Source organism: Limimaricola cinnabarinus (assembly GCF_047631075.1).
Classification (GTDB): Bacteria; Pseudomonadota; Alphaproteobacteria; order Rhodobacterales; family Rhodobacteraceae; genus Limimaricola; species Limimaricola cinnabarinus.
Window position 1 is genome coordinate 1 of record NZ_JBLHYX010000009.1, and the last position, 56,446, is coordinate 56,446.

The following is a 56,446-nucleotide window of genomic DNA, read 5'->3' on the forward strand; positions in this document are numbered from 1 at the left end:
GATCACCATATCGGCCCGCGGCTTCTGGAATGCCGCACAACGAGGCCTGACAGAAGACCGCACTCGATCACATGCCAAAAGGGTCAAAAACTATTTGCATCACGGGCGGCAACCACAGAAGTGTCCCATCGACTGGTGTTGTAAGAGCGCCGACCTTCGGAGAGGTCCAAGCCTGATCAGGAGGCCACTGCGGGCAGCCTGATGTCGGGATTGTCGATGACGCGTGCCAGGGATTCAAGGCTCATATAGCGGCGCGCGACGGTCCACTTGTCATTGGCCTCCAGCATCAATGCGCCAACGAGCCGAACAATGGCCTCGTCGTTGGGAAAGATGCCGATGACATCGGACCTTCTCTTTATTTCGCGGTTCACCCGCTCAAGTGGGTTCGTCGACGCGATCTGGGACCAGTGCTCGCGAGGGAAATCCATGTAGGCGAGCACGTCATCGCGGGAAGCGTCCATCAGGGCGCCGAGTGTCGCCTGCTTCTCGCGCAGCGCGTCGGCAACCACCTCCCACTGGGCTTCGGCCTCGGCCTTGTTGTCCTGGGCGAAGATCGTCTTCAGCATCGCGGCCACGGCCGTGCGCTGCTTGGCCGGGGCATGAGCGAGCGCGTTCCTCATCCAGTGAACCCGGCACCTTTGGTGGGTCGCATTGAAGACCCGGGGCGCGGCGGCCCGGAGCCCCTTGTGATCGTCGGAGATCACCAGCTTCACGCCCCGCAGGCCGCGGTCGGCCAGGCTGCGCAGGAAGCCGATCCAGAACGTCTCTGCTTCGGAGAGGCCCGTGGCGACGCCAAGCACCTCGCGCTTGCCATCCTCATTGACCGGTGAGCCTGCGAACGCCACTATTACAGCACGGCTGACGATCCGCCCGCCGTCACGGACCTTCAGATAGGTCGCGTCGAGCCAGAGGTATGGCCAGCTCCCCTCCAGCGGCCGATCCAGGAACGCGTTCACCCGCTCATCGATCTCGGCGCAAAGGCGACTGACCTGGCTCTTCGACATGCCACCGGCCCCCATGGCCTTCACCAGGTTGTCGACCGAGCGGGTGGAAATGCCTTGGACGTAAGCCTCCTGGAGTGAGCCATGGGTCGCCATGGTTCGAGACCCATGGCGAACGCCACGAGCGCCTTCTCGGCCGTGCGGCGAGGCTCAAGGAAGCTGGGCAGATAGCTGCCCTTGCGCAGCTTCGGAATTTCCAACGCGACCCGGCCGGCACGCGTGTCCCAGTCCCGCTCGCGATAGCCGTTCCGGTGAACTTCGCGCAGCGGCGAACGCGCGCCCTTCGCAACGCCGGTTCTCGCCTCGACCTCTGCCTCCATGATCCGCTCGGCCGCGAAGGCCAGCATCTCGCGGACCAGATCTCCATCAGCCTGCTTTTCAACCAGCTCGAGCAGAGCCATTCTGTCGTCGGTCATCGTCGTCTCCATCTGGTTCAAGGTTTCCCAACCCGAACCTACTCCGAAGATCGACGGTGACCGCCAGCGTCACACTCGGCCACGCGCTACGCTACGCCAAGGGCTCCGCCCGCAGCCTCTTACACCAAGCGTTGGGACACGATCTCTCGACGAAGCGCATGGTCGGTGGGGTTGCTGCTTCCACAATCGCCTCGGCGTCGGCCATGTCGTTCTTCTGGGTCTTCACATAGGGCCTGACGAACTTCGGTGCGATCAGCCGCACCTCATGGCCGAAACCCGTCAGCATGCGAGCCCAGTGGTGAGCCGTGGCGCACGCCTCCATCGCGACGCGACAACGAGGATGTGCCTCCATGAAAACCGCGAACTGTTTGCGTGACAGCTTCTTCCGAAAGACAACTTCGCCGTCGGCGGTCGCTCCGTGGAGCTGAAACACCTGCTTGGCCAAGTCGACGCCGATGATTGATACTTCCTTCATTGCACGATCCTCCTGATCCGATCCGGACCATCCTGGCACGAGTGCCGTCAGGAGGGGCTACCCAACCCATCATCAACGTCGATCGGATCGCCGAGTGCATTCAGGAAGCTTCGAAAGTAATGGTGTAGCAATGAGTGCACTCTGTGCGCTCACGGAAGAAAGTTGACCATTTTGTTCAAAAGCGAAGCGCTCAACACAGATTGCAGACACCCTTTTTCTATGCGGGGACGATAGTCTGCCGACCGTCCTTGGTCAGGCCGCGTCGGCATCACCAAGCAATACCCGCGCCGCGCCACGCGCGGCTTCGGTAACCGTATCGCCCGCGAGCATCCGCGCGATCTCGTCGATGCGGTCGGAGTCGTCGAGGGGCACCACGCGCGATGTCGTTACCTCGCCCGAGGGGCCAGTGCTCACCCCCTTTTCGACACGCCAGTGATGCGCCCCCAGCGCCGCGACCTGTGGCGAATGGGTGACGACCAGCACCTGCGCCCCGTCGGCCAGCCGCGCCAACCGGCGACCCACGGCGTTGGCGGTAGCACCACCGAGGCCCCGGTCGATCTCGTCGAAGATCAGCGTTTTGCCGATATTGTCGCCGGTCAGGCAGACCTTGAGCGCCAGAAGGAATCGCGACAGCTCACCGCCCGAGGCGATGCGCGAAAGGGGGCCGGACGGCGCGCCGGGGTTGGTGGCGACGCGAAAGCTCACCTCGTCGCGCCCTTCGGGGCCAGGGTCGGCAGGCATCAGATCGACCTCGAACACCGCGCGGTCGAGCTTGAGCGGTGCCAGTTCCGCCGCCATTGCCGTCGACAACCGCAGGCCTGCCTCGCGCCGCGCCTCGCTCAGCGCGGCGGCGGCGGCGTCATAGGCGGCATCGGCGGCGCGCATGGCGGCTTCGAGATCGGCCATATCGCCTTCGGAAGCGTCGAGCGCCGCCAATCGCCGGCGCAGCCCGTCGGTGAAGCTGGCCAACTCGTCGACTGCCACCTCGTGCTTGCGCGCCAGGCCGCGCAGCGCAAAGAGCCTCTCCTCAGCGGCTTCGAGCGCACGCGGGTCGAATTCGAGCGCGTCGAGCACGTCGCGCACGCCGGTCTCGGCTTCGCCGAGGGCGTCGAGCGCGCGGGCCAGCGCCTCCATCACGGGGTCCAGACGGCCTTCGGCGGCCTCGATCGCACCGTCGAGCCAACGCATCGCATCCGAGACCAGACCTTCGGCCCCTTCGCCGGAAATCACCTGATGGGCGCGCGCCACGTCGCCGCGCACCCGTTCGGCACCCTGCATCCGGCGCCGCGCGGCATCGAGCTCGGCCTCCTCGCCGGGCTGAGGGTCCATCGCATCGAGTTCGGCCACGGCATGGCGCAGATAATCTTCCTCGGCGCGCAACGCCTCCACCTGCTCCTGCACCGCCGCCAGAGCGCGGCGGGCGTCGCGACGGGCAGCCCAGGCGCGGCGCGTCTCGGCGATGGCGGGTGCTGCTTGGGCGAACTCGTCGAGCATCAGCCTGTGGCCACGCGGATCGAGGAGACCGCGATCATCGTGCTGGCCGTGCAGTTCCAGAAGCTGATCGGACAGCGCGCGCAGCACTTCGCCCGAGACGCGGCGATCGTTGACCCAAGCCGTCTTGCGACCGGTTTCGGTGTTGACGCGGCGCAGGATGAGTTCGTCATCGGCCTCGATCCCGGCCTCCGAAAGCACGCGGCGCGCCGGATGGTCGGCCGCAAGCTCGAACACCGCCGTTACCTCGCCTTGGGCCGCGCCGGTGCGCACCAGTTCGGCCCGCCCGCGCCAACCCAGCACGAAACCGAGGCTGTCGAGCAGGATCGACTTGCCCGCGCCGGTTTCCCCGGTCAGCACGTTGAGGCCCGGCTGGAACTCCAGCTCAAGCCTGTCGATGATCAGCATGTCCCGGATGTCGAGCGCGCGCAGCATGTCCAGTAACCCCCGGAGTGGAACGTCAGCGCGAAGCGATCAGATCCATTCGCCCCGCACCAGCTGGCGATAGATGCTTGCCAGCCAGTTGTCACCGGTAGCCTCCATCGACAGGCCGCGTCCGGTGAGCAGGCGGTAGCTGTCCTCGTACCAGTCGGTGCCGCGATAATTGTAGCCGAGGATCGCGCCCGCCGTCTGCGCCTCCTGGATGAGCCCGAGCGAGAGATAGGTCTCGACCAGCCGGTGCAGCGCCTCGGCGGTATGGGTCGTGGTCTGGAACTGCTCCACCACAACGCGGAACCGGCGCGCGGCGGCGGCATAGTGGCCCCGCTTGAGATAGTAGCGCCCGATCTCCATTTCCTTGCCCGCGAGGTGGTCGAAGGCGAGATCGAATTTCAGCTTCGACTCGGCGGCATAGCTGCTGTCGGGATATTGCTCGATCACCGCACGCAGCGCCTGCAGCGCCTGAAAGGTCAGGCCCTGATCGCGGCCAATATCGTCGATCTGGTCGTAATAGCTCAGCGCCAGAAGATACTGTGCGTAGGCCGCATCCTCGGAAGTCGGATAGAAATCGAGATAGCGCTGGGCGCTGGCGCGGCTGTCGTCATAAGCGCCGTCCTTGTGCAGAGCGAAAGCCTGCATGATCAACCCGCGCTTGGCCCATTCCGAATAGGGATAGAGGCGCTCGATTTCACCAAAATAGAAGGCCGCGTCGTCGGCTGAACCGCTTTCGAGGCTGGCCTCGCCCTGTTTGTAGATCGCCACGGCGTCAAGCTGCTCAAGCGCGCCCGTACTCAACCGGTCAGAGGTGCTGCCGCAGCCGGCCAAGAGCCCCAGAGCCAGTATCAGGCCCAAGCTGGCCCGTGTTCCGCTGCCTGCCATCCGCGCGTCCTGCATCCTGTCGGTCATCTGCCCATCCCGGGGTCGTTGCCCCGTTCACACCCCGCACCGGGGCCGCTCGGCCTCGGGTCTAGCATGAAAAAATCGGGGGCAAAATGGCTTTTCCGGCGGCGTTCGCGGCGCGGCGATCAGGCAACGGCGGCGAAATCGGCGGGCTTGAGCCGACTGCCGGGCAGCCGGTCTTCGAGCGCGGCGTCGCAGGTCACGATGCGCCAGGCCTCGGGCCGGGCAAAGAGCGCGCGCAGCAGGCGGTTGGTCATCGCGTGACCGGCGCGCAGCCCTTCGTAGACACCGAGGATCGGCAGGCCCGCGGTGCCCAGATCGCCGAGCGCGTCGAGCATCTTGTGGCGCACCGCCTCGTCGGGATGACGCAGGCCACCGGGGCTGAGCACCCGGTCGCCATCGACCACCACCGCGTTCTCGAAGGTACCGCCGAGTGCCAGGCCCTGCGCCTGCATCGCTTCGACATCCGAGAGGCGGCAGAAAGTGCGGCTGTCGCACAATTCGCGCAGAAAGGCACCATTGGCCATATCGAGCACGCGCGACTGATGACCAATGGCCGGATCGACGAAGTCGATCTCGAAGTCGATCCTGAGGCCGCGCGGCTCGTGACCGCGGGCTGGCCGCAGCCGGGCCATGGCCTGGCCGTAATGAACCTCGACAACATCGAGCATCTCGATCGCCCGGAGCGGCGCGTCCTGACGCCGCAGCCCGGCATCGAGGATCGCCCGCGCGAAGCCCGCGGCGCTGCCGTCGAGAATCGGAACCTCGGGGCCGTCGATCTCGATCAGCGCGTTGTGCACGCCACAGCCCGAGAGTGCGGCCATCAGATGTTCGATGGTCGAGACCGATACGCCGTCGGCATTGACGATGCGGGTATTGAGCGGCGAAATCTCGACCAGATCCCAACGCGCGGGCACCAGACGGTCGATCCCGACCACATCCATGCGGCGGAATACGATGCCATGGCCCGTCGGCGCGGGCCGCAGAACGAGCCGGACCGGTCGCCCCGTATGGAGGCCAATGCCGGTAAAGCCGACGTATCTGAACAATGTGGTCTGCACGTGTCTCTGCCCGGATCCATTTCGGATTTCGTTACCCCAGTGACCTAAGCGCTCACCCTAGAGGTCACAATTCACTCTTTGCGACAGCGTGAAACATGTGGTCCGGGGCACGCAGTCGATAGGCAAAACCCCCTGAAAACGGCTAGGGCCGCCCAAAGGCGGCCCTTGTTGCACAAAGAATGTGCGGCTTTGCGTCAGTTCGCCTGACGCCGCAGGAAGGCGGGGATCTCGATGCGCTCCTGCTCGGGATCGGTCTCGCCGTCATCCTGCCAGTTGGGGGCCTGACGTGGCTGCACGGGCTGCTGCGGCTGCGCGCGCTGGGTCGGCGGCTGCGGACGCGCGGGCTGCGCCGGGGCGCCGGGCTGCTCGGCATGACCGGTCATCCGGTTGATGAGCGAATTGATACCGAAGCGCGGCTGCCGGTCGGCCTCGGCGCTGCGGGCCGGAGCGGCGGGGCTGCGCGGCTCGGCGCGGGGCATCTCGGCGCGCTCGGGCTGCTGCTGGCGCGGCTGGTTCTGCGACGCGGCCCGCAGCCGCGCCATGGTGTCAGGAGAGGCTCCGCCGGAGGCACGCGGCGCGGGCGCCACGAAGCTTTCGGGAGCGGGCTCCGCCTGCCGGGCCGCCTCGCGGCGCGGCTCGTAGACGGGGGCTGGCACATCGTCTTCGTGCTGCGGCTGGAACCGCTGCTGCGGCTCCTCGCGCGGGGCGGAGCGCCGGGTGTCGAAGCCTTCGGCGTAGTCCTCTTCATAGGAGGGTTCGGGCTCTTGACGGACCTGCGGCTGCGGCTCGCGGCGCGGCGCGGAGGTCTGGGCACGGGGCGCGGGCTGCAGCTGAGCCTCGCGGCGCGGCGGCACCGGCGCGGCCTGCATCTCGTCTTCGGCGGAGACGCGCTCGCGCAGCGGCTCGCTCATCTTGCGGCGCGGCACGGGGACGTCCTCGTGCTTGGCCATCGCGTCGATGCCGGTGGCGACGACGGAGACACGCATCCGGCCTTCCATGCCGGTGTCGAGCGTGGAGCCGACGATGATGTTGGCCTCGGGATCGACCTTCTCGCGGATCTTGTTGGCCGCCTCGTCGAGCTCGAACAGGGTGAGGTCGTAGCCGCCGGTGATGTTGATGAGCACGCCCTTGGCGCCCTCGAGGCTGATCTCGTCGAGCAGCGGGTTCGCGATCGCCTTCTCGGCGGCCTGAACGGCGCGGTCTTCGCCCTCGGCCTCGCCGGTGCCCATCATCGCCTTGCCCATCTCGTCCATCACCGCGCGGACGTCGGCGAAGTCGAGGTTGATCAGGCCGGGACGCACCATCAGGTCGGTCACGCCCTTGACGCCCTGATAGAGCACGTCGTCGGCGAGAGCGAAGGCCTCGGTGAAAGTGGTGTTCTCGTTGGCAAGGCGGAACAGGTTCTGGTTCGGGATGATGATCAGCGTGTCGACCACCTTCTGCAGCGCCTCGACGCCGGCCTCGGCTTGCTTCATGCGCTTGCCGCCCTCGAACTGGAACGGCTTGGTGACGACGCCGACGGTCAGCACGCCGAGTTCGCGCGCGGCCTGGGCGATGATCGGCGCGGCGCCGGTACCGGTGCCACCGCCCATGCCGGCGGTGATGAAGCACATATGCGCGCCGGCGAGGTGATCGACGATCTCCTCGATCGACTCCTCGGCCGCGGCGGCGCCGACGGTGGCACGAGCGCCCGCGCCCAGACCTTCGGTGACCTTCACGCCCATCTGGATCTTGGCTTGGGCGCGCGATTGCTGCAGCGCCTGCGCATCGGTGTTGGCGACCACGAACTCGACGCCGTCGAGCTCCTTCTCGATCATGTTGTTGACCGCGTTGCCACCAGCGCCGCCCACGCCGAAGACGGTGATCCGGGGCTTGAGATCTTCCTGCCCCGGCAGAGAGAGGTTGAGTGCCATCGCTGTCTGCCTGTCCTGAATCTGGCCCGTCCCGCCGGGCGTGTCTGCCATTATTTGGCCAAACTATCCGCGCGCGCTCGTATCGTCACGGGGAAACTCGGGCATTCTTACTGTTTTCTTGAGGTTTCCGCAGCGTCGAATATCGGCCCTGTGGGCCGATGAGCGACATCTTGCGTATCACCAGTTGTCCTTGAACCATTTGAAGGCCCGTTTGAAGGACCGCGCCGAGTGGCGCTCGGCAGGCACTTCGAAATCCCACCATTCATCCTGCGGATGCGCGGCAAAGAGGCACAGCCCCACCGAGCCCGCGAAGGCTGGGCCGGTGGCGGCCTGTGGCAGACCCTGCACGCGCAGCGGTCGGCCCAGACGGACCTGCTGGCCGAGGATGCGCGTCGCCAGACCGTCAAGCCCGGGGATCTGGCTGCCGCCGCCGGTGAGCACGATCTGCTGGGAAGGAAGATGCTCAAAGCCCGCCGCGTCGAGCCGCTGGCGCACCTCCTCGAGGATCTCCTCGACGCGCGGGCGCATGATGCCGATCAGCTCGGCGCGGCTGACGGTGCGGCGGTCATGCTCCCAATCGCCGGTGTCGCCGCCGATCTCGATCATCTCGCGGTCGTCCATGCCGGTGGCGACGACGCCGCCGTAGAAGGTCTTGATCCGCTCGGCGGTGGCCATCGGCACCTGCAGGCCCATCGAGATGTCGGAGGTGACATGATCGCCCCCCATGCGCACGCTGTCGGCATAGATCATATGCTTGCGGATGAAGACCGAGATGCCGGTGGAGCCGCCACCCATGTCGATGCAGGCCGCGCCCAGTTCCTGCTCGTCCTCGACCAGCGAGGACACGCCCGAGACATAGGCAGACGACGCGATCCCTGCGACCTCGAGGTCGCAGCGCTTGATGCAGTAGAGCAGGTTCTCGATGGCGGTGGCGTCGACGGTGAGCAGGTGCATGTCGGTGGTGAGCCGCTGGCCGATCTGACCGCGCGGATCGGCAAGACCCGACCGATGGTCGAGCGCGAAGTTCACGGGCTGCGCGTGCAGCACCTCGCGGCCGTCGCCATAGTCGGGCATCTCGCAGGCGGCGAGCACGCGGCCGATGTCGCCATCGGTCACTTGGCCCTCCTCGACCTCGACCTCGCCGTCGAGCCCGTAGCTGCGCGGCCGCGCACCCGACAGCGTGGCGATGACGTGATCGACGCGCACGCCCGCCATCTTCTGCGCCGCCTGCACCGCGGTGCGGATCGCGCGCTCGGTCTCGGCCATCGCCGCGACCTCGCCGAAGGAGACCCCGCGCGAGCGGGTGGTGGCGGCACCGATGATGCGGAAGTTGGACTGCCCCGCCATCGAGCCCACGCCCTCAAGCGCCGGGGCATCGCCGTCGAAGCGCAACACCAGACAGGCGATCTTGGAGGTGCCGACGTCGAGAATGGCGATGACGCCTCTCTGCATCGCCGCCTTGCGCATGTGCCGCATCGCCCGCTGCGTCTGGTAGAGCTGCCCCATTTTCGTTTCCGCCCCGTTTTTTCTAATTTGTCTCGCTGACGCGGCGAAGCCGCACCAATGCCTGCTCGGTCAGCCTTATGGTCGGCCGATCCTCATTTCTTATGTCCACCGCCGCGATGTCACGCGCGAGGATCTCCTCGGCCTCATCGAGCGCCATCACCCGCTCCAGCGCCTTCACCGGCGCCTCCGCGGGCAGAAGGATCCGCTGGTCGCGGTCGAGCACCAGATCCCAGCGCCGTTCGCCCATGCGCACCAGCCCCCGAATGCGCGGGGCGACGGGGGCCGCGGCGGCAAAGAGCGCCAGCGCCTCGTCGATCTTTTCGCGCGCGCCGTCGCCCGCGATGAGAGGCAGGTCCGCGCGGTCGGAACGCGCCGGGATCATCCCGGTCATCACGCCCTCGGCATCGACAAGCCGCAGCCCGTCGACATAGCGCCACACCGCCACCGGAACCCGCTGGGTCACCGCGACCTCGAGCGTGCCGCCGGGGCGGACGCGCACCGTCGCGTCGGCCACCGCCGTCAGCTCGCGGATGCGGCTGCGGATCTCCGGCAGGTCGAGATCGAAGGAGGACACCGGCATCTTCTCGGGCAGGAACGCCTTGATCGCGGCGGCGAGCGCGGGCTCGGCGCCCTCGATCTCGACCGCGCCCACCATGAATTCGGGCCGCTGCTGGACCGTCGCCTTGAACCGGTCGACCTGCGCGGCGAATGCGGTGCGGTTGTCCTGCTGACCGAACCAGATGCCACCCACCGCCGCCACGAGCACGAGCGGCAGGCCGAAGCGCAGTCCGATCCGGAAGGCCGGCGTCAGCATCAGCCGCTGGTAGCGGTAGCCCCAGCGCGTCGGCGCCGGATCGCGGCGCATGCCGTATTGCGGCTGGCGCCGGAACAGCGATGTCAACGATCGCATGAGGCGTCCTCCACCAGCCAGCCGCAGAGATCGGGAAACGAGATGCCGACCTTGGCCGCCTGCTCGGGCGCAAGCGAGGTCGGCGTCATGCCGGGCTGGGTGTTGGTCTCCAGAAGCACGAGGCCATCAAGCCCCCTGTCCTCGTCCCAACGGAAATCTGTGCGTGAAAGGCCACGGCAGCCCAGGGCGCGATGCGCGCGAAGCGCGTAGTCGAGACAGGCCTCGAAGATCTCCTGCGGAATTTCGGCGGGTACGACATGGCGCGAGCCGCCGGTTTTGTACTTGGCGTCGTAGTCGTACCAGCCATTCGTCACGATATCGGTCACGGTCAGCGCGCGGTCGCCCAGCACCGTGGTCGTCAACTCGCGCCCCGGAAGGTAAGCCTCGACCATCACCGTCGCGGGCATGTCTTGGGCAAGTTGCGGCGGCTGGTGCGCGCCTTCGGGCACGATATAGACGCCGACGCTGGAGCCTTCGTTGTAGGGTTTCACGACATAGGGCGGCGGCATGACATGGGCGGCCATCACCTCGGCCTTGGTGGCAAGGCGGCTCTCTGCCACCGGAAGCCCCTCGACGCGAAAGGCGGCCTTGGTGGCTTCCTTGTCCATGGCCAGCGCCGAGGCCAGCACGCCCGAATGGGTATAGGGGATACGCAGCCATTCCAGCAGGCCCTGGATGCAGCCATCTTCGCCACGCGGGCCGTGCAGGGCGTTGAAGACGACACAGGGAACAAGGTCGCGCAGACATTGGGGCAGGTCGGGGCCGGCATCGACCTCGATCACCTCATATCCTGCCTGCCGCAAGGCCGCCGCGCATTCGCGCCCCGTGGAAAGAGAGACCTCGCGTTCGGCCGAGGGTCCGCCCATCACCACGACAACCTTGGGATGTGTCCCGCTCGACATTCCCGCACTGCCCCATTCGCGCACCGCTGAACGGCGCGTCATTGTTATGGCCCTTGTGGGCCTCCCCCGCTTGGCGGGGGCCGAATTATCCGTGTGTCACGCGCTCGGTTGCCCGATCCGCATGATTTCCCATTCTAGCGTCAGGCCCGAATGCTCGTAAACCCTTTTCCGGACCTTCTCGCCCAGAGCTTCGAGATCGGCCGCCGTCGCGTTGCCCGCATTGGTGAGAAAGTTCGGATGCTTGTCGTTCATCACGGCACCACCAAGCCGCGCGCCGCGCATCCCCGCCTCGTCGATCACCTTCCAAGCTTTCAACTCGTGGCTGTCATCGGCGCGCCCGGTTGAGGAGAATCCCACCGGATTGCGGAAGGTCGAGCCCGCCGTGCGGTCGCGGGTGGGCTGGCTGGCGTCTCGCTTGGCGATCTGTTCCTCCATCCGCGCCTCGAGCGCCACCGGATCGCCTTCGGGCGCGTCGAACACCGCCTCGACGATCACCGCGCTCTCCGGCAGACGGCTCGAACGATAGGCGAGATCAAGCGCCGCGGCGGCAAGCGTTTCCGTTCGGCCATCGCGGTGGATCACCGTGACCTCGCGCAGCGCGTCGGCGACATAGGCGCCGTAGCAGCCCGCGTTCATCCGTACCGCGCCGCCGATGGCACCGGGGATGGTACGCAGGAAGGTCAGGTCGCGCCCCGCCTGCGCCGCCTTGCGCGCGACGTGCGAATCGAGCGCGGCCGCCCCGGCGATGACGCGGCCATCGGGTGCGATGTCGATGCCATTGAAGCCGCGCCCGAGCCGGATCACCACGCCGCGGACACCCCCGTCGCGCACGATGAGGTTGGAGCCGACGCCCATCGCGAAGACCGGCACGGAAGGGTCGAGGTCACATAGGAAAGCTGCAAGATCCTCGCGGTCGGCGGGTTGGAACAGCCAGTCGGCCGGCCCGCCCACGCGCAGCCATGTCAGATCGGCGAGCGCGCGATTTGGGGTCAGCCGACCCCGCGTGTCGGGAAGTTCGCTGGGCATGCCGGTCATCACGCCCGCCCGAACCGCCGCTTGAGCCGCCGACCGGCTGCCTTCAGTGGCCAGCGCAGCACCGAGGCCCCCGCCGCCATCATCGCCACGCCCGCGATCGGACCCAGCGCATAGGTGGTCCAGCCCAGAAGCGGCACGCCGATCACTACGAGGGCGGTGGCGCAGCTGCGGTGGTTGTCGCGCGAAGGCAGCATAGCGGCGAGGTTGGCCGCAATCGCCCACAGGCAGGCGACCGCCAGCGGCAGGGCCTGCGCCGCGCTCATCCGTCCTGTTCCAGCCTTGCGGGCAGCGCACCGGCCCAAGCACTGATCGTGCCCGCTCCGAGGCAGACAACGATATCGCCGGGACGCGCCTGCTCGCGCACCAGATGGGCCAGATCCTCTTCGGAGGTCACGGCGCGCGCGTGGCGATGGCCATGCCGGATCAGACCGGCGACGAGGTCGTCGCGTCCCGCCCCCTCGATCGGCTCTTCTCCAGCGGCGTAGATGTCCGAGATGCCGACCACGTCGGCGTCGTTGAAACAGGTGCAGAAATCGTCGAACAGCGTGGCGAGCCGCGTGAAACGGTGCGGCTGGTGCACCGCGATCACCCGGCCTTCGCTGGCTTGGCGAGCCGCACGCAGCACGGCGGCGATCTCCACGGGGTGATGGCCGTAATCATCTATGATCGTGACGCCGTTCCATTCACCGACCTTGGTGAAGCGCCGGTTGACACCCCCGAACCCGGCAAGTGCCGCACGTATCTCATCGCGCTTCATGCCCAAATGCCGCGCCACGGCGACGGCGGCGAGCGCGTTCGACACGTTGTGATCGCCCGGCATCGGCAGGGTGCAGCCCTCGATCACCGTGCCCTCGGCGCGCAGCACCACGTCGAAATGCGCGATGCCGCCCTTGTAGGTCAGGTTGGCGGCACGCACGTCGGCCTGCGCGTTGAACCCGAAGGTGGTGACGCGGCGGTCGGTGACGCGGCCCACCAGCGCCTGCACTTCGGGATGGTCGGTGCAGCACACGGCGAGGCCGTAGAAAGGGATGTTCGACACGAAGTCGAGGAAGCCCTTGCGCAGCCCCTCGATCGAGCCCCAGTGATCCATGTGCTCGGGGTCGATGTTGGTCACGATGGCGATGGTGGCGGGTAGCCGGTTGAAGGTGCCGTCGCTCTCATCGGCCTCGACCACCATCCATTCGCCCTGCCCCATCCGGGCATTCGAGCCATAGGCATGGATGATGCCGCCATTGACCACGGTGGGGTCGAAATTGCCTGCGTCGAGCAGCGTCGCCACCATGGTCGTGGTGGTGGTCTTGCCATGGGTGCCGCCCACGGCGACGTTGGAGCGCAGCCGCATCAGCTCGGCCAGCATTTCGGCGCGGCGCACCACGGGAAGACCGCGGCGGCGGGCTTCGTCAAGCTCGAGGTTGCCCGGCTTGATCGCCGAGGAGATGACGACGACTTCGGCCCCTTCGAGGTTCTCGCCCGACTGGCCGATGAAGACCCGGGCCCCGAGGGTTTCGAGCCGCTCGGTGATTTTGGAGCCCTTCAGGTCCGAGCCTTGCACCGTGTAGCCTTGGTTCAGGAGCACCTCGGCGATGCCGGACATGCCGATGCCGCCGATGCCGACGAAGTGGATCGGGCCGACATCGAGCGGCAGTTTCGTGGCGGCATTCATGGCTTGCGTCCCGTCCATCAAGAATCCGTGCCCTTCTGTCCATCCGCGAGGCGTTCCACAACCCCCGCCAACCGCTCTGCCGCGTCGGGAACGCCCGTGTCGCGCGCCGCATGCGCCATTCGCATCGCGCCGTCGCTGTTGCCCAGCACCAGCGCGATCCGCTGGGAGAGCGTCGTCACATGAAACTTGCTCTCGGGGAACATGATCGCCGCGCCGGCGTCGACGAGACCGCGCGCATTTGCGGTCTGATGATCCGCGGCGGCAGCCGCGAAGGGCACGAGGATCGAAGGCCGGCCAATGACGCTCAGATCCGCGATGGTCGAGGCCCCGGAGCGGCAGATGACCAGCTGCGCCTCGCTCATGCGTGTCGGAACATCGGCAAAAAAGGTCTGCACGTCGGCATCGATCCCCTCATCCGCGTAATAGGTGGAGACGCGCTGCACGTCCTCCTCGCGGGCCTGATGGCTGACCCGCACCCGGCGGCGCAGTTCGGCCGGAAGCTCGGCGATCGCGGGCGGCACCACGTCCGACAGGATGCGCGCGCCTTGGCTGCCACCGATCACGAGAACCGACATCGGGTAATCGCCCGGCGGAATGTAGGCCGCGCCCGAACGGTCGAGCACGGCGCGGCGTACCGGGTTGCCGGTATGGATCGCCTCGACGCCATCGGGCAGCGCGGTGGGCCAAGTGCCGCAGGCCACGGCGTGGACGCGGCGCGCGAACAGCCCGTTGACCCGGCCCAGCACGCCGTTCTGCTCGTGGATCATGCGCGGCAGCTTGAGAATCGTTGCCGCCGAAAGCGCGGGAATCGAAGGGTAGCCACCAAAGCCAACCACTACCGAAGGCTGGTCGCGCATCATCCGGGTCACCGCCGCCGCCACGCCGCCGCCGATACGAAACGGCGCGATCACCTTGGCCGAGAGGCCGCCGCGCGCGAAGGTGGCCGCACCCACCTGTTCGATCTCGACCTCGCGGGGGAAGTTCTGGGTATAGCGCGCGCCGCGCGCGTCGGTGGACAGCTTGACCCTCCAGCCGCGCGTCAGCATCAGCTCGGCCAGCGCCTGAGCGGGAAACATGTGGCCGCCGGTACCACCGGCGGCGATGACGAGAAGCGGCGCCGACATCAGCGGCCCCGCCGCAACAGGATGTCGCCGATGCCGCCCTGCGGACGGGTCCGGGTAAAGGCGAGGAGCATGCCGAGCGCGATGCCGGACGCGATCACCGAGGAGCCGCCATAGCTCACGAAGGGCAGCGTCATGCCTTTGGCCGGCAGGAGCCGCACCGCCACGCCCATGTTGATCATCGCCTGCACGCCGAAGGCACAGGCGAGGCCGGTGCCCGCCAGACGGATGAAGGTGTCGCGTTCCTTCATCAGCCGCATCAGCGAACGCACCACGATGGTGCAGTAGAGCACGATGATCGCGATCACGCAGACCAGCCCGTATTCCTCGGCCGCCACGGCGATGATGAAGTCGGTATGCGCGTCGGGAAGCGACCACTTCACCTGTCCCTCGCCGACGCCGACGCCGAAGAAGCCGCCCTCGCGGATCGCGTTGGTCGCATAGCCGAGCTGGGTGTTGGGATCGACCTCGGCCGAGAGGAAACCGTCGATGCGCCGGGCGAAGTGCTCGGAGTTGTTGTAGGCGAAGGTGCCGCCCAGAATGACCACACCTGCGAGGCCCGCCAGTAGCAACATCGGCGCGCCACCGACAAAATACATCACGCCCCAGGAGAACAGCACGAGCGCCGCCTGCCCGAAATCGGGCTGCAGCACGAGGAACATGACAATGGTGAAGGCCAGCGCGAAGGACCACAGCCGGCCCGGAGGACCCGAGGGCTCCATCCCTGCCGCCATGAACCATGCCGCCACGACGACGAAGCCGGGCTTGAGGAACTCCGACGGTTGGACCGAGGCAAAACCGAAGGAGAACCAGCGCACCGCGCCCTTGCCAAAATCGGTTCCGAAGACCGGCAGCAGCATCAGCGCGACGAAGGCCCCTGCAAAGCCCACGACTGCGAGGCGGCGCACCACCTGCGGCGTCATCATCGACACGCCCATCATCACCGCGAGGGAGACGATGCCGAAGAATGCCTGTCGGCTGACATAGTAAAACGGGTCAAGACCGTTGCGGGAGGCCAGCGGGGGCGAGGCCGCGAGCCCCAGCAGGATGCCGATCGCAAAGAGCAACAGGATGCAGGACATGGTCCAGACATCGATGGTCCGCCACCAGCGGGGGAGAATCGGATCGACGGTCCGTACGGGGACCGCCCCATGCACCATTTCGGTCATGAATCTGCTGCCTGATTGCCTCTGCCCTGCCCGCTTTTGCGGGTCTGTCGCACAAGACTAGCGCGAATATGCGCGATTGACCATGAAAATAACGTCCAGTCCCGGCGCTACCGAGGCTTGAGCCCGTGGCTGAAAAGCGGCAGGTCGCGGGGATGGACAACACACGTCATATCAACACGCTGATCCTCGGTGCCGGGGCCGCGGGCCTCTTCGCGGCGATGCATGCGGGCGGCGACACGCTCGTGATCGACCACGCCCGCGCGCCGGGCGAAAAGATCCGGATCTCGGGCGGCGGGCGCTGCAACTTCACCAACCTGCGCACCGGCCCCGAATGCTTTGTCGGGACCAACCCGCATTTCCACAAATCGGCGCTGGCGCGTTACACGCCATGGGATTTCCTCGACCTCGTGCAAAAGTACGGCATCGCTTGGCATGAGAAGACGCTGGGCCAGCTGTTCTGCGACGGCAAGGCCACCCAGATCGTCGCGATGCTGATGGCCGAGGCACGGGCCGCCGGAGCCGAGGTGTCGCTTCGGACTTCGCTGGTCGAGGTCGCCCGTGACGAAAGCGGGTTTCGCGCGGTGATCGAGCGGGCGGGACGGCGCGAGACGCTTCGCGCGGCCCGAGTCGTGGTGGCCACGGGCGGCAAGTCGATTCCCAAGATGGGCGCCACCGGGCTGGCCTACCGCATCGCTGAGCAGTTCGGCTTGCCCCTCACCGAAACCCGACCCGGCCTCGTGCCGCTGACCTTTCCGGACCGCTTTGCCGGTCTGTCCGGCGTGGCTCTGCCGGTGCGCGCGCAGGCCGACGGCCCCGCTTTTGATGAGGCGCTATTGTTCACGCATCGTGGGCTCTCCGGTCCCGCGATCCTGCAGGCCTCGTCCTACTGGCGCGAGGGCGGGGAGATCCGCATCGACCTCGCCCCCGACGGCAGGTTGGCCGAGGCCTTGCGCGGCGCGCGGCGCACGGATGGAAAAAAGGCGGTGAAGACGGTGCTGGCGCAGCATCTGCCCGCCCGGCTGATCGAGGCATGGGCCGAGGAGCATCCGATGCCCGGCAACATGGCCGACCAGTCCGACCGCGCCATCGACGCGCTGTGTGCCGCCTTGCGCGACTGGCGGCTGGTGCCTTCGGGTACCGAGGGCTACCGCACCGCCGAAGTGACGCTGGGAGGCGTGTCGACCGACGCGCTGTCGTCCAAGACGATGGAGGCGAAGACGGTGCCGGGGCTGCATTTCATTGGCGAATGCGTCGATGTCACCGGATGGCTCGGCGGTTACAACTTCCAATGGGCCTGGGCCTCGGGCTTTGCCGCCGGATCGGCGATCGCGCAGGGTGGCTGACCGCGCCCCGCGCGATCAGAGCCGGGCCTTGACCTCGCTCGCGAAATCCTCGCCGCGCTGCTCGAAATTGTCGTATTGATCGAAGCTCGCCGCCGCGGGGGCCAGAAGCACGGTGTCACCCGGCTCCGCCTCAGCCATGGCCCGCTCCACAGCGACGACCATGCTGCCGCAGACCTCGGCCTCGACGCCCGAGAGCTTTACCGCGAAGGCCTCGGCCTCGCGGCCGATCACATAGGCCTTGGCGACGTTTGCCAACCCCTCGCCCAAGCCCGACAGCCCGCCTTCCTTCTCGAGGCCGCCGCAGATCCAGCGGATGCGCGGAAAGGCGGCGAGCGCCTTGGCGGCGGCGTCGACATTGGTGGCCTTGCTGTCGTTGACGAAGGCCACGCCATCCCGTTCCGCCACCCGCTGCGAGCGGTGCGGCAGGCCGGAATAGGAGCGCAGCGCCGCCTCGATGCCGCGCGGCCCGAGGCCCAGCGCGCGTGCGACGGACCACGCAGCGCAGGCATTCTGGTGGTTGTGCGCCCCCGGCAGGCCGGGAATGTCGCGCAGGTCGACCGAGGCGACCTGACGGCCCTTGCGGTACTCGCTGAGGAAACCCTTGCGCGCAAAGACATTCCAGCCGGGACCGGTGAGCTTGCGGCCCGAGGAGATCGCGATGACGCGATCGTCGGCGGCGGCGATGGCGAGCTGGTTGGCGAGGTAGCGGCCTTCGTTCTCGTCGACACCAATCACGGCGCGGTCCGGCCCGCCCTCGGAAAAGAGCCGCCGCTTGGCCGCGAAATATCCACCCGGCCCGGCATGCCGATCAAGGTGATCGGGCGAGAGGTTGGTCAGCACCGCGATGTCGGGCGTGAGCGCACGCGCCAGTTCCGTCTGGTAGCTCGACAGCTCCAACACCACCACCTCGCCGTCATGCGGCGGATCGAGATCGAGCACGCCGCGGCCGATATTGCCTGCAAGCTGCGCGGGGCGGCCGTTCTCGATCAATATGTGATGGACCAGCGCCGAGGTGGTCGACTTGCCGTTTGAGCCGGTAATGGCGACGACGCGGGGCAACGTGTCGAACTGGTCGAAATCTTCGGTCGCATAGCTGCGAAAGAACAGGCCGATGTCGTTGTCGACCGGCACCCCCGCCTCCCAAGCGGCTGCGATAGCGGCATGCGGCGCGGGGTAGAGATGCGGGATGCCCGGAGAGGTGACGAGAAGCGACACGCCCTCGTAGGCGCTCGCACGGGTCAGGTCGCGCAGCTCGATGCCTTGGGCTTCGGCGGCCTCGCGCCCCGAAGGGCCGTCATCCCAAGCGACGACCTGCGCGCCGCCGGCCTTCAGCGCCGCCGCCGTGGCCCGGCCGGACCTGCCCAGCCCCAGCACCGCGACGGTCTGGCCCTCATGTCCGCGAACCGGGATCATAGCTCTCTCCGTGAAATGCGTCTCAGCGCAGCTTCAGCGTGGCCAGGCCGATCATCGCGAGGATCAGCGAGATGATCCAGAATCGGATCACGATCTGCGGCTCGGACCAGCCCTTCTTTTCGTAGTGATGATGGATCGGCGCCATCAAGAAGACCCGGCGCCCGGTGCGCTTGAAGTAGAGCACCTGAATGATCACCGACAGCGCCTCGACCACGAAGAGCCCGCCGACGATCGACAACACGATCTCGTGCTTGGTCGCCACTGCAATGGCCCCGAGGCCGCCGCCCAGCGCGAGAGAGCCGGTGTCGCCCATGAAGACCGCCGCAGGCGGCGCGTTGTACCACAGAAAGCCGAGGCCCCCGCCGATCAGCCCCATGGTGAAGATCAGGATTTCGCCGGTGTCGGGCACGTAGTGGACGCCGAGATACTCGGTAAAATCGGTGCGGCCCACGGCATAGGCGATGACGCCAAAGGCACCGGCGGCGATCATCACCGGCATGATCGCAAGCCCGTCGAGACCGTCGGTGAGGTTCACCGCATTGGCGGCGCCGACGATGACGATCATCGAAAAGGGCACGAACAGGATGCCGAGGTTGAGAAGCATCTCGTTATAGACCGGGAAGGCGAGCTGGTTGGTGAGGTTGTCGGGGTGATACATCGCCGCCCACCAACCCGCGAGTGCAGCGATGGTGAAACCGATCAGCAGCCGCAGCTTGCCCGAGACGCCATCGGTGTTCTGCTTGCGGACCTTGGCGTAGTCATCGGCAAAACCGATCATCGCGAAGCCCAGCGTCACGAAAAGCACCATTAGCACGTAAGGATTGTCGAGCCGCGCCCAGAGCAGCGTCGAGGTCATTACCGCGCCGACGATCAAGAGCCCGCCCATGGTCGGGGTGCCCGCCTTGGCAAAATGCCCCTCGGGGCCGTCGGTGCGGATCGGTTGGCCCTTGCCCTGGGTGCGACGCAGCACGTTGATCAGCGGCGGTCCGAAGATGAAACCGAACAGAAGCGACGTCAGAAAGGCCCCGCCCGCCCGAAAGGTGATGTAGCGAAACAGGTTGAAGAAGTCGCCGCCGTCGGACAGCAGCGTCAGCAGGTAGAGCATGGGCCTCAGGCCTCCTTGTCGCCGGAGGGCCTGCGTTGCCCCAGTTTGCGGATCGCGTCAACAAGACGGCTGACATGGCTGCCCTTGGAGCCTTTGACCAGCACGACATCGCCGGAATCGACCAGCCGCGCCGTCTCGGGGATCAGCTCCTCGACCCGCTCGACCCAACGCCCGCGCTGCGCCTCGGGCAGCGCGTCGTGCAAGGCGCGCATCCGCGGCCCCACGCAATGCACCGTCCTGAGCGCGGCCATCGCCGGATCATTTGCCATCTCGGCGTGCATCCCGCGCTCGCGCGGGCCCAGCTCCAGCATGTCGCCCAGGATCGCGATGCGGCGACCGCGATGCACCCGCCCCACCCCGTCTCGAGTCCGGGCGGCGGCGAGCACCGCGAGCGAGGCCGACAGCGAGGTCGGGTTGGCGTTGAAACTGTCGTCGATCAATTCCAGCGTCTCACCGTCGCGGGCGGGGTCGATGACCACCGTCTCGCGGGTGCCGCGCCCGGCGGGCGGCGCCCATGCGGAAAGGTTGCAGATCGCACGGGCCCGGTCGGCGCCCATGGCCTGCGCCACGGCGATCACGCCCAGCGCGTTAACCATGAAATGCCGCCCCTCGGTCGCGACCTTGAGCATGATGTCGGTGCGCCACAGCCGCGCCTTGCCGACGGTGGCGCCTTCTCGCACATGCGCCTCGCGCAGCCGGTGATGGTTGCTGACGCCGCCGCCGAAACCGATGATCTTCGCCCCTGCCGCGCGGGCGCTGGCGCGCAGGATCGGGCTCACCGCGAGGTCGCCGTTGATCACGGCGCAGCCGCCCGGCTCCAGCCCCTCGAAGATCGCGGCCTTCTCCTGCGCGATCCCCTCGACGTTCTCGAAGGCTTCGAGATGTACGGCGGCGACGGTGGTGATCATCGCCACATGCGGCCGCGCCATGCGAGCAAGCGGCGCAATCTCGCCGGGATGGTTCATGCCGATCTCGATCACCGCGAAGTCGGTGTCGGCGGGCATCCGCGCCAATGTCAGCGGCACGCCCCAGTGGTTGTTGTAGCTCGCCTCGGCGGCATGGACGCGGCCCTGCCCTTCGAGCGCTGCGCGCAGCATCTCCTTGGTCGAGGTCTTGCCTACCGAACCGGTGATCGCCGCGACCCGGGCCCCGGTACGGGCGCGGCCCGCGATGCCAAGCCGCTCCAGCGCCGGCAAGACCGCATCGACGATCAGCAGGGGCGCATCTTCGGGCACGTCGTCGGGCACGCGGCTGACGAGGGCGGCGGCGGCCCCCTTCTCAAGCGCCTGCGCTACGAAGTCGTGCCCGTCGCGCGCCGCCTCCAGCGCAACGAAGAGATCGCCGGGCTTCAGGGTGCGGGTGTCGATCGAGACGCCGTCGGCGTTCCAATCGCCTCTCGCGCGTCCACCCGTCGCGGCGGCGGCATCGGCTGCAGTCCAGAGAGTCATGCGTGGCCCTCCAGAGCGGCCACGGCGACCGAAGCCTGCTCGGCGTCGTCGAAGGGCAGAACATTGTCGCCGACGATCTGGCCGGTCTCGTGGCCCTTGCCGCAGATCAGCAGCGCGTCGCCCGGCCCAAGCGCATCGACGCCCCGAAGGATCGCCTCGGCGCGGTCGCCGGTCTCGGTCACGCTTTCGGCGCCGCCGATCACGCCGCGCGCCCCCTCCAGCACGGCGGCGCGAATCGATCCCGCGTCTTCGGACCGCGGATTGTCGTCGGTGACGATCACCGCGTCGGCGTGATGGGCGGCGGCCGCCCCCATCAAGGGTCGCTTTCCCCGGTCGCGGTCGCCGCCCGCACCGATGATGGCCACGATACGGCCCATCACATGCGGGCGCAGCGCCTTGAGCGCAGTCTCGACCGCGTCCGGGGTGTGGGCGTAATCGACGAAGACCGTCGCGCCATTGTCGCGCCGTGCGGCAAGCTGCATCCGTCCGCGCACGGTGGTGAGTTCGGGCAGCGCGCGGAACACGTCGTCGGGGTCCTCTCCCGCGCCGATCACCAGCGCGGCGGCCAGAAGGACGTTTTCGGCCTGAAAGCCGCCGACGAGGTCGAGACGACACATGCGCGCCATACCCTGCCAGGCAAAGCGCAGCTCCTGGCCGGTGGATTCGAAGCGTTGCGCGAGAAGACGCAACCGAGCGCCCTCGGCGTGACCCACGCCAATCACCTCCTGTCCGCGCGCCGCGCAGCGCCGGGCGATCTCTGCGCCCTTGGTATCGTCGAGATTGACGGCAACCACGCCCTCTTCGGGCAGCACCCGATCGAACAGCGCGAGCTTGGCCTCGAAATAGGCTTCGAAGCTCTGGTGATAGTCCAGATGGTCTTGCGTGAAATTGGTGAAGCCCGCCGCCGCCGGCACCACCCCGTCGAGCCGGTGCTGGTCGAGACCGTGGCTCGACGCCTCCATCGCCACATGGGTCACCCCTTCGCGCGCGGCCCTGGCCAGAGCGCGGTGCAGGGTGATCGGCTCGGGCGTGGTGTGCTTGAGCGGATGGGTCCATGCGCCCTCGACCCCGGTGGTCCCAAGATTGACGGCGCGGTGCCCCAGCGCGGTCCATATCTGCCGCGCGAAGGTCGAGACCGAGGTCTTGCCATTGGTGCCGGTCACGGCGACGAGGGTGCCGGGCGCGGGGCCGAACCACAACGCGGCGGCATGAGCCAATGCCTGGCGCGGCTCTTCGGCGATGATCAGCGCCGCCGATGACGACGAGAGCGCGGATGCTGCGATGCGCGCGCCGTCCGCATCGGTAAGGATCGCCGCGGCGCCCCCTTCGAGGGCCGTCTCGACGAAACCCGCCCCGTGCGAGACCGAGCCGGGCAGCGCCGCAAAGAGATGACCTGGCCGCACCTCGCGGCTGTCCACTGACAGCCCCGTGAGACGCGCCTCGCGGCCGCCCTGCGCCGTCAGCCCCAGTTCGGCCAGCGTGGCCACCTTGCCGTCCATCTTAGCCCCTCGCGGATCAGTTCGCGGCCAGCGATATACCCTCAATGGGCGCGCCTTCAACCTGCGGTCTGAGCCCCAGAAGCGGCGCGGTCCGCCGGATCATCTCGGAGGCGACGGGCACGGCGGTCCAACCGGCGGTGCGGCGCGGAATCGATCCCGTGGTCTCGACCGGTTCGTCGAAGGTGACGACGAAGACGTATTCGGGATCTGTCGCGGGGAACATGCCCGCGAAAGTCGAGATCACCTTGTCCTTGTAGTAGCCGCCGCCATTTTCCTTGGGCTTGTCGGCGGTGCCGGTCTTGCCACCCACCTCGTAGCCTTCGACATCGCCCAAGCTCGCGGTGCCACGGCTGACCACGGCGCGCAACATGGCGCGCGTGGCGGCGGCGGTTTGCTCGCTCACCACCCGCTCGCCGGGCGCGCGGTTGGCGTTGTGCAGCAGCGTCGGCGTCACCTTGATCCCACCATTGGCGAGTGTGGCGTAACCGGCGGCGAGATGCAGCGGCGTGACGGAGAGCCCGTGGCCATAGGAGATCGTCATGGTCGAGATCTCGGACCACTGCGCTGGCAGCAATGGCTTGCCGGTGGGCGCCTCGACCATCTCGACCTCGGTGGGTTCGAGCATGCCGAGCCGACCGAGGAATTCGCGCTGTTTCTGGGCGCCGAACATCAAGGCGATGCGCGAGGTGCCGATGTTGGAGCTTTCCACAATCACGTCGGTGGCCGAGAGCTGCGGGCCGTAATCGTGGAAGTCGCGGATGCGGAACCGGCCCCATGTCATCGGGCCCTTGGTGTCGATCATGGTCGAAGGCTGGATCAGCCCCATCTCGAGACCCTGCGCCACGGTAAAGATCTTGAACACCGAGCCCAGCTCGTAGACGCCCTGCACCATGCGATTGAAGAGCGGGCTGTCGGCGGGCGACCCCTTGATCAGCGGCCGCGGACGGTTGTTGGGATCGAAATCCGGCAGGCTCGCCATGGCGACGATCTCGCCGGTCTTGGCCTCCATCAGCACCGCCGCGGCACCGCGCGCATTGAGCAGGTTCATACCACCCAAGAGCACCTCCTCGACCGCCGACTGCACGGTGAGGTCGAGCGAGAGCTGCAAGGGCGCGCCTTCATTGGCAGGATCGCGCAGATAGGCGTCGAAGCGCCGCTCGACCCCCGCCACGCCGATCACCTCGGCCGAGGAGACGCCCTCGCGCCCATAGCTCGCGCCACCGAGAATGTGAGAGGCGATGGGGCCATTGGGATAGATCCGCATCTCGCGCGGGCCGAACAGCAGGCCCGGATCGCCAATGTCATGCACCGCCTGACGCTGCTCGGGGCTGATCTGCTTGCGAATCCACAGGAACTTGCGCGGGCCGGCGAAATCCTCGAGCAGCTCCTGCTCGTCGAGCTCGGGGAAGATCCGCACCAGTTCGGCCGCAGAGCGCGCCGGGTCGATCATCTGCGGCGGCTGGGCATAGAGCGCGTAGGTATCGAGGTTGGTGGCGAGGATCCGGCCCTTGCGGTCGGTGATGTCGGCGCGCTGGGCAATAATCGGATTGCCCGAATCGGCGGCGCGCGGCTCTTCGGCAGGGGCGCCCGCCATGCCGCCCATCTTCAGAGCGATGGCACTGAAGGCGATGAAGAAGAAACCGCCGAGCACCAGCAGGCGGCCTTCGGCACGCGAGCGGGCGCGGTCGCGCACCTCTTCGTGGCGCAGGCGCAGGTTCTCGCGCTCGATCGCGTCGGGGTTCTCGCCATGGTCGCGCGCCTTGAGGATACGCGCCAAGGGGCGCAGCGGGCGACGGATCACAGCGGCTCCTCATCGGTGTTCATGAAGGCCGAGGACACTTCGACCGGGTTCATGATCGGCGGCAGCATTTCGGGCGGGAAGCCGACCTGTTCGATCTGGCCGAAGGCTTCGGGCCGCAGCGGCAGAAGCCCGAGACGGTCGAAGTTGAGATCGGCGAGGTCGCGCAGGCGGTCTGGGCGGTTGAGATAGGCCCATTCGGCGTTGAGCATGCCAAGCCGCGCATGTGCGGCGCCAATGCGGGCATAGAGCTGTCGCACATCACGCAAAGATTGCTGCGTGCTGTAGTTCTCCTGATAGGCCCAGAAGCCCAAGGCGACGACGGCCAGAGCCGACAGCACGTAGATCACGCCCCTCATCGACGTTTCTCCCCTTTGTTCAAGATAGGCATTCCCAGCGCGGCAGGATCGGCCCGCCCCGCCGGAGCATCGGTGCGCCGGGCCACCCTGAGCCGCGCCGAGCGGGCGCGCGGGTTGGCGGCGAGTTCCTCGTCATCGGGCCCGGCGGCCTTGCGCCCCACCAGTTCGAAGGCAGGCGGAGGTCCCTCGACCTCAGGCGCGAAGCGGTTGGCGTTGCCGGTAGCGCCGGCGCGCAGCTGCATGAAACGCTTTACCATACGGTCCTCGACCGAGTGGAAGGTCACCACGCCCAAAAGTCCGCCGGGCTTGAGCGCGCGTTCGGCGGCGGCAAGGCCCTCGTAAAGCTCGTCATATTCCTCGTTCACCGCGATGCGCAGCGCCTGAAAGCTGCGGGTCGCGGGGTTGGATTGTCCAGGCTTCTGGCGTGGCAGGCAGCGCGCGACGATCTCGGCCAGCTGCAACGTCGTGGTAACGGGGCGCGCCGCGACGATGGCGCGAGCAATACGACGGCTCTGCCGCTCCTCGCCATAAAGGAACAGGATCCGCGCGAGATGCGCCTCCTCGGCCTCGTTCACGATGTCGGCGGCCGAGGGGCCGGTATTGCCCATGCGCATGTCGAGCGGGCCGTCTTTCTGGAACGAGAACCCGCGCTCGGCCTGATCGATCTGCATCGAGGAGACGCCGAGGTCGAGCACCACGCCGTCGAGCGACTCGCCTGCGAGCTGGTCGAGCTGCGAAAACCGTCCCTCGCGCATCTGCAGCCGATCACCGTATTGTACGGCCCATGCCTGCGCCATCCGGAATGTCGACGGATCGCGATCAACCGCGAAGACCCTGTCGGCGCCCGCGTCGAGAAGCGCCCGCGTATAGCCGCCCGCCCCGAAGGTGCCGTCGAGCCATACGCCTTCGATCGGGGCCAAGGCCGCGATCAGCGGTCGCAACAGGACGGGAACATGCGGTGCGTCGGTCATATCAAAGGCCTCCCACAAGGCTTAGTGGGTCGAAGCCCTCGGGCTGCTCTCCGAGCCAGTCGGCGGCGTCCTGGCCCACGGTGGTCTCGAAGGTGTCGGCCTTCCAGATTTCGAAATAGTCGCCGACGCCCATGAACAGAACCTCGCCCTGCTCCAGCCCCAGCTTGCGGCGCTGGCGGATCGGCATGACGATGCGGCCGTCGCGGTCGATCTCAAGCTTCATCGATTGGCCGAGATAGAGCCGGCTCACCATCTGCTTTTCCTTGGTGCCCGAGGGCATGGCCCGGATCTGGGCGTAGATGCGGTCGAACTCATTGACCGAGTAGACCCGCAGATTGTCCTTAAGATGGTCGCCGAACTGCAGGTAAATCTTGGGGTTTAATCCTTCGGTCCAGTCCGGATCACCGGCTTCGAGCACCCGGCGGAAATCGGCCGGGATGGACATGCGCCCTTTCCCGTCGATCTTTTGCGGATACTCTCCGGTGAACGCCAGCACGCCTATCGAGACCCTTGCCCATGCCCACCCAGGTCATCAGACCTTGTGTAACGAAAACGGCGGACCGAGCTGCTGCCACTGCTCGATCCGCCGCATCGTCCCGTTTCCGGGATGTCCGATCGCGCGCGCCACCTGGGGGGATGTCTGCTCGCTCGCGCGCCGGATCTCTTGTTAGAAAACAGCGGGTTGCCTGTATGAACCTGCTAATTTTTTGCCGATGGGGTCTTGTTGCCCCGTAATCGTCGTCCACCGTTTCCTTGGCCATAGGGATGCCATGGGAATTCATGGGAGGCAACAAATTTCAGGCCCGGAGTTAACCGTATCCCAACGCGATTCAACGCGTCACGTCTCGGAAATGTGAGAATTCATGGAATAAACCGCAACATAAGGCGCAATAAGTAACATCTTACACCATATGTTGATTAAGGCGCCGAGTGGCGGAAAGCCCCGGTCCTGCAGCATTGTCGCAACGTGCAACGGATTCCCCGAGGGCAAGTTCCGACAAGACCCTTCGAATCTTCAAAAAGATCGCCAAGTTGTGGGTAATTATGGGGATAACTTGATCCAGCCTGTCGAATCGACGCGCTCGATTCGAGCAAGCCGACGAACTCCCATGAGATCCCGGAACGCCATCCCATGCGATCCCGGCTGTGGCTACTGGGGTTTCCCAAGGGACGGTCGGGACCGGAGAGGTCAGGCCACGCCGCCCGCGACGAGACCACGGGCAATCTGCTGGTAGGCCTCGGCCATCGCGCCTTCGCCCGCGGCGACCGGCACGCCCGCATCCCCGGCCAGCCGCGTGTCGAGATCGATGGGCAGGCTGCCCAGCAGCGGCGCGCCGAGGCGCTCGGCCTCCTGCGCGACGCCACCATGACCGAAGATATGTGCCTCATGCCCGCATTCGGGACATATATAGAGAGACATGTTCTCGATCAGCCCCAACACGGGTGTCTTGAGCGTCTTGAACATATCGATCGCCTTGCGCGCATCGAGAAGCGCTACGTCCTGCGGCGTCGACACGACGATCGCCCCCGTCAGATGCGTGCGCTGGCACAAGGTGAGCTGGATGTCGCCCGTGCCCGGCGGTAGATCGACGATGAGCACGTCGAGTTCGCCCCAGGCCACCTGACCCAATAGCTGCTGCAGCGCCCCCATCAGCATCGGCCCGCGCCAGACCACCGCCTTGTCCGGGTCCAGCATCAGGCCAATCGACATCATGGTGACTCCATGCGCCCGCAGCGGTTCGATCGTCTTGCCGTCCGGCGAGCCGGGCCGCTTGGACACGCCCATCATGCGCGGCTGCGAGGGCCCATATATGTCGGCGTCGAGCAGACCGACCCGCCGCCCTTCGCGCGCGAGCGCCACGGCAAGGTTCGAGGCGACGGTGGACTTGCCCACGCCACCCTTGCCCGAGCCCACGGCGATGATCCGGTCGACGCCGGCAATGCGCTGCGGGCCGGCCTGGCCCGGCGGCTGGGGTGTCGGGTGGCGTCCGATCTTGAGGGAGGGTGCCTGTCCGGTGGATGCGGGGCGCGGCGCAGGAGCGCTGGGCGCTGCCGGCCCATGCGCCGTCAGCACCACGCTTACCAACTCGACACCCGGCAGGGCCCGCACCACCGCTTCGGCGGCTTGGCTTACCGGTTCGAGCTTGCGCGCCGTCGCCGCATCCGGCGCCTCGATGACGAATCGTACCTTGCCACCGTCGATACCGAGTGCGCGGATCATGTCGCGCGAAACGAGATCGCCGCCGTCGGGCAAACCGATGCGGCGCAGTTCTTCGAGGATTTGGTCGCGCGTCAGGGTCATCCGGGATCCGTTTCCTTGTCTGCCATCAGGCGCTTGCCCGATCTCCGGGCGAGACTCGCGTTTTGCCGCCCAAAGCGCAAGCAGCCATGAAAAAGCCACAATTACCTTGGGGAAGCCCATGATTTCATGAAACTTTTACCATGCGTTCGCTGCATAGCAGCATTGCCCATCCGGGGGATTGTGCATCCGCAGCATGAGCCTATTTTGAATATCGAAGACGCATACGGCGCCTTTGACGACCGGTCCCGCAGTCTGGGGCCTACCAGAGAGCAGACCGGCCCGACATCGGGCCCCGAATGAAAGAGGTATGCAACATGGCATACACGACCGAAACCCGCAGCGCCGGCCTGGGCCAGCGCATCTCGGCCTTCCGCGCCAGCTTGGCTGACCGGATCGCGAAGAACAAGACCTATCGCTCAACCTATAACGAGCTGCAGGCGCTGACCGATCGTGATCTTGCCGATCTGGGCATCGCCCGGTCGATGATCAAGCGCATCGCGATCGAGGCTAGTGAGACCAAGTGAGTTTCCCAGTTCCCGACCGGTTCCTCCTCCTCCCTGAACCGGTCGCGAGCCGCGGCACCGCCCTTCCTCCTCTCTGGGCGACCCGCAACGAGGCGACGGCATCCTCCTCCTCCCTGATGCCGTCGCCTTGAAAGTTACCCGAATACGGGCCGCTCCCTCCTCCTCCCTGGGGCGCGCACGTAGATCAGACCGGCAGGGTCCTCCTCCTCCCTGACCCTGCCGGTCGCATACCACGGGCGCTTCTCCTCCTCCCTTGGAGCGCACGCGGACCAAAGAGCGGCGGGGCCTCCTCCTCCCTGCCCCGTCGCTCGCAGGAATTGACAAATACGGGCCGCCCCTCCTCCTTTCCTGGGGCGCGCACGTAGATCAGACCGGCCGGGCCCTCCTCCTCCCTGGCCCTCGCCGGTCGACCAAGACGCGCGACGCCCTCCTCCTCCTCCCTGGGTGGCGCGTGGATCAGAGCGACGGGATCTCCTCCTCCCTGTCCCGTCGCTCGCGACATTCGAATACGGGTCGTTCCCTCCTCCTCCCTGGAACGGCGCGCATCAGACCGGCGGGGTCCTCCTCCTCCCTGACCCCGCCGGTCGCTCAGGATACGGATGCTCCTCCTCCCAGACAGGCATCCGTTGCATAGACCGGCCGGGCCCTCCTCCTCCCTGGTCCGAGCGGGTCGACCGAGACGGTCACGGGTTCTCCTCCTCCTCCTCCCTGAGGGCCCGCGCACCGGAACATGACGGCGGCGCCCCTCCTCCTCCCTGGGCGTCGCCGTTTCTCGTTTTGGGACTTTCCATTCCCGTCGGAGGGTGCAGATTGGCGCACATGACAGCGCTCTCGCTCCTCCCCGCCCTCATGGGCTTTGCTCTCGTTACCCTGTTCACGCCGGGGCCCAACAACCTGATGCTGATGGCGTCGGGCGCCAATTTCGGCCTGCGCCGCTCGGTGCCCCACATGGCGGGGGTGGCCCTCGGCTTCGCGGCGATGGCAGGGCTCGTCGGGCTCGGGCTGGCGCAGGTGTTTGAGATCTGGCCCGCGCTGACCACCGTGCTGCGCGTGGTCTCGATCGGCTTCCTGCTCTGGCTCGCCTGGAAGATCGCCAGCGCCGCGCCGAAATCCGCCGCGGCGCCCGAAACCGAAGGGACACCGCTCACCTTCCTGCAGGCGGCGGCTTTCCAATGGGTGAACCCAAAGGCTTGGGCCATGTCGGTAACGGCGACCAGCGCCTATGTCGGAGATGGCGGCCTGTGGGGCGTGGCGCTGGTGGTCGCGGTCTTCGCCGCGATGGGCACTGTCTCGGCGGGGCTATGGACCGTGCTGGGCCAGAGTCTGCGACGCCTGCTGTCGGAGCCGCGCCGGTTGCGGATCTTCAACTTCGTCATGGCGGGCCTGCTGGTCGCCACGCTTTGGCCGATTCTCGCCGCGCTGTGACGCGAAACGCCGGAGGCCCGCGAAAGCCTCCGGCGTTCAGATCGATCCCGACCGCCGGGATCAGCTCTCGGAATAGGCCTGCATGACCTCGTCGGAGGCTTCGAAGTTCGTCGTGACACTCTGCACGTCGTCGTCGTCTTCGAGGGTCTCGACCAGCTTCATCAACTTTTGCACGCCATCGAGATCGAGCGGGGTGCGGTTCTGCGGCTTCCAGATCAGCTTGGTGGTCTCGCTTTCGCCGAGGCTGGCCTCAAGCGCCGTCGCCACCTCGTTGAGGTCTGTGTCGGCGCAGTAGATCCAGTGGCCGTCCTCGTCGCTCTCGACATCCTCGGCGCCAGCTTCGATCGCGGCCATCATCACCGTGTCGGCATCGCCGACCTCGGCCTTGTAGAAGATCTCGCCCTTGCGATCGAACATGAACGACACCGAGCCGGTCTCGCCGAGATTGCCGCCGCTCTTGCCAAAGGTGGAGCGCACGTTCGAGGCGGTGCGGTTGCGGTTGTCGGTCATCGCTTCGACGATCACCGCGACGCCGTTGGGGCCATAGCCCTCGTAGCGGATCTCGTCATAGCTCTCGGCGTCGCCGCCTTGGGATTTCTTGATGGCGCGGTCGATCACGTCCTTGGGGACCGAGACCGACTTGGCCTCCTTGACGGCCATGCGCAGGCGCGGGTTCTTGTCGGGATCGGGGTCGCCCATCTTGGCGGCGACGGTGATCTCCTTGGAGAGCTTCGAGAACAGCTTGGAGCGCGCGGCGTCCTGCCGCCCCTTGCGGTGCTGGATGTTGGCCCATTTGGAATGGCCGGCCATGGCGGGGCTCCTGTCGTGATATGCGAAAGTCGGGGTCTCTATATGCCAGCCCCCCTGAAGGGGGCAAGCGCGCTCAGAGCGGGAAGAACAGCGGGATCACGATCGACGCCGTCAGGGCGGTGAGCACGTTGAGCGGCACGCCGATCCTGAGAAAGTCCGAGAACTTGTAGCCGCCGGGGCCATAGACCAGCGTGTTTGTCTGGTAGCCGATCGGCGTGGCAAAGCTGGCGGAGGCCCCGAACATCACCGCCACGATCAACGGGCGCGGGTCGACGCCCAGCGCCTGCGCAAGACCGATCGCCACCGGCGTCAGGATCACCGCCACCGCGTTGTTCGACACGATCTCCGTCAGGACCGAGGCCAGAAGATAGACCACCAGCACCAGCGCCCAGCTCGGCAGATGCGTAAGCCACGGGGTCAACCAGTCGACCAGCAAGCTCACCGCGCCCGAGTGATCGAGCCCCGCCCCCACCGCCAGCATGCCGAAGATCAGCGCCAACAGCCGCCCGTCGATGAAGCCGAACGCCTCGTCCGCGTCGATGCAGCGCGTCAGCAGCACCACAGCCACGCCGATGAAACTCATCACCGCGATGTTGGCGACACCGATCGCCGAAAGGCCGACGATGGCAAAGAGCACGGCGAGCACGATCGGCGCGTGGCTGCGGCGATAGGCGCGCTCGGTCGGCTGCGCGACGTTGACGAGGTTCATGTCGGTGGCGAGGCGCTGGATGTCGGCCATCGAGCCTTCCAGCAGCAGCGTGTCGCCCACCCGCACCACGAGATCGTCGATCTGACGGCCGATGTTCTTGTCGCGGCGATGCACCGCGAGGGTGTAGACGCCGTAGCGGCGACGCAGGCGCAGATCGCCGAGCTTGCGACCGACCATGCGGCAATCAGGCGAGATCAGAACCTCGACCGTCGTGGTTTCGACCGCCGAAACCTGATCGACGCGGCGGAGGCTCTTGTTGGATTGCAGCGACAGAAGCTCGGTCATCGCGGTGCGCAGCACCACCCGGTCGCCGACTTCGAGCGTGACGCCGGTGAGGTTGCGCCTGAGCGAGGCGTCGCCCCGCACCACGTCGATCAGCCGCACGCCTTCGCGCTTGAACAGCTGCACGTCCGTGACCTCGCGGCCGATCAGGTTGCTGTCGGGCGGGATCACGGCTTCGGTGAAGAAACGCATCTTCGACTTGCCCGAAAGCAGGCCCGCCATCGAATCGCGATCGGGCAGCAGCTTCCGGCCGATAAGGCCGAGATAGGCCACAGCGACACTGGCCATGACGAGACCCGCACCGGTGATCTCGAAAATGCCGAAAGGCTCCATGCCAGCAGCTTGCACGACGCCATCCACCAGCAGGTTGGTCGAGGTGCCGATCAGCGTCAGCATGCCGCCGAAGATCGCGAAGTAGCTCAGTGGGATCAGCAGCTTCGAGGGCTGGTGCCCCATCTGGGCCGATAGCCGCACGAAAATCGGGATCATCACCACGACGATGGGCGTGTTGTTGATGAAGGCCGACATGGCGAGCACGGTGAAGGTGAGCGTGATCAGCGTCGTCTTGGGACGTTTTTCGACATGGCGCGCGGCCTGAGCCGAGATCCAGTCGAGCGCACCGGTGCGTACCAAGGCCCCCACCACGACAAAGAGCGCGGCGATGGTCCACGGGGCCGGGTTGGCAAAGATGCCGATGGCGGTGGCCTCGGGCAGGATGCCCAGTACCAGCATCGCGATGGCGCCGGTGATTGCCACCACCTCAACGGGATATATCTCGCGCAGAAAAGCGAGGAACATCGCCAGCACGATCACCATGGCGGTGATCGCTTCGATTTCAGGCGACAGGGAAATGCCGAACATCGTCAGAACCTTTTCAGACGACCGTGATCACGGCCGGAGCATCGAATGGCCGAAGGCCGGGCCTCATGCGGGGCCGCTTTGCGACAACCGACCGCCCTGCCGCACCATCTCCACCCGCGTGGCGAGGCCGGTGCGATCGTCGGTCTCGACATAAAGACCCGACAGGGTGACTTCTTCCATCGCGGGCGTGAACCGCCCGCCCGGCATGCCGGTGATGAAGCGCCGGAGCGGTTCCTCCTTCTGCATGCCGATGACGCTGTCGTAATCGCCGCACATACCCGCATCGGACTGGAACGCAGTGCCACGCGGCAAGATTGTCGCATCCGCCGTTGGCACATGGGTGTGCGTACCCACCACGATCGAGGCGCGCCCGTCGCAGAAATGCCCCACCCCCATCTTCTCGCTCGTCGCCTCGCAATGGATGTCGATCAGCGACGCGGCCACGGTTCCGCCCAGTGGATGCGCCTTGAGCACCGGCTCCAGTGCGGAGAAGGGATCGTCATAGGGCCGGCTCATAAAGACCTGCCCCAACGCCTGCGCCACGAGGACCTTTCGGCCCCGCGTCGCCTCGAACACCCGCGCGCCGGTGCCGGGGGCGGCTTTGGAGTAGTTGAGCGGACGGATAATGCGCGGCTCGCTCTCGCAAAAGCGCATCATGTCCTTCTGATCGAAGGCGTGGTCGCCCAAAGTGATCACGTCGGCGCCCGCCTCCAGGATGCCCTTGGCATGTTCGGCCGAAAGGCCACGCCCGCCGGTGGCGTTCTCGCCATTGACCACCACGAAATCGAGCCGCCAGTCACGGCGCAGGCCAGGAAGCCGCTCCGCCACGGCCTGCCGGCCACCGCGACCCATCACGTCGCCAAGGAACAATATTCTCATTCCGCAGGTGTTAGGGCGGTGATTTGCAAAGGGCAAGCGAAGCATCGAGGCCCGCCCTCGTCACGTGGCGACGCGGGGCAAACCGCCCGATCCGGCGACAGCGCAGGGCCCGGAACGCCCGTTCACGGGCGTCGCTCAGGACGGGACGACGATCCCGGATTCGGTAATGATCAGGTCCAAAGGCTGATCGGTCTCCTCGACCGGAATTTCGTCGGCCTCCTGCGCGGCAAAGGCGAACCCCACGGCCTGAACCGGCCCCGTGGCGCGCAGCAGCTCGAGCGTGCGGTCGTAGAATCCGCCGCCATAGCCGAGCCGGTGGCCGTGCCGATCAAAGGCCACCAGCGGCAGGATGACGATCTGCGGCACGATCCAGTCGCCCGAAACGGGGATCCGCGCGCCGAAATGCCCCTCCTCGAGCGCGCATCCCGGCATCCATTCGCGAAACCGGAGCGGCCGCCCCGCCCCTTCGATCACCGGCACGCCGACGCGGGCGGTCTCGGCGGCCTTGGCCATGGCGGGCAACGGGTCGATCTCACTGCGCATGGCCATGTAGCCCGCGACCGGCAGGCCCGGATGCCCTGCGATCCAGCGAGTCAGATGCTCGGCCTGTGCGCTTGCGTCGCGATGCGCCAGTTCGCGACGCAGAAACGCCGCCTCGCGCGCCGCCTTCTTGCGGGCCGCAAGGCCGGTATGTGCGCTCACAGCAGAATCACCGAGGCCAGCCCGAGAAAGGCGAAAAAGCCCACCACGTCGGTCACCGTGGTCACGAAGGTTCCCGAGGCCAGCGCCGGATCGACGCCGAAGCGGTCGAGCACCACCGGCACCACGACCCCCGACAGCCCGGCCACCACGAGGTTGATCACCATCGACACCGCGATGACGCCCCCCAGAAGCGGCGAGCCGAACCAGACAACACCGACGATGCCCATCACCACCGCGAAGGCGAGACCGTTGATCAGCCCGACGGCCACCTCGCGCCGGATCACGCGCCAGACGTTGGAGGTGGTCAGGTCGCGCGTGGCGATCGCCCGCACCGCGACGGTGAGCGACTGTGTGCCTGCGTTGCCGCCCATCGAGGCCACGATCGGCATGAGAACGGCCAGGGCCACGAGACCGGCGATGGTTTCTTCGAAGATCGAGATCACTAATGAGGCGATGATCGCCGTGCCGAGGTTCACGGCGAGCCATGGCAGCCGCTGCCGCGTCGTCTCGCGCACCGAATCCGACAGCTCGCTTTCGCCGCCGACACCGGCGAGGCGCAGGATATCCTCCTCGTGCTCCTCGTCGAGCACGTTCATCGCGTCGTCGATGGTGATGACGCCGACCAGCCTGTCATCGTCGTCGACCACCGGGGCCGAGATCAGATGGTACTGGTTGAAGGCATAAGCCACCGCGCCCTCGTCATCCTCGACATGGAAGGTGCGAAAGCTCTCCTCGGTGATGTCGCGCAGCGGCGTGGCGCGCGACTTGGACAAGAGCCGCCCGATCTGAACATAGCCCACCGGCTTCATGCGTGGATCGACGAGCATCACGTGGTAGAACTGATCGGGCAGCGTCTCGGAGCGGCGCAGGAAGTCGATCGCCTCGCCCACGGTCCAGTGCTCGGGCGCACGCACCACCTCGACCTGCATCAAACGCCCGGCGGATTCCTCCGGGTAGGCCAGCGCCTTTTCGACCGCGATCCGGTCGATGGCGGCCAGCGCGTCGAGCACGGCGGCCTGCTGGTCCTCATCAAGATATTCGACGAGGTCGACCACATCGTCCGACTCCAGCTCGCGCACGGCCTGCGCCAACTCGGTCGGCGCGAGGCTCTGGATGATCTCCTCGCGCAGGTTGTCGTCGAGCTCCGACAGGATCTCGCCGTCCATGCCACCCTTCCACAGCGCCAGCAGCGCCCGGCGGTCGCGCGCGTCGATCTGTTCGAGAAGGTCGGCGATGTCGGCGGCGTGCAGCGGCTCGAAGATCGCGTCGAGCCGGGCCACGTCCCCCGCCTCGACCGCGTCAAGCACCTCGTCGAACAGCCGCGCCGGCAGACCGAAATCGCCCTCGTCGTCCTGTGGCTCCTGGGGGTCGATCTTGTCGGTCATGGCGGCTCCCGATGTTTGCGCGGACCATAGTGGATGTTCGCGCGACGGCAACCGGGGGGCCGAGGCACGGGCGGATTTACCTGACGCCCGACCGCTCCTATCGTCGCCGCATGACAAAGATATTGCACTTGGGCCAGACCCTGAGCTTCACCGGCGATCCTTTCGTGGAAGGCCCCGCCGCCGCCACCCATTCAAGCCGCGGCGGGGTGCTGATCGAGGGCGGCCGCGTCATCGCCACCGGCGAGGCCGACGCGCTGCGCGCGAACCATCCCGGGGCGGAGGTGACCGATCACGGCGACGGGCTGATCCTGCCCGGCTTCGTCGATGCGCACATGCATTATCCACAGACCGCGATGATCGCGAGCTGGGGCAAAAGGCTGATCGACTGGCTGAACAGCTATACCTTCCCCGAGGAGATGAAATTCGCCGACCGCGCCTATGCGAACGAGATCGCGGGGCGCACGCTCGACCTCGCCATCGCGTACGGCACCACGACGCTGACCAGCTTCTGCACGATCCATCCCGGCAGCGTCGATGCTTTCTTCGAGGCGACACAGGCGCGCGGCATGGCGGGCTTCGCGGGCAAGACCTGCATGGATCGCAACGCCCCCGACGGACTGCGCGACGATGCCCGAAGCGCGCATGACGACAGCGAGGCACTGATCGAACGCTGGCACAAGAAGGGCCGAGCCACCTATGTCATCACGCCGCGCTTCTCGCCCACCTCCAGCCCCGAGCAACTCTCGGCGCTGGGCGCGCTCTGGGCGGCGCATCCGGACTGCCTGATGCAGACGCATCTGTCGGAGCAGGTGGACGAGATCGACTGGGTCAAGGGGCTCTACCCGCAGGCGTGCGATTACCTCGACACCTACGAGCAGCACGGCCTCTTGGGCGCGCGCGGCCTCTACGGTCACGCGATCCATCTCGAACCGCGCGAGACCGACCGGCTGCGCGAGACCGGTGCCGGGCTGGTGCATTGCCCGACCTCGAACACCTTCATCGGGTCGGGGCTGTTCGACATGGCGGCACGGGTGGCCGAAGGGCAGCGGATCGGACTGGCCTCTGATACGGGCGGCGGCTCGTCCTTCTCGATGCTGCGGGTGATGGGCGCAGCCTATGAGATCGGCCAGCTGAAGCGCAACCCGATCCACCCGGCGCAGCTTCTTTGGCTCGCCACCGAAGGCTCGGCCACAGTGCTGCATTCGGAAGGAGAAATCGGCCGCCTCGCACCGGGGGCGATGGCGGACATGATCGTGCTCGACCTCGCCTCCACCCCCGGCATCGCCCAGCGCAGCGCGGTGGCCTCCGATATCTGGGAGGCGCTGTTCCCGACCATCATGATGGGCGACGACCGCGCCATCGCGAAGACCTATATCGCGGGGCGCCAAATGAAGGGCTGAGGCCCCTAGTCGCGTTCGTGCAACAGCGCCAGCGCCTCGGCATGGATTTGGGAGTTGGCCGCGGCAAGCACGCGGCCGCCCTCATGTGCCGGACGCCCCTCCCAATCGGTGACGACGCCGCCCGCGGCTTCGATCACCGCGATGGGGCCACAGATGTCATAGCTGTTGAGCCCCGCCTCGATCACCAGGTCGACCTGACCGAGGGCGACGAGCGCATAGGCGTAGCAGTCCATGCCGTAGCGGGTGAGCCGCGCGACCCGGCTCACCGCTTCGAAGCCCGCGCGATCCTGCGCCGTGCCGACCTCCGGGAAAGTGGTCATCACCGTCGCTTCGGCGAGCGGGCGCGCGGCACGGCCGCGCAGTGCCATCTCGCCGCGCGGCCCGGTGAGACGCGCGATGCCGAAACCGCCTTCGAAACGCTCTTCGATATAGGGTTGATCGATCAGGCCGAACAGCGGGCCCTCCGCACCGCATACCGAAATGAGCACGCCCCATGTCGGCGCTCCGCAGATATAGGCGCGCGTGCCGTCGATCGGGTCGAGCACCCATGTCAGGCCGCTGGTCCCGGGGGTCGCGCCATATTCCTCGCCCAGTATCGCGTCATCGGGGCGACGCCGGGCCAGCACGGCACGCATCGCGCGTTCGGCAGCGCGGTCTGCCTCGGTCACGGGATCGAAACCTGCCGCATCCCCGGTCTTGTCGTCGGCGGCGATGGCCTGCCGGAAATGACGCAGGGTCTCGGGTCGTGCGGCATCGGCCAGCGCATGTGCGGTGGCAACGAGGTCCTGCGCGAGGTCGAAGGGGAGCGTACCGGTCATGAGAAGCCCATCCAGATCGGACGGACAGCCCCGCCCCGACACGGGCGGTAACGCGCGGACGGTGCCCCGGTCAAGCCGGGGGCACCGCCGCGACCGGGCTCATTCAGGCCAAGTCTTTCAAGCGGCGTCGCTTAGCACCCGGGCCAGATCGAACAGGCGGCGGCGCTGCTGTTCCGGGATCGCGTAGTAGGAACGCAGAAGCTCCAGCGCCTCGCGATCGGCCATCACGTCGCCCGGCATGTCGCCGGGCCGCGCCTCGGGTTCGGCGGCGTCCATGCCTTCGAAGAAGAAGGAGACGGGCACGCCGAGCGCATGCGCGATGTCCCACAGCCGCGAGGCCGAGACACGGTTCATGCCGGTTTCGTACTTCTGGATCTGTTGGAACTTGATGCCGACCTTTTCGGCCAGCTGCTGCTGTGTCGTGCCGTTCATCCATCGTCTATGACGGATGCGCTTCCCGACATGAACGTCTACCGGATGCTTCATGTCTCGTCCCTTTTGCTCTTGCTTTTGCGAATATCGGCGACAGCCCAGTGGACATCGCCTTGCGCGTGAAATGCTTCGCGGACACCATGCCCATCTATATACCCATATAGACACGCATCGGTTGCATCGGTCATCATTGCTTTTTGGTCATGAATCGGGGCATTGGATCACCGGAACCTGTCCGGAAGGACAGGAAAACGCCGCAAACTGATGTTTCCAAAGACGGATCACACAGGCTTGTCACCGCGTCGCGCACGGCCCGCCTGTCGTTTCCCAAACGGACATGGGTCGACCTCGGTGATTGTCAACCGCAGCCTCGCCTTCGCCCTCCCCAAAGCGACCGCCTTTGCGGGATATGGCGGGGATCGGACCGCCGATCGCCGCCGCCTGCCGCCCTGAGCGATGAGGCTTCGCTGCAACCGGATGAGAGCCTTGCCGAAACTCTGTCTCAGCAAGGCTCCGCGATCTTGAATAATCGGCCCTGATCGCCAATATCGAGAGCAAGAGTTGTATTCCAACGGAGGTCTCGATGGCTGATTACAATACGATCCATGCGACGGCCGGGGCCCGGTCCGCACGGATCGACGAGGGGCTCCGCGCCCACATGAACAAGGTCTACGGCACGATGTCCGTGGGCATGCTGATCACCGCCGCCGCGGCTTGGGCCATTTCGGGTCTCGCGGTGACGACCGATCCCGGCATGGCCGCGGCGCAGATCGGCACCGGCAAATATCTGACCAGCTTCGGCGCGGCGATCTACACCTCGCCGCTGCGCTGGTTGATCATGTTCGCGCCTCTCCTGTTCGTCTTCGGCTTCTCGGCCGGCATGAACCGCATGTCCGCCGCGACCGCGCAAGTCGTGTTCTATGCCTTCGCGGCGGTGATGGGGCTGTCGCTCAGCTCGATCTTCCTCGTATTCACCGGTGCGTCGATCATTCAGGTGTTCTTGATCACTGCCATCGCCTTCGCGGGCCTGTCGCTTTACGGCTACACCACCAAGAAGGACCTGTCGGGCTTCGGCACCTTCCTGATCATGGGCGTGATCGGCCTGATCGTCGCTTCGATCGTGAACATCTTCCTCGCCTCCTCGGCGGTGGCCTTCGCGATCTCGGTGTTGGGTGTTCTGATCTTTGCGGGCCTCACGGCCTATGACACTCAGAACATCAAGAACATCTACGTGAGCCACGCGGCCCACGGTGACAGCGAGTGGCTGGGCAAGGCCGCCATCATGGGCGCGCTGCAACTCTATCTCGACTTCATCAACATGTTCATGTTCCTGCTGCAGATCTTCGGCAATCGCGAATAAGCGACGCGAACAAGATGCGATCTCGGGGCCGGTGGACACACCGGCCCTTTTTCGTGGCCAAAGACCTGCCCTCGCGTCGTGCCAAGGCCGCGATTGCGGCGGCACAGAGCGCCGACTAGGCTCGCGCCAACCCGCAGGAGACCATGATGACCAACGACAGCCCCAATAGCTGGGATGCCCGCGCCGCCGCCCATTCCTTTTACGGTTTCACCGACCTGCCGACCGTGGCCGAACGCGGCACGATCGTCGTCACTCATGGCGAGGGACCCTATATCGTCGACACCGAGGGGCGGCGCTATCTCGACGCCAATTCCGGCCTTTGGAACATGGTCGCGGGCTTCGACCACCCCGGCATGATCGCCGCGGCCCAGGCGCAATACGCACGGTTTCCGGGCTACCACGCCTTTTTCGGCCGGATGTCGGACCAGACGGTGATGCTGTCGGAAAAGCTCGCCGAGGTTTCACCCTTCGACAATGCCAAGGTGTTCTATACCAATTCAGGCTCCGAAGCGAATGACAGCATGGTCAAGATGCTGTGGTTCCTCTGGGCCTCGGAGGGGCAGCCGCAGCGCCGCAAGATCCTTACCCGCGTCAACGCCTATCACGGCGTCACCGCCGTCTCCGCCTCAATGACCGGCAAGCCCTACAACGCCGTCTTCGGCCTACCGCTCGACGGCTTCGTCCATCTGTCCTGCCCGCATTACTGGCGCTTTGGCCAAGAAGGCGAGAGCGAGGCGCAGTTCACCCAGCGCATGGCCGACGAGCTGGAGGCGACCATCGCGCGCGAGGGGGCCGACACCATCGCGGGCTTCTTCGCCGAACCGGTGATGGGTGCCGGCGGTGTGATCCCGCCTAGCGAAGGATATTTCCAAGCAATCGCGCCGATCCTGCGCCGCCATGGCATTCCGCTCATCTCGGACGAGGTGATCACCGGCTTTGGGCGCACCGGCAATACATGGGGCTGCGAGACCTACGATTTCATGCCGGACGCGATCATCTCATCGAAGAACCTCACCGCGGGCTTCTTTCCCATGGGGGCCGTAATCCTCGGCGAGGCGCTGGCCGATCGGATGCAGCGCGCGGCCGAGAAAATCGAGGAGTTTCCGCACGGTTTTACCGCCTCGGGCCACCCGGTCGGCTGCGCCATCGCGCTCAAGGCGATCGACGTGGTGATGAACGAAGGGTTGGCCGATAACGTGAGACGCCTGACGCCGCGCTTCGAGGCGGGCATGGCGCGGCTCGCGCAGCATCCGCATATCGGCGAGTGGCGCGGCAAGGGCTTCATGGGGGCGCTCGAGGCGGTGGCCGACAAGGCGACGAAGACGCCGTTCGCGGGGCACCTGTCGGTCAGCGAGCGGATCGCCAACGCCTGCACCGACCAAGGGCTGATCTGTCGCCCGCTGGGCCAGTCCATCGTGCTCTGCCCGCCCTTCATCCTCACCGAGGCCCAGATGGACGAGATGTTCACCAAGCTGGAAACGGCGCTCGACAAGGTCTTTGCCGAGGTCGCCTGACGGTCAAGCGGGCCGGACACAAGGTTCGGCCCGCCGGTTCATCCCTACGGAAACAAGCGGCGGGCGGTCCCTGCCCCGGTCATCTCGGGGGGCGGGTCACTTGCTCATGCGAGCCAGTTTGGATTGAAGCTCGGCGAGTTGCTTCTTGATGTCCTCGAGATTGTCGCCGTTGCCGTCCTGCCCAGGGCCGGTCGAGCCCATGACGCCGCCGGTCATCGCCTTGAAGAAGGCCTGTTGCTGCGCGCGCATCGCGTCGAAGCCGGGCATCTGCCCCATCGGCGAAACCTTGGTCATGTTCTCCATCATCTTCGACTGCCCGTCGCGCAGCATCTCGAAGGAGGCGGCGAGGAACTGCGGCACGACGGAGCTGGCCTGACTGGTGTAGCTGCGCACGAGATCGGTGAGCACATCGACCGGCAGCACGCTTTCGCCCCGACTCTCGTGCTCGGCGATGATCTGCAGCAGATACTGCCGCGTCAGGTCGTCGCCCGATTTCAGATCGACGATCTGGACCTCGCGGCCGGCGCGGATGAAGCCCGCAATATCCTCGAGCGTGACATAGTCGCTGGTCTCGGTGTTGTAGAGCCTGCGGCTGGCATAGCGCTTGATCAGAAGCGGTTTCGCGGTCTCGGCCATCTCGGTCCCCCCAAGGCATGATGCGCTGCAGCAAAGCCTAGGGTGATGTTTCCCAAAAAGAAAGGGCGGGCTGCGCGTGGCAGCCCGCCCATACGGCGCGGGAGAATCGCCGCAGTGCGGCTTACTTCGACGCGGTCTGACCGGCCTGCGCGGTCGCCTTGCGGGTCGCGGCCTGTGCGTCGGCGCCGGCCTTCTTGGCGGCGTTGGTCATGTCATCGCTCATGTCCTTGCCGGCCGAAAGCATCAGTTCGAGGGTCTCGGTCTGCAGCTTCTTGGCGATCTCGGCGAAGGCGGCCATGTGCTCGGAGGCAGCTTCGGCCGAGGCCGAGGCGAAATCGCTCATCGACTTGGCATAGTCGGCAGGCTCGGACTTGGCGCGGGTCACTTCGCCGAACTTGGCAAGCGTGTCCTGAGCCCATTTGGCCGACAGCTCGGTCGACTTCTGAGCGGCTTCGAGGTTGGCAGCCGACAGCTTCTCGGCGAGAGCGGTCTGGTTGCGGAAGGTCTCTTCCATGTTCTTGGTGTCGACGGGGAACGAACCCATCATGTCCTTGAAAATCGAAGTGAAATCTTGAGTATTGGCCATTGGAGGTCCCTTTCTGGTCGCAGGTGCGGCAGCTCGGTGGCTCCGCTTGTGAACTCGTAGACCGAATATGAATGCTGCACCGCAGCAATTCAAGATGTTTTTCTGCGGTGCAGCAAAAAAATTCCCTAGGGGCAAGCATCGGCCTATTCGGCTGCGAGGCGCCCCCCCGTCACGTATCGCCCAGGCGCCGGACCCAGCGCGGGATGCACCTTGGAGCCGGGCTGGCGTGCAGGCACAAGCTCGCCCGAACGCGGCTCCAGCCACTCGATCCAGGCCGGCCACCACGAGCCTTCGTGCCGGGTCGCGGCCTCTCTCCAGGCCTGCGCATTCTCGGCGGGTGCGGCGTTGGTCCAGTAGCCGTATTTCTTCTTGGCAGGCGGGTTGACGATCCCCGCGATGTGGCCCGATCCCGAAAGCACGAAGGTCTTGTCCTTCGACCCCATCTTCTGCACGCCGCGCCAGCTCGAATCCCACGCCGCGATATGGTCGCTCTCGCAGCCCACGGCAAAGACCGGCACCGTCACGTCGGAAATCTTCGCCTCGTGTCCCGCGACGGTAAAGCCGGTGGTGGCGAAGCGGTCCTGCTGACACAGCCCGCGCAGGTATTCGACCGCCATGCGCGCGGGAAGGTTGGTGCCGTCGCCGTTCCAGTAGAGCAGGTCGAAGGCGGGGGGCGCCTCGCCCATCATGTAGCTGCGGATCGCGGGCTGGTAGATCAGGTCACGCGCGCGCAGGAAGGAGAAGGTCCGCGACATGTAGAACTTGTCGAGCACGCCCGCCTCGCGCGCTTCGGCCTCGATCCCGTCGACGAAGTCATCATCGAGAAAGACGCCGACCTCCCCTTGATCGGAAAAGTCGGTGAGCGTGGTGAAGAAGGTGGCCGAGTTGACCGACTTGTCCTTGCGCGCCTTGAGTACCGACAGCGCAAGCCCCAGCGTCGTGCCCGCGATGCAGTAGCCGACGGCGTTGACCTTCTTGACGCCGCAGATTTCCTTGACCACCTCGATCGCCTGAACATAGCCGTCCTCGACATAGTCGGTCATGCCGATTTCGGCATAGCTCGGATCGGGATTGATCCAGCTCACCACGAAGAGGGTGTAGCCCTGATCGACCACGTGGCGGATCAGGCTGTTCTGCGGCTTGAGATCCAGGATGTAGAACTTGTTGATCCATGGTGGGAACAGCACGATCGGCGTCTCGCGCACGTCATCGGTGGTAGGCGAATACTGGATCAGCTCGAACAGATGGTTGCGAAACACCACCTCGCCCGGTGTGGTGGCGAGGTTCTCGCCCACGCGAAAGGCGTCGCCGTCGGCCAGCGTCACCACGAGATTGCCCTCATTGGCCTCGAGATCGCGCACGAGGTTCTCCAGACCGTCGATCAGGCTCTGGCCATCGGTCTCAAGTGCCTTTTGCAGCGCGTCAGGGTTGGTGGCGAGAAAGTTGGTCGGGCTGAACATGTCGACGATCTGCCCGGCGAAGTAGTCGAGCCGCTTCTTTTCGCGCGGCTCCAACCCCTCGATTGAATCGATCGCCGTGCGCACGGCTTCGGCATTGGTGAGGTATTGCTGCTTGATGAAGGCGAACCACGGATGCGTGTTCCACAGCGGGTTGGCAAAGCGGCGGTCGCTCGGCCCATCGCCGGGCGCGGGCGTCGCGGCCCCCTGTACCATCTTCTGCTGGGTTTCGACGTAATGCTGCAGCGTCTTGCCCCAATACCCAAGCTGATGCTCCATCAGCTTGGCGGGATCGCGCATCATTTCGGACCAGTAAGTTCCCGCTGCCTTCAAGTAGAGGTCGTGCTTGGGCCCCTGCAAGGCGCTGGGCACCTTGCGACCCCGCCCCATAGCTCCCACAAGCCTTTGCGTCAGTGTCTCGATCCGGGCGAGATTCTGCTCGAGCCGTTCCTTGGCTTTCGTGGCCAAAGCGTCACCGCTCACGCTCTCGTCGTTAGCCCTGTTCTGATGGTCAGTTGTCATACGCCCCCCCACGCCCTAGTTTGCAGCTGCAGCATGCGGCCTGCCGGGACGGGCCTGCGCCCCATGTGCCGCCGAGGCGGGGTTGGCCCCGGTGGACCAATGACCCCTGCCTGGAGCAGTCTTATGAAGTATATGCCCACCTATGACCTTATGGAAAGCGTGCGCAACACCAACCAGTGGTTGGGTGCGACTGCACGGGCCATGGGGGACCATCCGGCCATGGCGATGACCGCCAATCCGGTGATGCAGATTCTGCGGGCCTGGGGCGACGTGACCGAGCGCAGCTTCGCCCGCATGGTGGCCAAGCCCGACTGGGGTATCCCTTCGGTTTCCGGCCCCGATGGCAAGGACCATATCGTCCGCGTCGAGACGCTGCTGGAGCTGCCCTTCGGCGACCTGATCCGCTTTACCACCCCCGGCAGAAAATCGCCGAGGCGGCGCGTCCTCCTGGTGGCACCGATGTCGGGCCATTACGCCACGCTGCTGCGCAAGACGGTGATCAGCCTTCTGCCCGATTGCGACGTGCACATCACCGACTGGCACAACGCCCGAGACATCCCCGTCAGCGCGGGCAAGTTCGACGTCGAGGATTACACCAAATACGTCGCCGAGTTCATGCGCCATCTCGGGCCCGACTTGCACGTGATCGCCGTGTGCCAGCCGGTGCCGCTGACTCTCGCCGCCACGGCGATGCTGGCCGAGGACGACCCGTCCGCGCAGCCGCGCTCGCTGACCCTGATCGGCGGGCCGGTGGACCCCGACGCCGCCGCCACCGACGTGACCGATTTCGGCAGCCGCGTCACCATGGGGCAGCTCGAACACTCGATGATCCAGCGCGTCGGCTTCAAGTACAAGGGCGTGGGCCGCGAGGTCTATCCGGGCCTGCTGCAGCTTGCCTCCTTTATCGCGATGAACGCCTCGACCCATGCGCAGGCCTTCACCGACCAGATCTTCCGCGCCGCTCATGGCAAGGCATCCGAGCACGACAAGCACAACCAGTTCTACGACGAATACCTCGCCGTGATGGACATGACGGCCGAGTTCTACCTCTCGACCGTGGAGCGGGTGTTCAAGTCGCGCGATATCGCGCGCAACGCCTTCACCGTGGATGGCCGCAGGCTCGATCTGGGCAAGATCACATCGGTGGCGGTGAAGATCGTCGAGGGCGAGAAGGACGATATCTCGGCTCCGGGCCAATGCCTCGCCGCGCTTGATCTCCTGACCGGCCTTTCCGACGACAAGAAGGCCGCGCATCTGGAGCCCGGCGCCGGGCATTACGGCATCTTCGCCGGGTCGAGCTGGCGCAACAACATCCGCCCGCTGGTGCTTCAGTTCATCGACGACAATTCCGACGCCCCCGCCAAGCCGACCGCCAAGGTCGAAACGCCCAAGCCGCGCCCGGCCAAACCTGCCGCCGCCAAGCCCGTCAAGGAGGCCAAGGCAAAGCCAGCTGCAAAATCCGTCGCAAAGCCCAAGCCCGCAGCGACTACGAAGGCCGAAAGTCCGAAGCCGAGCGTTGTGCCGGCTCGCACAGAGACCGCGGCCCCCGAGGCGAAGACCGCCGAGCCGCCCAAGCCCAAGCCCGCAAAGCCGACGCTGGTCAGCACCAACGACCCCAAGCCGACGCCCGGTGCCACGAAGGCCGAAGCGCCCGAGGGCGGGGACGCCAGGACCGCCGAGCCGCAGAATGACAAGGCAAAGCCGGGCGACGTCCAGATTGCCAAATCGCAGAGCGACAAGGCGAAACCGGGCGATGCCCAGACCGAAACACGGCCCGGCACGCCGGACCGCGCGGCCAACACCTGAGCGATCAGGCGGCGGCCAGCGATCTGGCCGCCGCCACCACGCCACCCGTGGCATGCGGGATCGACAGGGCCGAAAGCCCCGCCTCGATCACCCCAAGCGCCCCCATCACCATATGCGCGTTGACATGGCCCATATGGCCGATCCGGAACCAGCCTTCGGGCGGCGTCCGCCCCAGCCCGATCCCCAAGGTCACCCCCATCTCGGCTTCACACCATGCGCGCAGCCGGTCGGCGTCCGGTGCGCCGAGGTGAATCGAGGTCACGGCATGGCTGCGGGCGCGCGCCTCGCGGACCCCAAGCCGCATCTCGCCCTCGCGGCCCCAAGCCTCCACTGCCGCCCAGATCGCGGTGGCCAGAATGGCGTGGCGATGCCAGACCTGTTCGATTCCCTCCTCGACGATCAGGTCGAGCGCGGCCCGCAGGGCGTAGAGATGGTGGGTCGGCGCAGTACCAGCGAAATGCTGGTAATAAAGGTCGGGGGCGGCACGCGGGGCCCAGTCCCAGTAGGGCGTGACCATGTCGGCCCGCCGCCGCGCTTCGGCGGCGCGTTCATTGAAAAAGACAAATCCCAGCCCCGGCGGCGTCATCAGCCCCTTCTGGCTCGCCGTGATGGCGACGTCGACGCCCCACGCGTCCATCTCGAACCGGTCGCAGCCCATTGAGGCGATGCAGTCGGCCATCAAGAGCGCCGGATGGCCGCAAGCCGCCAGAGCGGCGCGGTAGTCGGCCATCTCGGCGCGCACCCCGGTCGCGGTGTCGACGTGGCAGGCGATGACGGCCCGAATCTCGTGGGCCGCGTCGTCCCGCAGACGCGCCTCGAGCCGGTCGGGCGTCACCGGCCCCGCCCCGTCGCTTTCGATCACCTCGACCTGCGCCCCGAGCGCGCGCGCCGTCGCGGCCCAGCCCTGCCCGAAATGCCCCGAAACCAGCGCCAGCACCCTGTCGTCGCGCTTGAGCACGTTCAACAGCGCCGCCTCCCACATGCCATGGCCGTTCGCGATATAGATCGCGGCATGATGGTCGGTGCCCGCGATGCGGCGCAGGTCGGGAAACAACGTCTCGGTCATATCGTGAAGGGCGCCGGTATAGATGTTGGGCGCGGGCCGCTGCATCGCCGCGAGCACCCGGTCGGGCATGACCGAGGGGCCGGGAATGGCGAGATAGGGACGGCCGTGGGAAAGCGTCATGCGGGGGGCCTCGCAGGGAATGGGCGGCAATTGGATCGGCGCGCAGCCTCGCGCCGCCCCGGCCCGCCGTCAACGCCCCTTCAGCGTCCCAGCGCCCGCGCCAGCGCCGCCTCGACCTGCGCCACCTCGGCTTCGCCATCCTTGGGCATCGCGCCATGCAGGTTGTTGAGATCGCTGACGTAGCCGCGGATCTGCTCGCGCAGCGAGGCGCGGCTGCGGTCTGGCAGTATCCCCGCGCCACGCAGTTCCGCCTCGGTGGTCGGAGTCTTCTCGGGGTATTTCGTCAGGTCGGCGAGCCGCAGCCCCGCGGTGATGCCGCGTCCGCGCGAAAAGAAGCTGCGGTAATCGCGCACCGCCACCAGACCCATCGGTTCGGGCCCGATCCCCGCCGCATGCAACCGGGCGAACATGACCCAATTCTCGGCCACCCGGCGCAGCACCGGCGTGGAGAAGGCGCGCGCCCAATTCTCGGCGTCGCCGCGCCGGTCAAAACCACCCAGCACTTCCTCGCGCCGTGGCGCCTTGTGATAGATACAGTGCTGAAGCCCCGACACAGCATGCATGATCTTGACCTGCGGCCCCGGCAGATAGACGGCCCAGGCACCCCACTTCACCCGGCAGACCCGCCCGGCGACCGTGGCATGGCTCGGCCAGAGCCGCACCTTGTCGATGACCTCGACCCGTTCCTCGTCCATGCCCGCCACTCCTGTCTGCGTCTCTGCCCTAGGCCGCGATCCCGGTCCCGTCAAACCCCGGCCTCCGCTCGCCCGCCCCCTCGCCCGCTTGCGAGGTGGGGCGGGGATGCTTATGCAAAGGCCGGATGCACCGATGGGATGGGCAATGAAGCTTCTCGACGATCTGAAGGCCTGGGAACGGCGCACCCGCACGCGGCACCACAACCTCGACGAACCCGAGGCCCGGCGGCGCGCGCTGGCGAGCTACCTGATCCTCGACCACGCGATCCTGCGCTATTGGTGGACCAACTTCCACCTCGTGACGCCGGGCGTTTTCCGCTCGAACCAGCCGACGCATGGCCGGTTCGGCCGGATGGCCAAGATCGGCATTCGCACCGTCATCAATCTGCGTGGCGAAGGCACGCATCCGCGTTACCTGTTCGAGGCCGAAAGCTGCCGGGCGCTGGGCCTGCGCCTCGTCTCGACCCAGCTCTCGGCCCGCAAGGCCGCCCCGCCCCGAGAGATCCTGCGGCTCTTCGACCTGTTGCGCGAAGTCGAGCGCCCCGTTGTGATGCATTGCAAGTCGGGGGCCGACCGCGCCGGGTTCGCCTCGGCGCTGCACCTTCTGGCGGAAGGCCACTCGATCGAGGAGGCGCGCCGGCAGCTGCATCCGCGCTTCCTGCATTTCCGCCGCTCGCGCACCGGTGTACTCGATCACATTCTCGACCTTTATGCCGCCCGTCTCGAACAGGGGCCGATCGGCATCGAAGAGTGGATCGCCACGGAATACGACGCCGAAGCGGCGCAGCGGGGCTTCGATGCCAAGCGGGCCGCGACATGACCGCGGCGCTGCGCCCTCCTGCCGACGCAGACCCCCGCCCCCCCGCTCTCGACCGGCGCGGGCTCTTTCTCTGGCTGTGGCGCAACTATCTTGCACGGCACTGGCGCTGGCTCGTCGTCGCGATGATCCTGATGGCGATCGAGGGCGGCTCGCTGGGGCTTTTCGCCTCGATGATGAAACCGATGTTCGACGAGGTCTTCGTCGCCGGAAAGACCGAGGCTCTGTGGATGGTGGGCGTCGTGGTGATGGGCGTCTTCATCGTGCGCGCCGTCACCTCGCTGGGTCAAAGGGTGCTGATGACGACGATCCGCGAGCGGTCCGCCGCGGCGCTGCGCTCCGATCTTCTGGGGCACCTGATGCGGCTCGACGGTGGCTGGCATCAGGCCCATCCGCCGGGCTACCTGATCGAGCGGGTGCAGGGCGACGTCTCGGCGATCAACCAGGTCTGGGCGACCCTCGTCACGGGGGCGGGCCGCGATCTCACCTCGGTCATCGCCCTTTTTGCCGTGGCGTTGTCGGTCGAATGGCGCTGGACGCTGGTGGCGCTGATCGGCATCCCGATCCTCGTGCTGCCCTCGCTCATCGCGCAGAAATACGTGCGCCGACGCTCGCGCAGTTCGCGTGAGATCGCGGCGCGGATGTCGACCCGCCTCGATGAAGTGTTCCACGGCATTGCGCCGATCAAGCTCAACGCGCTCGAAGGCTACCAATCCGAACGCTATGGCCGCCTTGTCCAGGCCCGTGTGCGGGCGGAGATCCGCGCGGCTTCGGGTCAGGCCGCGATCCCTTCGATGATCGACATCATGACCGGTCTCGGTTTTCTCGGCGTGCTGTTCTATGGCGGCGCGGAAATCATCGCGGGCGACAAGTCGGTGGGCCAGTTCATGGCCTTCTTCACTGCCATGAGCCTTGCCTTCGAGCCGCTGCGCCGGCTGGGCAACATCTCGGGCCAATGGCAGACCGCGGCCGCCAGCTTGGAGCGTTTGCGCGCGATCTTCGATGCCAGGCCGACGCTGACGTCGCCCGCGACGCCGCAATCCGCCCCTACCGGCGCGCCCGAGATCCGTCTGGACGACGTGCACCTCACCTATGGCGACCTACCGGTTCTGCGCGGTGCGAGCTTCACCGCCCGGGCCGGGCGCACCACGGCCCTGGTGGGGGCCTCCGGGGCGGGCAAGAGCACCGTGTTCAACCTGCTCGCACGTCTCGTCGATCCGCAATCGGGCGAAATCAGCATCGGCGGCGTGCCGACCCGCGCATTGGCGCTCGACGATCTGCGCGGGCTGATCTCGGTGGTCACGCAGGACGCGCTGCTGTTCGACGAGACGATCCGCGACAACATCCTCTTGGGACGCACAGATGTTTCCGAGGCGCGCCTGCGCGAGGTGCTCGACGCGGCGCATGTGTCGGATTTCCTGCCGCGCCTGTCAAAGGGTCTCGACAGCCCCGCGGGGCCGCGCGGCTCGGCTTTGTCGGGCGGCCAGCGCCAGCGCGTCGCCATCGCGCGGGCGCTGTTGCGCGACACGCCGGTGCTGCTGCTCGACGAGGCGACGAGCGCGCTCGACACCAGATCCGAGTCGGTCGTGCAGCAGGCGCTGGAACGGCTCAGCGAGGGACGCACGACCCTGGTGATCGCGCACCGCCTCTCGACGGTGCAGGGCGCCGACAGCATCGTGGTGATGGATCAGGGCGAGGTCGTCGATCAGGGCAGCCATGCCGAGCTTCTGGCGCGCGGCGGGCTCTATGCGGATCTGCACGCCTTGCAGTTCCGCGACCCCGAGACGGGCTGACGCGGGCGCCGCGCGGCCCTATGTAGGGCGCATGACACAGGACCGCACCATCATCGCCGTCACCGGCACCGACCGCGAGGAGTTCCTTCAGGGGCTCGTCACCAACGACATCGCGCGCGCGAGAGACGGCCTCGCCTATACCGCGCTACTCACGCCGCAGGGCAAGCTCATCGCCGACTTCTTTGTGAAGGGCGAGGCGGATCGGCTTCTGATCGACGTGGCCTCCGACGTCGCGGCGCAGCTCTTTCAGCGGCTGTCGATGTACAAGCTGCGTGCCGACGTGGCGCTGGCCGAAGCCGATCTGAAGGTTTCGCGCGGCACCGGCCTCGCCCCTGAGGACGCCCTTCCCGATCCGCGGCACCCGGCACTGGGCTGGCGGCTCTATGGGGCGCAGGCCGGCGATGATGGCAGCGACTGGGCCGCGATCCGCGTCGAACACCTGATCCCCGAATGGGGCGCCGAGCTTGGCCCCGAGACCTATATCCTCGAAGCTGGCTTCGAGCGGATGGGTGGCGTCGATTTCAAGAAGGGGTGCTATGTGGGCCAAGAGGTTACCGCGCGGATGAAGCACAAGACCGAGCTGCGCAAGGGTTTCGCCCGCGTCGCGGTCGAGGGGGATGCCGCCCCTGGCGCTCAGATCCTGTCGAACGACAAAGCCGTCGGTACGCTGCACAGCCGCGCGGGCGACCGGGCCATTGCGTGGCTGCGCTTCGACCGAGCCGAGGGCGAAATGCGGGCTGGCGAGGCCCGCGTGATCCGGATCGATTAGAGCAGTGCCGGGCGCAGCCGGACGGCCATCGCCTCCCATGCCGCCTCGCTCGACGCGGTAAGCAAGTAACCCGCGTCGCGCGCCAGACCGAGATGATAGTCATCCCCGTCCAGCATCCGCGCCACACCGCCCGCGCGCGTCACCGCCAGTGCCCCTGCCGCGTGATCCCACGGGTTCAGCACGGCGGCAAGGGCGGCTTCGGCGTGGCCCTGTGCGATCAACCGATACTCATGGCACGAGCAGCGCAGCCCGCCAACCCGGCCAAACTCCGCAAAGGTCGCGGCCAGCGCTGGGCGCCTCTCGCGCGGCACCAGCGCCAGCGGCAGATAGACGGTCATCAGCGCGGGATCGGCGATCGGGGAGGTCGCGAGGCGGCAGCGGTTGCCATCCGCCGTCACCATCTCGCAGGGGCCATCCTCGCTTGCCTCGACCCGGTCGTCGAGCAGCGGGTCGTAAAGGATGCCATGCGTCACCCTGCCCCGCGCCCCAAGCGCGAGGATCATGCCGAACAGGGCCAGACCGCGTGCGAAGTTCCAAGTGCCGTCGACGGGGTCGATGATCGCCGATAGCTCCGCCGTCCCGAGACCGTCGAGCAGGGAGGCATTTGCCGACACCGCCTCCTCGCCTACGATCAGCGCCTGAGGCAGACGCGCGCGCAGCGCCTCGGTGATCCGGACCTCGGCGGCGGTATCGGCCTCGGTGACGAGGTCGTGGGGATCGGCCTTCGTGGCGATGTCGCCCGCGCCAAGATTGCGAAATCGCGGCAGGATCTCGGCCCGCGCCGCCGCTCTCAGGATCGCCGTCAGTTCGCCATTGTCGATCATCACCAGCCCCGTCGCCATGCAAAAGGGCGGCCCCGGTGGAGCCGCCCCGTTCAGGCGCAGTCTGACGATCCCCGCTCCGGCCGCAAGGCGCCAAGCGGATCAGGCGCGCTCGGCGTATTCCATGGTTTCGGTGTTGACCACGATGTCCTCGTCCTGACCAACGAAGGGGGGCACCATCACGCGGATGCCGTTGTCGAGCAGAGCGGGCTTGAAGCTGTTGGCCGCCGTCTGGCCCTTCACGACCGGCTCGGTCTCGACGATTCTGCAGGTCACCTTCTGCGGCAGGGTGACGTTGAGCGCCTCCTCGCCGTAATATTCGATATGCACCGTCATGCCGTCCTGCAGGAACGGGCGACGTTCGCCCAGAAGCTCGGCAGGCAGGGCGATCTGGTCATAGGTTTCGCTGTCCATGAAGGTCAGCATCCCGTCGGTCTCGAACAGGAACTGCTGGTCCTTCTGGTCGAGGCGCACGCGCTCGACCTTGTCAGCGGAGCGGAACCGCTCGTTGAGCTTGGAGCCGTTGCGCAGGTTCTTCATCTCGACCTGTGCGAAGGCACCGCCCTTGCCGGGTTTCACGTGATCGACCTTCACGGCGGCCCAGAGGCCACCATTATGCTCGAGGATGTTGCCGGGGCGGATTTCGTTACCGTTGATCTTGGGCATGTCGGTCCATGTGACGGAATTAAGGCGATGGGTTGATCGAGATTGGCCCCCGCCTATATCTCGCAGGTCGCCTCAAGGCAAGCTGAGCCAGCCCCGCAAGGTCGTCATGCGAAAAGCCATGCACTCACGTCATGGCTGCCATTCCAAAAAGGCGGCCCGAATCATGGCGGAAACGGGCTAGTCACCGGGACGCATTGGCGACAAGAGCAAAAAGAACGTAAGGAAGCATGATGAAGGATTTCGTTGACGGCACCGCCTACAACAACGAGCAGGGCAACCGTGCCCGCAAGCTCTTCGCGGCCGTCGTCCTTGCCGCCCTGGATGACGCCATCGCCGACGACAAGAAATATGGCAACGGCCCCGAGCAGATCGCCCGCTGGGCCCGTTCGCGCGATGGCCGTGAAGTGCTGTCCTGTGCCGGAATCGACCCCAACGAGCGTGTGGTCGCCGGCCTGATGGAGTTCGTCGGCAAGGGTGTGCGCACCTCGGTCGCCCTGTCGCGCGAAGAGAGCGAGCGCCGTCACGCCGCCGAACTCGAATCTCGCGCCGCCTGATCCGACGCCTCTCGACCCGAAAAACGCGCGGCTCCTCCGGAGCCGCGTTTTTTTGTCAAAAAACAAAGCGCCAGATGCCCGAGGAGCCCAGCTCGGCCAACAGCAACAGAACCATACCTACACGCAGGGCGATGGAGCGAAACCGCCATAGCATCCATGCCGTCAAGCAGATAGACACCCCCGCCTCAAGCGGCCCGAAGATCCCGGCATGGTTGTTACGGTCCCAGTAACTGAAAGGTGAGTCGAATTTCCAATCGGTCAGGGGCCAGAACATCGGACGCGCGTCGCTGCCATGCAGCGGGAAATCCAGCGCGAGGTGCAGCAGCCCCGCCCCCGCGAAGGCCGTGACCACCGGCCAGCGCCGCCACACCCCGAGGCCCAGAAGCGCGCCCCAGAGCAGGAAGGAATTGTCGATGGCGAAGACCGCCATCCACGCGTCCGAAAAGTAATATTCGTCGAAGATCACGCGTGCAGGCACGTCAGAGACGAGGCGCGCCCAAGCCACCATGAGGTAGAGCGACAGGTCCGGCGCCAGCCCGCCCAGCAGCGCCGCCGCCGTGACCCGTGCATGGCCCGGCCGCCCGAAGGCCGCCGCGCCGAAGATCAGATGCGCCGGGGTGTTCATGCACTTTTCCTTTCGCGGTCGCGCCCCTAGACAGCTAACTCAGTCGGGATGAACCGGAAAGCCGGGCAATCGGAGGGCGCATGGCAAGGGCGATTATGATCCAGGGCGCAGGCTCGAATGTCGGCAAGTCGATGATCGTCGCGGGGCTGGCGCGTGTGGCGCTTCTCAGGGGCTTGTCGGTCGCACCGTTCAAACCGCAGAACATGTCCAACAATGCCGCCGTGACGGCGGATGGCGGCGAGATCGGCCGCGCGCAGGCGTTGCAGGCCCGCGCCTCGGGCCTCGCGCCGCTCATCGACATGAACCCTGTGCTTCTCAAGCCTGAGAGCGAAACCGGCGCGCAGGTCGTTGTGCAGGGCCAGCGCCTCACCACGGCGCGGGCCCGCGACTACGCGGCGCTCAAGCTCACGCTTATGCCACGGGTGCTCGAGAGTTTTCACAGGCTTGCGACAAGGCATGAGCTGATCATCGTCGAGGGGGCGGGCAGCCCGGCGGAGGTGAACCTTCGCGCGGGCGACATCGCCAATATGGGGTTCGCCCAGGCCGCGGGCGTGCCCGTCATCCTCTTGGGCGACATCGACCGGGGCGGCGTCATCGCGCAGCTCGTGGGTAGCCACGTGGTGCTGGCGCCTGAGGATGCCGCGCTGATCCGGGGCTTTGCCGTCAACAAGTTTCGCGGCGACGCCAGTCTCTTTGCCGATGGCATGGATTTCATCGCGGCGCGCACCGGTTGGACACCGCTGGGGATCGTGCCGCATTTCTGCGATGCTTGGCGATTGCCGGCCGAGGACGCGGCGGAGATCGTCACGCGCCCCGGCGGGCCGATCCGGATTGCGGTGCCACGGTTGAACCGCATTGCAAATTTCGACGACCTCGATCCGCTCTCGGCCGAACCCGATGTCAGCGTGACAATGATCGAACCGGGCCGCCCCCTGCCCGGCGACGCCGACCTCGTGCTCATCCCGGGCACCAAATCGACCATCGCGGACCTCGCCGCATTTCGCGCCGAGGGCTGGGACATCGATCTGCGCGCGCATCTGCGACGCGGCGGGCGGATCATGGGGATCTGTGGTGGATACCAGATGCTCGGCCGCAGCATCGCCGACCCTGAGGGCATTGAAGGATCGCCCTCGACTGTCGAGGGGCTCGGGCTCCTGGACGTGGAGACGGTGATGCGGCCTGAAAAGCGGCTTGGCCTTGTCGAGGCGCGGCTGTGCGACGACGGCACGCCGCTCAGGGGCTATGAAATCCATATCGGTCAGACCGATAGGTTCGGCCAAGCCAATCCTTGGATCGAGATCGATGGCCGCCCCGAAGGCGCGGCAAGCGCGGATGGGCGTGTGCGCGGTTGCTATCTACATGGGCTCTTCGCCGACGACCGGTTTCGCGCCCGGATGCTCGCGGAGCTGGGCGGGACCGGGCGCACGGCCTATGAGGACGGCGTGGAGGCGACGCTGGATGCGCTCGCCGCGCATTTGGAGGCACATCTCGACATCGATCGGCTGCTGGCCCTCGCCGCCCCGGTCTAGCGCGGCAAGCCTCAGTCGACCTCGCCGCTGGCGAGAGCGCGAAAGATCTCGCGGCGCACGAGCTTGCGCAGGTTGCTGGTAATCCGGTCGCCGAGTGGACCGCGCAACTCGTCGCGCAGCACCTCGACGATCAGCTCACGCAGCATGCCCTCGTCGATCTGCGGCGCACCTGCCGGGACGGGCCCGGGTGCTTCGGCGGCAGCGGGGATCTCCTCGGCCGGGGCTTCGTGCAGGGTTCGGAGCTCGGTCACCTCGGCCATGTCCGCCGGATGCATGGCCTCGGGCGCCGGCTCGGAACGTTCCGCCACCGGAGCCTCGACCTCATCCGTCTCCTCGTCGGCAAGGCCGTCGTGGAAACCGGCCTCGGGCACGGGCGCGATGGAGCCCACTCCTTCGGCGGGATGCCCGCCGGACCTGACGGACGCTTGGGAATTGGGGTGTCGGCGGCTGAGGAACGGGGCGTCCTCCGGGCGGGCCTGTGCCCAATCCATCACCGGGGCCGGTTCGCTTCCGTCAGGCTCCCACTCATCGACCTGGTGGGTGATCGCGGCCTCGAGCTCGGCGATCGTCGCCTCGAGACGCGATCGAAGGGCCGAATCCTGCGGTTTGCGGGCCGTGGGAAACGAGGGCGCCTCGAAATCCTC

General features: G+C 66.6%; 48 protein-coding genes and 3 pseudogenes (1 of these 51 cut by a window edge). 12 read left to right on the forward strand and 39 right to left on the reverse strand.

Annotated elements, in window-relative coordinates:
• Positions 1-176 precede the first annotated feature (176 nt).
• From ACJASC_RS08940 to ACJASC_RS09005, 14 genes and pseudogenes are all read right to left on the reverse strand, one after another.
• Positions 177-1,417 (reverse strand): annotated as a pseudogene (locus tag ACJASC_RS08940) (IS256 family transposase).
• 148 nt (positions 1,418-1,565) lie between these two features.
• A pseudogene (locus tag ACJASC_RS08945) lies at positions 1,566-1,892 on the reverse strand (IS110 family transposase); the annotation flags it as partial.
• A 252-nt stretch (positions 1,893-2,144) separates the two neighbouring features.
• Positions 2,145-3,818, reverse strand: coding sequence for a DNA repair protein RecN (gene recN / locus ACJASC_RS08950; protein WP_415145337.1), 1,674 nt, complete (start codon positions 3,816-3,818; stop codon positions 2,145-2,147).
• Between the two features lie 39 nt (positions 3,819-3,857).
• Positions 3,858-4,700, reverse strand: a complete 843-nt coding sequence (locus ACJASC_RS08955; protein WP_415145547.1) for an outer membrane protein assembly factor BamD — start codon at positions 4,698-4,700, stop codon at positions 3,858-3,860.
• Between the two features lie 146 nt (positions 4,701-4,846).
• The gene (gene lpxC / locus ACJASC_RS08960; RefSeq protein WP_415145339.1) at positions 4,847-5,782 is read right to left on the reverse strand and encodes a UDP-3-O-acyl-N-acetylglucosamine deacetylase; all 936 of its coding nucleotides are present in this window, start codon (positions 5,780-5,782) and stop codon (positions 4,847-4,849) included.
• A gap of 194 nt (positions 5,783-5,976) precedes the next feature.
• The gene (gene ftsZ / locus ACJASC_RS08965) at positions 5,977-7,695 is read right to left on the reverse strand and encodes a cell division protein FtsZ (RefSeq protein ID WP_415145549.1); all 1,719 of its coding nucleotides are present in this window, start codon (positions 7,693-7,695) and stop codon (positions 5,977-5,979) included.
• A gap of 177 nt (positions 7,696-7,872) precedes the next feature.
• Positions 7,873-9,201 (reverse strand): cell division protein FtsA, encoded by a 1,329-nt coding sequence (gene ftsA / locus ACJASC_RS08970; RefSeq protein WP_045319657.1) that lies wholly within the window; start codon positions 9,199-9,201, stop codon positions 7,873-7,875.
• Between the two features lie 22 nt (positions 9,202-9,223).
• Positions 9,224-10,111, reverse strand: a complete 888-nt coding sequence (locus ACJASC_RS08975) for a cell division protein FtsQ/DivIB (protein ID WP_415145341.1) — start codon at positions 10,109-10,111, stop codon at positions 9,224-9,226.
• On the reverse strand, positions 10,099-11,013 hold the full coding sequence (locus ACJASC_RS08980; protein ID WP_415145551.1) for a D-alanine--D-alanine ligase: 915 nt from the start codon (positions 11,011-11,013) through the stop codon (positions 10,099-10,101). The genes ACJASC_RS08975 and ACJASC_RS08980 overlap by 13 nt, the downstream gene beginning before the upstream one ends.
• Before the next feature lie 96 nt (positions 11,014-11,109).
• Positions 11,110-12,039: a UDP-N-acetylmuramate dehydrogenase gene (gene murB / locus ACJASC_RS08985; protein WP_415145343.1), complete on the reverse strand. Its 930-nt coding sequence runs from the start codon at positions 12,037-12,039 to the stop codon at positions 11,110-11,112.
• Positions 12,040-12,047: 8 nt separating this feature from the next.
• Complete coding sequence (locus ACJASC_RS08990; protein ID WP_415145345.1) at positions 12,048-12,311, reverse strand: DUF2484 family protein; 264 nt, start codon at positions 12,309-12,311, stop codon at positions 12,048-12,050.
• On the reverse strand, positions 12,308-13,711 hold the full coding sequence (gene murC / locus ACJASC_RS08995; protein WP_415145553.1) for a UDP-N-acetylmuramate--L-alanine ligase: 1,404 nt from the start codon (positions 13,709-13,711) through the stop codon (positions 12,308-12,310). Before murC ends, ACJASC_RS08990 begins: the two co-directional genes overlap by 4 nt.
• Before the next feature lie 17 nt (positions 13,712-13,728).
• Positions 13,729-14,835, reverse strand: coding sequence for a UDP-N-acetylglucosamine--N-acetylmuramyl-(pentapeptide) pyrophosphoryl-undecaprenol N-acetylglucosamine transferase (locus ACJASC_RS09000; protein ID WP_415145347.1), 1,107 nt, complete (start codon positions 14,833-14,835; stop codon positions 13,729-13,731).
• Complete coding sequence (locus ACJASC_RS09005; RefSeq protein ID WP_021692793.1) at positions 14,835-16,001, reverse strand: peptidoglycan glycosyltransferase FtsW; 1,167 nt, start codon at positions 15,999-16,001, stop codon at positions 14,835-14,837. The genes ACJASC_RS09000 and ACJASC_RS09005 overlap by 1 nt, the downstream gene beginning before the upstream one ends.
• A 152-nt stretch (positions 16,002-16,153) precedes the next feature.
• Here ACJASC_RS09005 and ACJASC_RS09010 point away from each other — a divergent pair, with 152 nt between their 5' ends.
• A complete protein-coding gene (locus ACJASC_RS09010) occupies positions 16,154-17,344 on the forward strand; it encodes a BaiN/RdsA family NAD(P)/FAD-dependent oxidoreductase (protein ID WP_045319654.1) in 1,191 nt (396 codons plus the stop codon).
• Positions 17,345-17,359: 15 nt separating this feature from the next.
• Here ACJASC_RS09010 and murD read toward each other — a convergent pair whose 3' ends face one another.
• From murD to ACJASC_RS09055, 9 genes are all read right to left on the reverse strand, one after another.
• Positions 17,360-18,757: a UDP-N-acetylmuramoyl-L-alanine--D-glutamate ligase gene (gene murD / locus ACJASC_RS09015; protein WP_415145350.1), complete on the reverse strand. Its 1,398-nt coding sequence runs from the start codon at positions 18,755-18,757 to the stop codon at positions 17,360-17,362.
• A gap of 22 nt (positions 18,758-18,779) precedes the next feature.
• Positions 18,780-19,862, reverse strand: a complete 1,083-nt coding sequence (gene mraY / locus ACJASC_RS09020; RefSeq protein WP_021692790.1) for a phospho-N-acetylmuramoyl-pentapeptide-transferase — start codon at positions 19,860-19,862, stop codon at positions 18,780-18,782.
• Positions 19,863-19,867: 5 nt separating this feature from the next.
• Positions 19,868-21,310: a UDP-N-acetylmuramoyl-tripeptide--D-alanyl-D-alanine ligase gene (locus ACJASC_RS09025; protein WP_415145352.1), complete on the reverse strand. Its 1,443-nt coding sequence runs from the start codon at positions 21,308-21,310 to the stop codon at positions 19,868-19,870.
• Positions 21,307-22,809: a UDP-N-acetylmuramoyl-L-alanyl-D-glutamate--2,6-diaminopimelate ligase gene (locus tag ACJASC_RS09030; protein WP_415145354.1), complete on the reverse strand. Its 1,503-nt coding sequence runs from the start codon at positions 22,807-22,809 to the stop codon at positions 21,307-21,309. The genes ACJASC_RS09025 and ACJASC_RS09030 overlap by 4 nt, the downstream gene beginning before the upstream one ends.
• A 16-nt stretch (positions 22,810-22,825) precedes the next feature.
• On the reverse strand, positions 22,826-24,610 hold the full coding sequence (locus ACJASC_RS09035; RefSeq protein WP_415145356.1) for a peptidoglycan D,D-transpeptidase FtsI family protein: 1,785 nt from the start codon (positions 24,608-24,610) through the stop codon (positions 22,826-22,828).
• Positions 24,607-24,966: a cell division protein FtsL gene (ftsL, locus tag ACJASC_RS09040; protein ID WP_021692786.1), complete on the reverse strand. Its 360-nt coding sequence runs from the start codon at positions 24,964-24,966 to the stop codon at positions 24,607-24,609. The genes ACJASC_RS09035 and ftsL overlap by 4 nt, the downstream gene beginning before the upstream one ends.
• Positions 24,963-25,937: a 16S rRNA (cytosine(1402)-N(4))-methyltransferase RsmH gene (gene rsmH / locus ACJASC_RS09045; RefSeq protein ID WP_415145358.1), complete on the reverse strand. Its 975-nt coding sequence runs from the start codon at positions 25,935-25,937 to the stop codon at positions 24,963-24,965. The genes ftsL and rsmH overlap by 4 nt, the downstream gene beginning before the upstream one ends.
• A gap of 1 nt (position 25,938) precedes the next feature.
• Positions 25,939-26,433 carry a division/cell wall cluster transcriptional repressor MraZ gene (locus ACJASC_RS09050; protein ID WP_052512671.1) on the reverse strand — a complete coding sequence of 165 codons (495 nt, stop codon included), beginning with the start codon at positions 26,431-26,433 and terminating at the stop codon, positions 25,939-25,941.
• A gap of 693 nt (positions 26,434-27,126) precedes the next feature.
• On the reverse strand, positions 27,127-28,239 hold the full coding sequence (locus ACJASC_RS09055; RefSeq protein ID WP_415145361.1) for an Mrp/NBP35 family ATP-binding protein: 1,113 nt from the start codon (positions 28,237-28,239) through the stop codon (positions 27,127-27,129).
• Between the two features lie 314 nt (positions 28,240-28,553).
• On the opposite strand from ACJASC_RS09055, the gene ACJASC_RS09060 reads away from it, so the two are divergent.
• Together ACJASC_RS09060 and ACJASC_RS09065 are read left to right on the forward strand one after the other, a co-directional pair.
• Complete coding sequence (locus ACJASC_RS09060) at positions 28,554-28,763, forward strand: DUF1127 domain-containing protein (RefSeq protein ID WP_021692782.1); 210 nt, start codon at positions 28,554-28,556, stop codon at positions 28,761-28,763.
• 819 nt (positions 28,764-29,582) lie between these two features.
• Positions 29,583-30,188 carry a LysE family translocator gene (locus tag ACJASC_RS09065; RefSeq protein ID WP_045319653.1) on the forward strand — a complete coding sequence of 202 codons (606 nt, stop codon included), beginning with the start codon at positions 29,583-29,585 and terminating at the stop codon, positions 30,186-30,188.
• Between the two features lie 60 nt (positions 30,189-30,248).
• On the opposite strand, the gene ACJASC_RS09070 is transcribed toward ACJASC_RS09065, so the two are convergent.
• From ACJASC_RS09070 to mgtE, 5 genes are all read right to left on the reverse strand, one after another.
• A complete protein-coding gene (locus ACJASC_RS09070) occupies positions 30,249-30,998 on the reverse strand; it encodes a YebC/PmpR family DNA-binding transcriptional regulator (RefSeq protein WP_021692780.1) in 750 nt (249 codons plus the stop codon).
• Positions 30,999-31,071: 73 nt separating this feature from the next.
• On the reverse strand, positions 31,072-32,850 hold the full coding sequence (locus ACJASC_RS09075; protein WP_415145364.1) for an SLC13 family permease: 1,779 nt from the start codon (positions 32,848-32,850) through the stop codon (positions 31,072-31,074).
• A 63-nt stretch (positions 32,851-32,913) separates the two neighbouring features.
• Complete coding sequence (locus ACJASC_RS09080; protein WP_415145366.1) at positions 32,914-33,729, reverse strand: TIGR00282 family metallophosphoesterase; 816 nt, start codon at positions 33,727-33,729, stop codon at positions 32,914-32,916.
• 135 nt (positions 33,730-33,864) lie between these two features.
• On the reverse strand, positions 33,865-34,431 hold the full coding sequence (locus ACJASC_RS09085) for a 5-formyltetrahydrofolate cyclo-ligase (RefSeq protein ID WP_415145368.1): 567 nt from the start codon (positions 34,429-34,431) through the stop codon (positions 33,865-33,867).
• Positions 34,428-35,816: a magnesium transporter gene (gene mgtE, locus ACJASC_RS09090; RefSeq protein ID WP_021692776.1), complete on the reverse strand. Its 1,389-nt coding sequence runs from the start codon at positions 35,814-35,816 to the stop codon at positions 34,428-34,430. The genes ACJASC_RS09085 and mgtE overlap by 4 nt, the downstream gene beginning before the upstream one ends.
• Before the next feature lie 110 nt (positions 35,817-35,926).
• On the opposite strand from mgtE, the gene guaD reads away from it, so the two are divergent.
• On the forward strand, positions 35,927-37,216 hold the full coding sequence (gene guaD / locus ACJASC_RS09095; protein ID WP_415145371.1) for a guanine deaminase: 1,290 nt from the start codon (positions 35,927-35,929) through the stop codon (positions 37,214-37,216).
• 5 nt (positions 37,217-37,221) lie between these two features.
• On the opposite strand, the gene ACJASC_RS09100 is transcribed toward guaD, so the two are convergent.
• Together ACJASC_RS09100 and ACJASC_RS09105 are read right to left on the reverse strand one after the other, a co-directional pair.
• The gene (locus ACJASC_RS09100) at positions 37,222-38,034 is read right to left on the reverse strand and encodes an inositol monophosphatase family protein (RefSeq protein ID WP_021692773.1); all 813 of its coding nucleotides are present in this window, start codon (positions 38,032-38,034) and stop codon (positions 37,222-37,224) included.
• 117 nt (positions 38,035-38,151) lie between these two features.
• Positions 38,152-38,520, reverse strand: coding sequence for a helix-turn-helix domain-containing protein (locus ACJASC_RS09105; protein WP_085894704.1), 369 nt, complete (start codon positions 38,518-38,520; stop codon positions 38,152-38,154).
• A gap of 529 nt (positions 38,521-39,049) precedes the next feature.
• Here ACJASC_RS09105 and ACJASC_RS09110 point away from each other — a divergent pair.
• Both ACJASC_RS09110 and ACJASC_RS09115 read left to right on the forward strand, forming a co-directional pair.
• Positions 39,050-39,826, forward strand: a complete 777-nt coding sequence (locus ACJASC_RS09110; RefSeq protein WP_021692770.1) for a Bax inhibitor-1/YccA family protein — start codon at positions 39,050-39,052, stop codon at positions 39,824-39,826.
• A gap of 146 nt (positions 39,827-39,972) precedes the next feature.
• A complete protein-coding gene (locus tag ACJASC_RS09115; RefSeq protein ID WP_415145374.1) occupies positions 39,973-41,340 on the forward strand; it encodes an aminotransferase in 1,368 nt (455 codons plus the stop codon).
• A 96-nt stretch (positions 41,341-41,436) separates the two neighbouring features.
• Here ACJASC_RS09115 and phaR read toward each other — a convergent pair whose 3' ends face one another.
• The 3 genes from phaR to ACJASC_RS09130 all read right to left on the reverse strand — a co-directional run bounded on the left by phaR (position 41,437) and on the right by ACJASC_RS09130 (position 44,541).
• A complete protein-coding gene (gene phaR / locus ACJASC_RS09120) occupies positions 41,437-41,976 on the reverse strand; it encodes a polyhydroxyalkanoate synthesis repressor PhaR (protein WP_021692768.1) in 540 nt (179 codons plus the stop codon).
• Between the two features lie 121 nt (positions 41,977-42,097).
• Entirely contained in the window at positions 42,098-42,562 is a 465-nt protein-coding gene (locus tag ACJASC_RS09125; protein WP_021692767.1) for a phasin family protein, read from the reverse strand.
• 143 nt (positions 42,563-42,705) lie between these two features.
• Positions 42,706-44,541: a PHA/PHB synthase family protein gene (locus ACJASC_RS09130; protein WP_415145377.1), complete on the reverse strand. Its 1,836-nt coding sequence runs from the start codon at positions 44,539-44,541 to the stop codon at positions 42,706-42,708.
• 123 nt (positions 44,542-44,664) lie between these two features.
• Here ACJASC_RS09130 and phaZ point away from each other — a divergent pair.
• A pseudogene (phaZ, locus tag ACJASC_RS09135) lies at positions 44,665-45,918 on the forward strand (polyhydroxyalkanoate depolymerase); the annotation flags it as partial.
• A gap of 433 nt (positions 45,919-46,351) precedes the next feature.
• On the opposite strand, the gene ACJASC_RS09140 reads toward phaZ, so the two are convergent.
• Positions 46,352-47,533, reverse strand: a complete 1,182-nt coding sequence (locus ACJASC_RS09140; RefSeq protein ID WP_415145379.1) for a pyridoxal-phosphate-dependent aminotransferase family protein — start codon at positions 47,531-47,533, stop codon at positions 46,352-46,354.
• A gap of 80 nt (positions 47,534-47,613) precedes the next feature.
• Complete coding sequence (locus ACJASC_RS09145; RefSeq protein WP_415145381.1) at positions 47,614-48,228, reverse strand: hypothetical protein; 615 nt, start codon at positions 48,226-48,228, stop codon at positions 47,614-47,616.
• Between the two features lie 145 nt (positions 48,229-48,373).
• Between ACJASC_RS09145 and ACJASC_RS09150 the strand changes: the two genes are divergently transcribed.
• From ACJASC_RS09150 to ygfZ, 3 genes are read left to right on the forward strand one after another with little or no spacing between them, the layout of a single operon-like run.
• On the forward strand, positions 48,374-49,048 hold the full coding sequence (locus ACJASC_RS09150; RefSeq protein ID WP_415145383.1) for a tyrosine-protein phosphatase: 675 nt from the start codon (positions 48,374-48,376) through the stop codon (positions 49,046-49,048).
• Entirely contained in the window at positions 49,045-50,838 is a 1,794-nt protein-coding gene (locus ACJASC_RS09155; protein ID WP_415145385.1) for an ABC transporter ATP-binding protein, read from the forward strand. The genes ACJASC_RS09150 and ACJASC_RS09155 overlap by 4 nt, the downstream gene beginning before the upstream one ends.
• 31 nt (positions 50,839-50,869) lie before the next feature.
• Positions 50,870-51,607, forward strand: a complete 738-nt coding sequence (ygfZ, locus tag ACJASC_RS09160; protein ID WP_415145388.1) for a CAF17-like 4Fe-4S cluster assembly/insertion protein YgfZ — start codon at positions 50,870-50,872, stop codon at positions 51,605-51,607.
• Here the strand turns inward: ygfZ and ACJASC_RS09165 are convergent.
• Positions 51,604-52,449, reverse strand: coding sequence for an inositol monophosphatase family protein (locus tag ACJASC_RS09165; protein ID WP_415145390.1), 846 nt, complete (start codon positions 52,447-52,449; stop codon positions 51,604-51,606). The two genes, ygfZ and ACJASC_RS09165, sit on opposite strands and share 4 nt — an antisense overlap.
• Before the next feature lie 81 nt (positions 52,450-52,530).
• On the reverse strand, positions 52,531-53,094 hold the full coding sequence (gene efp / locus ACJASC_RS09170) for an elongation factor P (protein WP_415145392.1): 564 nt from the start codon (positions 53,092-53,094) through the stop codon (positions 52,531-52,533).
• A 230-nt stretch (positions 53,095-53,324) separates the two neighbouring features.
• Between efp and ACJASC_RS09175 the strand changes: the two genes are divergently transcribed.
• Positions 53,325-53,648 (forward strand): DUF6280 family protein, encoded by a 324-nt coding sequence (locus ACJASC_RS09175; protein ID WP_026147324.1) that lies wholly within the window; start codon positions 53,325-53,327, stop codon positions 53,646-53,648.
• 55 nt (positions 53,649-53,703) lie between these two features.
• Here ACJASC_RS09175 and ACJASC_RS09180 read toward each other — a convergent pair whose 3' ends face one another.
• Positions 53,704-54,273 (reverse strand): cobalamin biosynthesis protein CobQ, encoded by a 570-nt coding sequence (locus ACJASC_RS09180; RefSeq protein WP_415145394.1) that lies wholly within the window; start codon positions 54,271-54,273, stop codon positions 53,704-53,706.
• Between the two features lie 80 nt (positions 54,274-54,353).
• On the opposite strand from ACJASC_RS09180, the gene ACJASC_RS09185 reads away from it, so the two are divergent.
• Positions 54,354-55,802 carry a cobyric acid synthase gene (locus ACJASC_RS09185; protein WP_415145396.1) on the forward strand — a complete coding sequence of 483 codons (1,449 nt, stop codon included), beginning with the start codon at positions 54,354-54,356 and terminating at the stop codon, positions 55,800-55,802.
• Positions 55,803-55,813: 11 nt separating this feature from the next.
• On the opposite strand, the gene ACJASC_RS09190 is transcribed toward ACJASC_RS09185, so the two are convergent.
• Positions 55,814-56,446, reverse strand: partial view of a chromosomal replication initiator protein DnaA gene (locus ACJASC_RS09190; RefSeq protein ID WP_415145398.1) — the 3' portion only. The gene runs 309 nt beyond the window's last position; the window shows 633 of its 942 coding nt (coding positions 310-942); its start codon lies off the right edge, out of view; the stop codon is at positions 55,814-55,816.

Bases quoted from the DNA above. Each gene is read 5' to 3' on its own strand.
- ACJASC_RS09065 (WP_045319653.1), top strand. From the start codon at position 29,583: ATGACAGCGCTCTCGCTCCTCCCCGCCCTCATGGGCTTTGCTCTCGTT.
- ACJASC_RS09185 (WP_415145396.1), top strand. From the start codon at position 54,354: ATGGCAAGGGCGATTATGATCCAGGGCGCAGGCTCGAATGTCGGCAAG.
- ACJASC_RS09130 (WP_415145377.1), bottom strand. From the start codon at position 44,541: ATGACAACTGACCATCAGAACAGGGCTAACGACGAGAGCGTGAGCGGT.
- ACJASC_RS09140 (WP_415145379.1), bottom strand. From the start codon at position 47,533: ATGACGCTTTCCCACGGCCGTCCCTATCTCGCCATTCCCGGCCCCTCG.
- murD (WP_415145350.1), bottom strand. From the start codon at position 18,757: ATGATCCCGGTTCGCGGACATGAGGGCCAGACCGTCGCGGTGCTGGGG.
- murC (WP_415145553.1), bottom strand. From the start codon at position 13,711: ATGAATGCCGCCACGAAACTGCCGCTCGATGTCGGCCCGATCCACTTC.
- ftsA (WP_045319657.1), bottom strand. From the start codon at position 9,201: ATGGGGCAGCTCTACCAGACGCAGCGGGCGATGCGGCACATGCGCAAG.
- ACJASC_RS09075 (WP_415145364.1), bottom strand. From the start codon at position 32,850: ATGTTCGGCATTTCCCTGTCGCCTGAAATCGAAGCGATCACCGCCATG.
- ACJASC_RS09175 (WP_026147324.1), top strand. From the start codon at position 53,325: ATGAAGGATTTCGTTGACGGCACCGCCTACAACAACGAGCAGGGCAAC.
- recN (WP_415145337.1), bottom strand. From the start codon at position 3,818: ATGCTGCGCGCGCTCGACATCCGGGACATGCTGATCATCGACAGGCTT.
- ACJASC_RS09010 (WP_045319654.1), top strand. From the start codon at position 16,154: ATGGACAACACACGTCATATCAACACGCTGATCCTCGGTGCCGGGGCC.
- ACJASC_RS09005 (WP_021692793.1), bottom strand. From the start codon at position 16,001: ATGACCGAAATGGTGCATGGGGCGGTCCCCGTACGGACCGTCGATCCG.
- murB (WP_415145343.1), bottom strand. From the start codon at position 12,039: ATGCCCAGCGAACTTCCCGACACGCGGGGTCGGCTGACCCCAAATCGC.
- ACJASC_RS09115 (WP_415145374.1), top strand. From the start codon at position 39,973: ATGACCAACGACAGCCCCAATAGCTGGGATGCCCGCGCCGCCGCCCAT.
- ftsZ (WP_415145549.1), bottom strand. From the start codon at position 7,695: ATGGCACTCAACCTCTCTCTGCCGGGGCAGGAAGATCTCAAGCCCCGG.
- mgtE (WP_021692776.1), bottom strand. From the start codon at position 35,816: ATGACCGACAAGATCGACCCCCAGGAGCCACAGGACGACGAGGGCGAT.
- ACJASC_RS09070 (WP_021692780.1), bottom strand. From the start codon at position 30,998: ATGGCCGGCCATTCCAAATGGGCCAACATCCAGCACCGCAAGGGGCGG.
- ACJASC_RS09000 (WP_415145347.1), bottom strand. From the start codon at position 14,835: ATGTCGGCGCCGCTTCTCGTCATCGCCGCCGGTGGTACCGGCGGCCAC.
- ftsL (WP_021692786.1), bottom strand. From the start codon at position 24,966: ATGAGGGGCGTGATCTACGTGCTGTCGGCTCTGGCCGTCGTCGCCTTG.
- ACJASC_RS09060 (WP_021692782.1), top strand. From the start codon at position 28,554: ATGGCATACACGACCGAAACCCGCAGCGCCGGCCTGGGCCAGCGCATC.
- rsmH (WP_415145358.1), bottom strand. From the start codon at position 25,937: ATGACCGACGCACCGCATGTTCCCGTCCTGTTGCGACCGCTGATCGCG.
- guaD (WP_415145371.1), top strand. From the start codon at position 35,927: ATGACAAAGATATTGCACTTGGGCCAGACCCTGAGCTTCACCGGCGAT.
- ACJASC_RS09125 (WP_021692767.1), bottom strand. From the start codon at position 42,562: ATGGCCAATACTCAAGATTTCACTTCGATTTTCAAGGACATGATGGGT.
- ygfZ (WP_415145388.1), top strand. From the start codon at position 50,870: ATGACACAGGACCGCACCATCATCGCCGTCACCGGCACCGACCGCGAG.
- ACJASC_RS09150 (WP_415145383.1), top strand. From the start codon at position 48,374: ATGAAGCTTCTCGACGATCTGAAGGCCTGGGAACGGCGCACCCGCACG.
- efp (WP_415145392.1), bottom strand. From the start codon at position 53,094: ATGCCCAAGATCAACGGTAACGAAATCCGCCCCGGCAACATCCTCGAG.
- ACJASC_RS08990 (WP_415145345.1), bottom strand. From the start codon at position 12,311: ATGAGCGCGGCGCAGGCCCTGCCGCTGGCGGTCGCCTGCCTGTGGGCG.
- ACJASC_RS08980 (WP_415145551.1), bottom strand. From the start codon at position 11,013: ATGTCGAGCGGGACACATCCCAAGGTTGTCGTGGTGATGGGCGGACCC.
- ACJASC_RS08975 (WP_415145341.1), bottom strand. From the start codon at position 10,111: ATGCGATCGTTGACATCGCTGTTCCGGCGCCAGCCGCAATACGGCATG.
- ACJASC_RS09180 (WP_415145394.1), bottom strand. From the start codon at position 54,273: ATGAACACCCCGGCGCATCTGATCTTCGGCGCGGCGGCCTTCGGGCGG.
- ACJASC_RS08955 (WP_415145547.1), bottom strand. From the start codon at position 4,700: ATGGCAGGCAGCGGAACACGGGCCAGCTTGGGCCTGATACTGGCTCTG.
- ACJASC_RS09055 (WP_415145361.1), bottom strand. From the start codon at position 28,239: ATGACCCTGACGCGCGACCAAATCCTCGAAGAACTGCGCCGCATCGGT.
- ACJASC_RS09100 (WP_021692773.1), bottom strand. From the start codon at position 38,034: ATGACCGGTACGCTCCCCTTCGACCTCGCGCAGGACCTCGTTGCCACC.
- ACJASC_RS09080 (WP_415145366.1), bottom strand. From the start codon at position 33,729: ATGAGAATATTGTTCCTTGGCGACGTGATGGGTCGCGGTGGCCGGCAG.
- ACJASC_RS09105 (WP_085894704.1), bottom strand. From the start codon at position 38,520: ATGAAGCATCCGGTAGACGTTCATGTCGGGAAGCGCATCCGTCATAGA.
- ACJASC_RS09030 (WP_415145354.1), bottom strand. From the start codon at position 22,809: ATGGACGGCAAGGTGGCCACGCTGGCCGAACTGGGGCTGACGGCGCAG.
- ACJASC_RS09155 (WP_415145385.1), top strand. From the start codon at position 49,045: ATGACCGCGGCGCTGCGCCCTCCTGCCGACGCAGACCCCCGCCCCCCC.
- ACJASC_RS09165 (WP_415145390.1), bottom strand. From the start codon at position 52,449: ATGGCGACGGGGCTGGTGATGATCGACAATGGCGAACTGACGGCGATC.
- phaR (WP_021692768.1), bottom strand. From the start codon at position 41,976: ATGGCCGAGACCGCGAAACCGCTTCTGATCAAGCGCTATGCCAGCCGC.
- ACJASC_RS09025 (WP_415145352.1), bottom strand. From the start codon at position 21,310: ATGACTCTCTGGACTGCAGCCGATGCCGCCGCCGCGACGGGTGGACGC.
- ACJASC_RS09145 (WP_415145381.1), bottom strand. From the start codon at position 48,228: ATGGACGAGGAACGGGTCGAGGTCATCGACAAGGTGCGGCTCTGGCCG.
- mraY (WP_021692790.1), bottom strand. From the start codon at position 19,862: ATGCTCTACCTGCTGACGCTGCTGTCCGACGGCGGCGACTTCTTCAAC.
- ACJASC_RS09110 (WP_021692770.1), top strand. From the start codon at position 39,050: ATGGCTGATTACAATACGATCCATGCGACGGCCGGGGCCCGGTCCGCA.